At 56.8% G+C, this 57,671-nt stretch carries 53 protein-coding genes (2 of these 53 cut by a window edge); 14 read left to right on the top strand and 39 right to left on the bottom strand.

Going from position 1 to position 57,671, the window contains the following annotated elements; all coding sequences use genetic code 11:
- A protein-coding gene (gene phoQ, locus G7090_RS08955) for a two-component system sensor histidine kinase PhoQ (RefSeq protein ID WP_106992770.1) crosses the window boundary here: on the top strand, positions 1 to 1,107 show its 3' portion. The gene continues 369 nt to the left of window position 1, outside the view; the window shows 1,107 of its 1,476 coding nt (coding positions 370–1,476); its start codon lies off the left edge, out of view; it ends in the stop codon at positions 1,105 to 1,107.
- A 76-nt stretch (positions 1,108 to 1,183) separates the two neighbouring features.
- The gene (locus tag G7090_RS08950; RefSeq protein ID WP_166182168.1) at positions 1,184 to 2,305 is read left to right on the top strand and encodes a cupin domain-containing protein; all 1,122 of its coding nucleotides are present in this window, start codon (positions 1,184 to 1,186) and stop codon (positions 2,303 to 2,305) included.
- A 93-nt stretch (positions 2,306 to 2,398) separates the two neighbouring features.
- On the opposite strand, the gene pepT is transcribed toward G7090_RS08950, so the two are convergent.
- Positions 2,399 to 3,625 carry a peptidase T gene (gene pepT, locus G7090_RS08945; RefSeq protein WP_166182167.1) on the bottom strand — a complete coding sequence of 409 codons (1,227 nt, stop codon included), beginning with the start codon at positions 3,623 to 3,625 and terminating at the stop codon, positions 2,399 to 2,401.
- A 248-nt stretch (positions 3,626 to 3,873) separates the two neighbouring features.
- Here pepT and potA point away from each other — a divergent pair, with 248 nt between their 5' ends.
- Genes potA through potD form a run of 4 tightly spaced genes read left to right on the top strand, consistent with a single transcriptional unit; the run spans position 3,874 to position 7,682 of the window.
- Positions 3,874 to 5,010 carry a spermidine/putrescine ABC transporter ATP-binding protein PotA gene (gene potA / locus G7090_RS08940; RefSeq protein WP_166182166.1) on the top strand — a complete coding sequence of 379 codons (1,137 nt, stop codon included), beginning with the start codon at positions 3,874 to 3,876 and terminating at the stop codon, positions 5,008 to 5,010.
- Positions 4,994 to 5,851, top strand: coding sequence for a spermidine/putrescine ABC transporter permease PotB (potB, locus tag G7090_RS08935; protein WP_166182165.1), 858 nt, complete (start codon positions 4,994 to 4,996; stop codon positions 5,849 to 5,851). The genes potA and potB overlap by 17 nt, the downstream gene beginning before the upstream one ends.
- Entirely contained in the window at positions 5,848 to 6,636 is a 789-nt protein-coding gene (gene potC / locus G7090_RS08930; protein WP_106992765.1) for a spermidine/putrescine ABC transporter permease PotC, read from the top strand. Before potB ends, potC begins: the two co-directional genes overlap by 4 nt.
- A complete protein-coding gene (gene potD / locus G7090_RS08925; RefSeq protein WP_166182164.1) occupies positions 6,636 to 7,682 on the top strand; it encodes a spermidine/putrescine ABC transporter substrate-binding protein PotD in 1,047 nt (348 codons plus the stop codon). Before potC ends, potD begins: the two co-directional genes overlap by 1 nt.
- A 93-nt stretch (positions 7,683 to 7,775) precedes the next feature.
- Here the strand turns inward: potD and cobB are convergent, their stop codons facing one another.
- Genes cobB through lolC form a run of 5 tightly spaced genes read right to left on the bottom strand, consistent with a single transcriptional unit; the run spans position 7,776 to position 12,713 of the window.
- Positions 7,776 to 8,597, bottom strand: a complete 822-nt coding sequence (gene cobB / locus G7090_RS08920; RefSeq protein WP_106992763.1) for a Sir2 family NAD+-dependent deacetylase — start codon at positions 8,595 to 8,597, stop codon at positions 7,776 to 7,778.
- A 15-nt stretch (positions 8,598 to 8,612) separates the two neighbouring features.
- Positions 8,613 to 9,524 (bottom strand): N-acetylglucosamine kinase, encoded by a 912-nt coding sequence (nagK, locus tag G7090_RS08915; RefSeq protein ID WP_166182163.1) that lies wholly within the window; start codon positions 9,522 to 9,524, stop codon positions 8,613 to 8,615.
- Positions 9,525 to 9,575: 51 nt separating this feature from the next.
- Entirely contained in the window at positions 9,576 to 10,820 is a 1,245-nt protein-coding gene (gene lolE / locus G7090_RS08910; protein WP_166182162.1) for a lipoprotein-releasing ABC transporter permease subunit LolE, read from the bottom strand.
- Positions 10,820 to 11,521 (bottom strand): lipoprotein-releasing ABC transporter ATP-binding protein LolD, encoded by a 702-nt coding sequence (lolD, locus tag G7090_RS08905; protein ID WP_106992760.1) that lies wholly within the window; start codon positions 11,519 to 11,521, stop codon positions 10,820 to 10,822. The genes lolE and lolD overlap by 1 nt, the downstream gene beginning before the upstream one ends.
- The gene (gene lolC, locus G7090_RS08900) at positions 11,514 to 12,713 is read right to left on the bottom strand and encodes a lipoprotein-releasing ABC transporter permease subunit LolC (RefSeq protein WP_166182161.1); all 1,200 of its coding nucleotides are present in this window, start codon (positions 12,711 to 12,713) and stop codon (positions 11,514 to 11,516) included. The genes lolD and lolC overlap by 8 nt, the downstream gene beginning before the upstream one ends.
- Before the next feature lie 272 nt (positions 12,714 to 12,985).
- Here lolC and G7090_RS08895 point away from each other — a divergent pair, with 272 nt between their 5' ends.
- The 3 genes from G7090_RS08895 (at position 12,986) to G7090_RS08885 (ending at position 18,730) form a co-directional block, all read left to right on the top strand.
- Positions 12,986 to 14,059 (top strand): acyltransferase family protein, encoded by a 1,074-nt coding sequence (locus tag G7090_RS08895; RefSeq protein ID WP_106992758.1) that lies wholly within the window; start codon positions 12,986 to 12,988, stop codon positions 14,057 to 14,059.
- A gap of 118 nt (positions 14,060 to 14,177) precedes the next feature.
- On the top strand, positions 14,178 to 17,624 hold the full coding sequence (mfd, locus tag G7090_RS08890; RefSeq protein ID WP_166182160.1) for a transcription-repair coupling factor: 3,447 nt from the start codon (positions 14,178 to 14,180) through the stop codon (positions 17,622 to 17,624).
- Positions 17,625 to 17,776: 152 nt separating this feature from the next.
- Positions 17,777 to 18,730: a L,D-transpeptidase family protein gene (locus G7090_RS08885; RefSeq protein ID WP_166182159.1), complete on the top strand. Its 954-nt coding sequence runs from the start codon at positions 17,777 to 17,779 to the stop codon at positions 18,728 to 18,730.
- A 74-nt stretch (positions 18,731 to 18,804) separates the two neighbouring features.
- On the opposite strand, the gene bhsA is transcribed toward G7090_RS08885, so the two are convergent.
- On the bottom strand, positions 18,805 to 19,062 hold the full coding sequence (bhsA, locus tag G7090_RS08880; RefSeq protein ID WP_166182158.1) for a multiple stress resistance protein BhsA: 258 nt from the start codon (positions 19,060 to 19,062) through the stop codon (positions 18,805 to 18,807).
- A 240-nt stretch (positions 19,063 to 19,302) separates the two neighbouring features.
- On the opposite strand from bhsA, the gene G7090_RS08875 reads away from it, so the two are divergent.
- Complete coding sequence (locus G7090_RS08875) at positions 19,303 to 19,938, top strand: TetR/AcrR family transcriptional regulator (RefSeq protein ID WP_106992754.1); 636 nt, start codon at positions 19,303 to 19,305, stop codon at positions 19,936 to 19,938.
- 477 nt (positions 19,939 to 20,415) lie between these two features.
- Here the strand turns inward: G7090_RS08875 and G7090_RS08870 are convergent, their stop codons facing one another.
- The 8 genes from G7090_RS08870 to hinT all read right to left on the bottom strand — a co-directional run bounded on the left by G7090_RS08870 (position 20,416) and on the right by hinT (position 26,503).
- A complete protein-coding gene (locus G7090_RS08870) occupies positions 20,416 to 20,955 on the bottom strand; it encodes a glycine zipper 2TM domain-containing protein (protein ID WP_106992753.1) in 540 nt (179 codons plus the stop codon).
- A gap of 197 nt (positions 20,956 to 21,152) precedes the next feature.
- Positions 21,153 to 22,457, bottom strand: coding sequence for an NAD(P)/FAD-dependent oxidoreductase (locus G7090_RS08865; RefSeq protein ID WP_166182157.1), 1,305 nt, complete (start codon positions 22,455 to 22,457; stop codon positions 21,153 to 21,155).
- Positions 22,458 to 22,690: 233 nt separating this feature from the next.
- Complete coding sequence (ycfP, locus tag G7090_RS08860) at positions 22,691 to 23,233, bottom strand: alpha/beta hydrolase YcfP (RefSeq protein WP_106992751.1); 543 nt, start codon at positions 23,231 to 23,233, stop codon at positions 22,691 to 22,693.
- A 34-nt stretch (positions 23,234 to 23,267) separates the two neighbouring features.
- On the bottom strand, positions 23,268 to 24,293 hold the full coding sequence (gene nagZ, locus G7090_RS08855) for a beta-N-acetylhexosaminidase (protein WP_166182156.1): 1,026 nt from the start codon (positions 24,291 to 24,293) through the stop codon (positions 23,268 to 23,270).
- Between the two features lie 11 nt (positions 24,294 to 24,304).
- Positions 24,305 to 25,129, bottom strand: a complete 825-nt coding sequence (gene thiK / locus G7090_RS08850; RefSeq protein ID WP_166185164.1) for a thiamine kinase — start codon at positions 25,127 to 25,129, stop codon at positions 24,305 to 24,307.
- On the bottom strand, positions 25,110 to 25,757 hold the full coding sequence (lpoB, locus tag G7090_RS08845) for a penicillin-binding protein activator LpoB (RefSeq protein WP_106992748.1): 648 nt from the start codon (positions 25,755 to 25,757) through the stop codon (positions 25,110 to 25,112). The genes thiK and lpoB overlap by 20 nt, the downstream gene beginning before the upstream one ends.
- 10 nt (positions 25,758 to 25,767) lie before the next feature.
- Positions 25,768 to 26,142, bottom strand: coding sequence for a YcfL family protein (locus G7090_RS08840; protein ID WP_106992747.1), 375 nt, complete (start codon positions 26,140 to 26,142; stop codon positions 25,768 to 25,770).
- A gap of 1 nt (position 26,143) precedes the next feature.
- Complete coding sequence (gene hinT, locus G7090_RS08835; RefSeq protein ID WP_146145498.1) at positions 26,144 to 26,503, bottom strand: purine nucleoside phosphoramidase; 360 nt, start codon at positions 26,501 to 26,503, stop codon at positions 26,144 to 26,146.
- A gap of 355 nt (positions 26,504 to 26,858) precedes the next feature.
- Here hinT and fhuE point away from each other — a divergent pair, with 355 nt between their 5' ends.
- The gene (fhuE, locus tag G7090_RS08830) at positions 26,859 to 29,045 is read left to right on the top strand and encodes a ferric-rhodotorulic acid/ferric-coprogen receptor FhuE (RefSeq protein WP_166182155.1); all 2,187 of its coding nucleotides are present in this window, start codon (positions 26,859 to 26,861) and stop codon (positions 29,043 to 29,045) included.
- Positions 29,046 to 29,231: 186 nt separating this feature from the next.
- Here fhuE and ptsG read toward each other — a convergent pair whose 3' ends face one another.
- The 14 genes from ptsG to yceD form a co-directional block, all read right to left on the bottom strand.
- Positions 29,232 to 30,665: a PTS glucose transporter subunit IIBC gene (gene ptsG / locus G7090_RS08825; protein WP_166182154.1), complete on the bottom strand. Its 1,434-nt coding sequence runs from the start codon at positions 30,663 to 30,665 to the stop codon at positions 29,232 to 29,234.
- A 297-nt stretch (positions 30,666 to 30,962) separates the two neighbouring features.
- The gene (locus tag G7090_RS08820; RefSeq protein ID WP_106992743.1) at positions 30,963 to 31,757 is read right to left on the bottom strand and encodes a metal-dependent hydrolase; all 795 of its coding nucleotides are present in this window, start codon (positions 31,755 to 31,757) and stop codon (positions 30,963 to 30,965) included.
- A 10-nt stretch (positions 31,758 to 31,767) separates the two neighbouring features.
- A complete protein-coding gene (holB, locus tag G7090_RS08815) occupies positions 31,768 to 32,772 on the bottom strand; it encodes a DNA polymerase III subunit delta' (protein WP_166182153.1) in 1,005 nt (334 codons plus the stop codon).
- Positions 32,769 to 33,410 (bottom strand): dTMP kinase, encoded by a 642-nt coding sequence (gene tmk, locus G7090_RS08810; protein WP_166182152.1) that lies wholly within the window; start codon positions 33,408 to 33,410, stop codon positions 32,769 to 32,771. Before tmk ends, holB begins: the two co-directional genes overlap by 4 nt.
- Positions 33,400 to 34,422 carry a cell division protein YceG gene (gene yceG, locus G7090_RS08805; RefSeq protein WP_166182151.1) on the bottom strand — a complete coding sequence of 341 codons (1,023 nt, stop codon included), beginning with the start codon at positions 34,420 to 34,422 and terminating at the stop codon, positions 33,400 to 33,402. The genes tmk and yceG overlap by 11 nt, the downstream gene beginning before the upstream one ends.
- Positions 34,423 to 34,424: 2 nt before the next feature.
- Complete coding sequence (gene pabC, locus G7090_RS08800; RefSeq protein ID WP_166182150.1) at positions 34,425 to 35,234, bottom strand: aminodeoxychorismate lyase; 810 nt, start codon at positions 35,232 to 35,234, stop codon at positions 34,425 to 34,427.
- A gap of 142 nt (positions 35,235 to 35,376) precedes the next feature.
- Positions 35,377 to 36,618, bottom strand: coding sequence for a beta-ketoacyl-ACP synthase II (fabF, locus tag G7090_RS08795; RefSeq protein ID WP_166182149.1), 1,242 nt, complete (start codon positions 36,616 to 36,618; stop codon positions 35,377 to 35,379).
- A 91-nt stretch (positions 36,619 to 36,709) separates the two neighbouring features.
- Positions 36,710 to 36,946 (bottom strand): acyl carrier protein, encoded by a 237-nt coding sequence (gene acpP, locus G7090_RS08790; RefSeq protein WP_003857954.1) that lies wholly within the window; start codon positions 36,944 to 36,946, stop codon positions 36,710 to 36,712.
- Positions 36,947 to 37,100: 154 nt separating this feature from the next.
- On the bottom strand, positions 37,101 to 37,835 hold the full coding sequence (gene fabG, locus G7090_RS08785; RefSeq protein ID WP_032617552.1) for a 3-oxoacyl-ACP reductase FabG: 735 nt from the start codon (positions 37,833 to 37,835) through the stop codon (positions 37,101 to 37,103).
- A 14-nt stretch (positions 37,836 to 37,849) separates the two neighbouring features.
- Entirely contained in the window at positions 37,850 to 38,779 is a 930-nt protein-coding gene (gene fabD, locus G7090_RS08780; protein WP_106992737.1) for an ACP S-malonyltransferase, read from the bottom strand.
- Between the two features lie 15 nt (positions 38,780 to 38,794).
- The gene (locus G7090_RS08775; protein ID WP_106992736.1) at positions 38,795 to 39,748 is read right to left on the bottom strand and encodes a beta-ketoacyl-ACP synthase III; all 954 of its coding nucleotides are present in this window, start codon (positions 39,746 to 39,748) and stop codon (positions 38,795 to 38,797) included.
- A 6-nt stretch (positions 39,749 to 39,754) separates the two neighbouring features.
- Positions 39,755 to 40,789, bottom strand: coding sequence for a phosphate acyltransferase PlsX (plsX, locus tag G7090_RS08770; protein WP_207630105.1), 1,035 nt, complete (start codon positions 40,787 to 40,789; stop codon positions 39,755 to 39,757).
- Positions 40,790 to 40,868: 79 nt separating this feature from the next.
- Positions 40,869 to 41,042, bottom strand: a complete 174-nt coding sequence (gene rpmF / locus G7090_RS08765) for a 50S ribosomal protein L32 (protein ID WP_106992734.1) — start codon at positions 41,040 to 41,042, stop codon at positions 40,869 to 40,871.
- 16 nt (positions 41,043 to 41,058) lie between these two features.
- Positions 41,059 to 41,580, bottom strand: coding sequence for a 23S rRNA accumulation protein YceD (yceD, locus tag G7090_RS08760; RefSeq protein WP_166182147.1), 522 nt, complete (start codon positions 41,578 to 41,580; stop codon positions 41,059 to 41,061).
- Positions 41,581 to 41,721: 141 nt separating this feature from the next.
- Between yceD and G7090_RS08755 the strand changes: the two genes are divergently transcribed.
- On the top strand, positions 41,722 to 42,306 hold the full coding sequence (locus G7090_RS08755) for a nucleoside triphosphate pyrophosphatase (protein ID WP_166182146.1): 585 nt from the start codon (positions 41,722 to 41,724) through the stop codon (positions 42,304 to 42,306).
- Positions 42,307 to 42,384: 78 nt separating this feature from the next.
- On the opposite strand, the gene rluC is transcribed toward G7090_RS08755, so the two are convergent.
- A complete protein-coding gene (gene rluC, locus G7090_RS08750) occupies positions 42,385 to 43,335 on the bottom strand; it encodes a 23S rRNA pseudouridine(955/2504/2580) synthase RluC (RefSeq protein ID WP_106992731.1) in 951 nt (316 codons plus the stop codon).
- A gap of 571 nt (positions 43,336 to 43,906) precedes the next feature.
- Here rluC and rne point away from each other — a divergent pair.
- Entirely contained in the window at positions 43,907 to 47,125 is a 3,219-nt protein-coding gene (gene rne / locus G7090_RS08745) for a ribonuclease E (RefSeq protein WP_166182145.1), read from the top strand.
- 40 nt (positions 47,126 to 47,165) lie between these two features.
- Here the strand turns inward: rne and G7090_RS08740 are convergent, their stop codons facing one another.
- A complete protein-coding gene (locus G7090_RS08740; protein ID WP_166182144.1) occupies positions 47,166 to 48,104 on the bottom strand; it encodes a LysR family transcriptional regulator in 939 nt (312 codons plus the stop codon).
- Between the two features lie 109 nt (positions 48,105 to 48,213).
- Here G7090_RS08740 and G7090_RS08735 point away from each other — a divergent pair, with 109 nt between their 5' ends.
- Positions 48,214 to 49,428 (top strand): MFS transporter, encoded by a 1,215-nt coding sequence (locus G7090_RS08735; protein ID WP_166182143.1) that lies wholly within the window; start codon positions 48,214 to 48,216, stop codon positions 49,426 to 49,428.
- A gap of 81 nt (positions 49,429 to 49,509) precedes the next feature.
- Here G7090_RS08735 and flgL read toward each other — a convergent pair whose 3' ends face one another.
- The 8 genes from flgL to flgE all read right to left on the bottom strand — a co-directional run.
- The gene (gene flgL / locus G7090_RS08730; RefSeq protein ID WP_166182142.1) at positions 49,510 to 50,463 is read right to left on the bottom strand and encodes a flagellar hook-associated protein FlgL; all 954 of its coding nucleotides are present in this window, start codon (positions 50,461 to 50,463) and stop codon (positions 49,510 to 49,512) included.
- A gap of 14 nt (positions 50,464 to 50,477) precedes the next feature.
- Positions 50,478 to 52,124 (bottom strand): flagellar hook-associated protein FlgK, encoded by a 1,647-nt coding sequence (gene flgK / locus G7090_RS08725; RefSeq protein WP_166182141.1) that lies wholly within the window; start codon positions 52,122 to 52,124, stop codon positions 50,478 to 50,480.
- Between the two features lie 75 nt (positions 52,125 to 52,199).
- The gene (flgJ, locus tag G7090_RS08720) at positions 52,200 to 53,153 is read right to left on the bottom strand and encodes a flagellar assembly peptidoglycan hydrolase FlgJ (RefSeq protein WP_166182140.1); all 954 of its coding nucleotides are present in this window, start codon (positions 53,151 to 53,153) and stop codon (positions 52,200 to 52,202) included.
- Positions 53,153 to 54,250: a flagellar basal body P-ring protein FlgI gene (locus G7090_RS08715; protein ID WP_166182139.1), complete on the bottom strand. Its 1,098-nt coding sequence runs from the start codon at positions 54,248 to 54,250 to the stop codon at positions 53,153 to 53,155. The genes flgJ and G7090_RS08715 overlap by 1 nt, the downstream gene beginning before the upstream one ends.
- Before the next feature lie 12 nt (positions 54,251 to 54,262).
- The gene (flgH, locus tag G7090_RS08710; RefSeq protein WP_166182138.1) at positions 54,263 to 54,961 is read right to left on the bottom strand and encodes a flagellar basal body L-ring protein FlgH; all 699 of its coding nucleotides are present in this window, start codon (positions 54,959 to 54,961) and stop codon (positions 54,263 to 54,265) included.
- Between the two features lie 57 nt (positions 54,962 to 55,018).
- Positions 55,019 to 55,801, bottom strand: a complete 783-nt coding sequence (gene flgG / locus G7090_RS08705) for a flagellar basal-body rod protein FlgG (RefSeq protein WP_032617536.1) — start codon at positions 55,799 to 55,801, stop codon at positions 55,019 to 55,021.
- An 11-nt stretch (positions 55,802 to 55,812) separates the two neighbouring features.
- Positions 55,813 to 56,568, bottom strand: coding sequence for a flagellar basal body rod protein FlgF (locus G7090_RS08700; RefSeq protein ID WP_106992722.1), 756 nt, complete (start codon positions 56,566 to 56,568; stop codon positions 55,813 to 55,815).
- Positions 56,569 to 56,588: 20 nt separating this feature from the next.
- On the bottom strand, positions 56,589 to 57,671 hold the 3' portion of the coding sequence (gene flgE / locus G7090_RS08695; protein ID WP_166182137.1) for a flagellar hook protein FlgE. The gene runs 180 nt beyond the window's last position; 1,083 of the gene's 1,263 nt are visible here — the last part of the coding sequence; its start codon lies beyond the right edge, outside the window; it ends in the stop codon at positions 56,589 to 56,591.

Below are 57,671 nucleotides of genomic sequence, written 5' to 3'. Positions count from 1 at the left end.
GCGGATGTGGACGCCACCAGCCTGCTGGTGGGTAACGACCGGAACATGCAGAAAGAGCTGGCCGAGATCCGCGAGGACGACGACGACAGCGAGCTGACCCACTCGGTGGCGGTCAATATCTACCCCGCCACCATGCAGATGCCGCAGCTGACCATTGTGGTCATCGATACCATTCCGGTGGAGTTGAAACGCTCTTATACGGTGTGGAACTGGTTCGTGTATGTGCTGGCCGCCAACCTGCTGCTGGTGATCCCCCTCCTGTGGCTGGCCGCCTGGTGGAGCCTACGCCCCATCGAGTCGCTGGCGAAAGAGGTGCGCGAGCTGGAAGAGCATCATCGCGAGAAGCTCGACCCCAACACCACACGGGAGCTTACCAGTCTGGTGCGCAACCTGAACCGGCTGCTGAAAAGCGAGCGTGAACGTTACGACAAATACCGCACCACCCTGACGGATCTGACGCACAGCCTGAAAACGCCGCTGGCGGTGATGCAAAGCACGATGCGATCCCTGCGCAGCGCGAAACTGAGCGCCGATGAGGCGGAGCCGGTAATGCTGGAGCAGATCAGCCGTATCTCCCAGCAGATCGGTTACTACCTGCACCGCGCCAGCATGCGAACCGGCAGCACCCTGCTGAGCCGGGAGCTGCACCCCGTCGCCCCGCTGCTGGACAGCCTGACCTCGGCCCTGAATAAGGTTTATCAGCGCAAGGGAGTGAACATCACCCTCGATATCTCGCCAGAAATCAGCTTCGTCGGCGAAAAGAACGACTTTATGGAAGTGATGGGCAACCTGCTCGATAACGCCTGTAAATACTGCCTGGAGTTCGTCGAAGTCTCCGCCCGCCAGGGTGAAAATGAGCTGCATATTATCGTTGAGGACGACGGCCCGGGGATCCCGCAGGGCAAACGCGACCAGGTGTTCGATCGCGGTCAGCGTGCCGACACCTTACGCCCCGGACAGGGAGTTGGCCTGTCGGTTGCGCGCGATATTGTTGAGCAGTACGACGGCCGGATCGACACCGGCGACAGTCTGCTGGGTGGCGCGCGCATGGAGGCGATTTTTGCCCGCCAGCATCTGACAAGCGACGAGAGTAAAGCGTCCGGGTGAAAAAAGCGTGATTCTCACACGCAGGCGCTGAGCTTCCGTTATAATCCGAGTCAGTAAAAGCCTGCGGAATATAAATATGGATTATCAATTAGCCCTTAACTGGCCCGACTTTATCGAACGCTACTGGCAGAAACGCCCGGTAGTTCTGAAACGCGGCATCACCAATTTCGTCGATCCGATCTCTCCCGATGAGCTGGCCGGCCTGGCCATGGAGAGCGAAGTCGACAGCCGCCTCGTCAGCCATAACGAGGGAAAATGGCAGGTCAGCCACGGCCCGTTTGAAAGCTTCGATCACCTGGGCGAGAGCAACTGGTCCCTGCTGGTGCAGGCGGTCAATCACTGGCACCAGCCCGCCGCAGCCCTGATGCAACCGTTCCGCGCCCTGCCCGACTGGCGGATGGACGATCTGATGATCTCCTTCTCCGTGCCGGGCGGCGGCGTCGGCCCGCATCTGGATCAGTACGACGTGTTTATCATTCAGGGTACCGGTCGCCGCCGCTGGCGCGTAGGTGAGAAGGTGCCGATGAAGCAGCACTGCCCGCACCCTGACCTGCTGCAGGTAGATCCTTTTGTCGGCATCATCGACGAAGAGCTGGAGCCGGGGGATATTCTCTACATCCCGCCGGGCTTCCCGCATGAGGGTTATTCCCTTGAGAACTCGATGAACTATTCGGTGGGCTTCCGTGCGCCAAGCGGTCGCGAGATGATCAGCGGATTTGCCGATTACGTTCTGCAGCGCGAGCTGGGCAGCCATCGCTTCAGCGATCCGGACGTACCAGCCCGCGAGCACCCGGCCGATATCCTGCCCGAGGAGCTGGATAAGCTGCGCGGGATGATGCTGGAGATGATCAACCAGCCGCAGCATTTCAACCAGTGGTTCGGGGAGTTTATCAGCCAGTCCCGCCACGAGCTGGACGTCTCCCTGCCGGAGCCGCCGTATCAGCCGGATGAGATTTACGATGCGCTGCAGCAGGGTGACAAGCTGGCGCGTCTGGGTGGGTTACGCGTGTTGCGCATTGGCGAAGAGGTGTATGTCAACGGCGAGCAGCTGGATTCCCCGCACCGTCCGGCGCTGGAAGCGCTTGCCAGCCATACGGTGCTGACTGCCGCGCTGTTCGGTGATGCGCTGGAAGATCCCTCCTTCCTCGCCATGCTGGCGGCACTGGTCAACAGCGGATACTGGTTCTTCGAGGACTGAGTCGTTTTATTGCCGGGCGGCACTGCGTTTGCCCGGCCTACAACGCATGCGTGACAATGCCCGGTGGCGCTTCGCTTACCGGGCTTCAAACCACTACTGCTGCTTCGCGGTGAGCTCCGCAATCCGTACGATTACCTGCACCGCTTTCTCCATTCCCTCGAGCGTCACGAACTCGTGCTTGCCGTGGTAGTTGTAGCCACCGGTAAACAGATTCGGGCACGGCAATCCCATAAATGAGAGCTGGGCGCCGTCGGTGCCGCCGCGGATCGGTTTTAGCTGCGGTTCGATACCGCAGTCGCGCATCGCCTGCTGCGCTACCTCCAGAATGTACGGATGCTCGATCACCTTTTCATGCATATTGTAATAGCTGTCTTCAATGATCAGCTCAATGTAGCAATCCGGGTGCAGCCCTTTGCCCACCTTTTTGGCGATATCCATCATTTTGCGTTTACGCGCCTCAAACCCGTCGCGGTTAAAGTCGCGGATGATGTAGTGCATGTCCGCCCGATCAACCGTCCCTTTGATGCTGGTGAGGTGATAGAAGCCCTCATAGCCCTCGGTCTTTTCCGGGCTCTCGTCTGCCGGAACCTCGGCATGAATGCGCGCCGCCAGCGACAGTGCATTCACCATCACCCCTTTCGCCGTGCCCGGGTGGACGTTGTTGCCGACGATGCGGATATTCACCGACGCCGCATTAAAGTTTTCGAACTCCAGCTCACCCACGCCACCACCGTCAACGGTATAGGCCCAGCGGGCATCGAACGCCTCAACGTCGAAATGCTTCGCCCCTTTGCCCACCTCTTCATCCGGGGTAAAGGCGACGCGGATATCCCCGTGCGGCACCTTGTTCTGCTTCAGTACCGCCAGCGCGGTCATGATCTCTGCCACCCCGGCTTTATCATCGGCCCCGAGCAGCGTTTTGCCGTCGGTGGTGATCAGCGTCTGGCCGAGCAGCTGGTGTAACACCGGGAACATCACCGGGGACAATATTTCGTCGCCCACTCCCAGCGCAATGTCGCCGCCGCGATAGTTCTCAACAATCTGCGGATTCACGTTTTTACCGCTAAAATCCGGTGAGGTATCAACATGGGAAATAAAACCAATGGCCGGAATATCGCCGCTCACACTGGCGGGGAGCGTCCCCATCACCGTCCCTTTATCACTTAACGTGACGTTGACCAGCCCCAACTCTTCCAGTTGCGTCTTTAACAGCTGTAACAGTTTCCATTGTCCTTCGGTGCTCGGTACCTGACGGACACCCGGTTTAGATTGGGTATCCAGCGATACGTACTGTAAAAAACGCTCAAGTAATTTATCCATGCAGTCACCCTCACTTTTCGTGACAACATTATCAGTAAGCATCAAAACCCAAATATTGCGTCAGGTCACTTTTATCCCGTAAACGAGAATATTTCCGTTTTTCGCCGCTTTCGATAATAAATGTAGCTTATCAATGGGTAACAAGGATTGGCGATTACAGCGTATTCCCGTAGAATGTCCGCCCTCATTACGTATCACCAAGGTGGCTAACCACAAACCCCGCTGCGATAAGCATTTGCAGCGTCGATATGGGACTGAATCAAAAATTGAATACACAACCAGCTTCACTGTCACCGTTGGTGCAACTGGCCGGAATTGGTAAAAGCTTTGACGGAAAAACCGTCATTTCCGACCTCGATTTGACTATCAACAACGGCGAATTTCTTACGCTGCTTGGCCCATCGGGCTGCGGTAAAACGACAGTGCTTCGCCTTATCGCCGGGCTGGAAAACGTCGATCACGGCCATATTCATCTTGAAGATCAGGACATCACGCAGGTTCCTGCTGAACACCGACACGTCAATACCGTCTTTCAAAGCTACGCCCTTTTCCCGCACATGACGGTTTTCGAAAACGTCGCCTTTGGCCTGCGGATGCAAAAAACCCCGGCCAGTGAGATCACGCCCCGCGTCACCGATGCCCTGCGCATGGTGCAGCTGGAGACGTTCGCCCAGCGTAAGCCGCACCAGCTGTCAGGTGGACAGCAGCAGCGCGTCGCCATCGCCCGCGCGGTGGTCAATAAGCCGCGCCTGCTGCTGCTGGATGAGTCCCTGTCCGCGCTGGATTACAAGCTGCGCAAGCAGATGCAGAACGAGTTAAAGGCGCTGCAGCGTAAGCTCGGGATCACCTTTGTGTTTGTCACCCACGATCAGGAAGAGGCTCTGACCATGTCCGATCGCATCGTGGTGATGCGCGACGGCAAAATCGAGCAGGACGGCACCCCGCGTGAAATCTACGAAGAGCCAAAAAACCTGTTTGTCGCCAGCTTTATTGGCGAAATCAATATCTTCAGTGCTACGGTTATTGAACGCCTCGATGACCAGCGGGTGTTAGCTAACGTCGAAGGTCGCGCCTGCAATATCTTCGTTAACTTTGCCGTGGAACCCGGGCAACAGCTCAACGTCCTGCTGCGCCCGGAAGATCTGCGCGTCGATGAGATCCACGACGAGACCGAAGCAGAAGGGTTGATCGGCTATATCCGCGAGCGCAACTACAAAGGGATGACGCTCGAATCGGTGGTCGAACTGGAAAACGGCAAACTGGTGATCGTCAGTGAGTTCTTTAACGAGGACGATCCTGACTTCGACCACTCGCTCAATCAGAAAATGGTCATTAACTGGGTAGAGAGCTGGGAGGTTGTGCTGGCTGATGAAGAACACAAGTAAGTTCCAGAATGTGGTGATCGCCACTATCGTCGGTTGGCTTGTGTTATTTGTCTTTTTACCCAACCTGATGATCATTGCCACCAGCTTTTTGACCCGCGACGATGTGCATTTCGTCTCGCTGGTCTTTACGCTGGATAACTATGCGCGCCTGCTCGATCCGCTCTATTTCCAGGTGCTGCTCCATTCGCTCAATATGGCGCTGATCGCCACCGTCGCCTGTCTGGTGCTCGGCTACCCTTTCGCCTGGTTTCTGGCGAAGCTGCCGTCGAAGGTGCGTCCGCTGCTGCTGTTTCTGCTGATTGTGCCCTTCTGGACCAACTCCCTGATCCGCATCTACGGCCTGAAGATTTTCCTCAGCACCAAAGGCTACCTGAACGCGTTTCTGCTCTGGATCGGGGTGATAGACACCCCGATCCGCATTATGTTTACACCCGGGGCGGTGATCGTCGGGCTGGTCTATATCCTGCTGCCGTTTATGGTCATGCCGCTCTACTCCAGCATCGAAAAGCTGGATAAACCCCTGCTGGAAGCGGCGCGAGATTTGGGTGCCAGCAAGCTGCAGACCTTTATCCGCATCATCATCCCGCTGACCATGCCGGGGATCATTGCTGGCTGTCTGCTGGTGATGCTGCCGGCGATGGGGCTGTTCTACGTCTCCGACCTGATGGGCGGCGCAAAGAACCTGCTGATCGGTAACGTCATCAAGAGCCAGTTCCTGAACATTCGCGACTGGCCGTTCGGCTCGGCGACCAGCATCACCCTGACGGTGGTGATGGGCCTGATGCTGCTGGTCTACTGGCGTGCCTCGCGCTTGCTTAACAATAAGGGTGAACTCGGATGATTGGTCGACTGCTTCGCGGCGGTTTTATGACCGCCATCTATGCGTATCTCTACATTCCGATCATTATTCTGATCGTCAATTCATTCAACAGCTCGCGCTTTGGCATCAACTGGCAGGGGTTCACCACCCAGTGGTACAGCCTGCTGATGAATAACGACAGCCTGCTACAGGCGGCGCAACACTCGCTGACGATGGCTATCTTCTCGGCCACCTTCGCCACCCTGATTGGCTCCCTGACCGCGGTGGCGCTCTACCGCTACCGTTTTCGCGGCAAGCCCTTCGTCAGCGGGATGCTGTTTGTGGTGATGATGTCCCCGGACATCGTGATGGCCATTTCGCTGCTGGTGCTGTTTATGCTGCTGGGGGTACAACTGGGCTTCTGGTCGCTGCTGTTCTCGCACATCACCTTCTGCCTGCCGTTTGTAGTGGTGACGGTCTACTCCCGTCTGAAGGGCTTTGATGTGCGGATGCTGGAAGCGGCAAAAGATCTGGGTGCCAGCGAGATGATCATCCTGCGCAAAATTATCCTGCCGCTGGCGATGCCCGCCGTGGCCGCAGGATGGCTGCTCAGCTTTACCCTGTCGATGGATGACGTGGTGGTGTCGTCGTTTGTCACCGGCCCGAGCTATGAAATTCTGCCGTTGAAGATCTATTCAATGGTGAAAGTCGGCGTCTCACCGGAGGTGAACGCGCTGGCGACCATTCTGTTGATGTTATCGCTGGTTCTGGTGATCGCCAGCCAGCTTATTGCTCGTGATAAAACAAAATCTCAGGGGACGTATTAATGAAAAAATGGTCACGCCACCTGCTCGCGGCAGGCGCTCTCGCAATGGGTATGGGCGCTGCGCACGCGGACGACAGTAAAACGCTCTACTTCTACAACTGGACCGAGTATGTGCCGCCGGGCCTGCTGGAGCAGTTCACCAAAGAGACGGGCATCAAGGTTATCTATTCCACCTACGAGTCGAATGAAACCATGTACGCCAAGCTCAAAACCTATAAAGATGGCGCCTACGATCTGGTGGTCCCGTCGACCTATTTTGTCGACAAGATGCGCAAAGAGGGAATGATCCAGAAGATCGACAAATCGAAGCTAACCAATTTTTCAAACCTCGATCCGGAGATGCTCAACAAGCCGTTTGACCCCAATAACGATTACTCTATTCCTTATATCTGGGGCGCGACGGCGATCGGGATCAATACCGAGGCAATGGATCCTAAAGCAGTGACCCGCTGGGCGGATCTGTGGAAGCCGGAATACAAAGGCGGATTACTGCTGACCGACGACGCGCGCGAAGTGTTCCAGGTGGCGCTGCGTAAGCTGGGCTACTCCGGCAACACTACCGATCCGAAAGAGATTGAAGCGGCGTATCACGAGCTGCAAAAGCTGATGCCAAACGTTGCGGCGTTCAACTCCGATAACCCGGCTAACCCGTATATGGAAGGGGAAGTCAACGTGGGGATGGTGTGGAACGGTTCGGCGTACGTGGCGCGCCAGGCCGGCACGCCGCTGGAAGTGGTGTGGCCTGAAGAGGGCGGGATCTTCTGGATGGACAGCCTGTCGATTCCGGCCAATGCCAAAAATGTGGAGGGTGCAATGCAGCTGATTAACTTCCTGCTGCGCCCGGATGTGGCTAAACAGGTGGCGGAAACCATCGGCTATCCGACGCCAAATCTGGCCGCCCGCAAACTGCTGAGCCCGGAGGTAGCGAACGACAAGTCGCTCTACCCGGATGCGGCAACCGTCAGCAAAGGCGAGTGGCAGAACGACGTGGGCGACGCCAGCCGCCTGTATGAAGAGTATTACCAGAAGTTGAAGGCGGGTCGTTAAGTCCGGCAACAACGCCCGGTGGCGCTTCGCTTACCGGGCCTACAACGGCGTATACCGTAGGCCGGGCAAACGCAGTGCCGCCCGGCGTTTTTTCTACAAACCTTTCAAAAGTTTATCCACAAACTCCGGCACCACTTCGCTCGCCAGTCCGTAGGTTTTCTCTTCAAACTCGCTGCCTACCTGGCTCGGCTCAAGGTTCAGTTCCACCGTGTGCGCCCCGTGCAGCTTCGCCTCGTGGACGAATCCCGCCGCCGGATAGACATGCCCGGAGGTGCCAATGGCGATAAACACATCCGCCATCGCCAGGGCGCTGTAGATCTCATCCATTCCCAGCGGCATTTCGCCGAACCAGACCACGTGCGGACGCAGCGGAGACGGGAACTGGCAGCAGTGGCATTTATCATCGAGAGTGACATCGCCCGGCCAGTTGAATACCTGCCCGCTGCCGGAACAGCGCACCTTCAGCAGTTCGCCGTGCATATGGATCACGTTCTTGTTGCCTGCGCGCTCGTGCAGGTTGTCAATGTTCTGGGTCACCAGCAGAAAACGATCCCCCAGCGCCTCTTCCAGCCTGGCCAGCGCCAGATGCGCCGCGTTAGGGGCGATCTCCGGCGACTGCAGCTGACGGCGACGGGCGTTGTAGAACTCCTGCACCAGCTGCGGATTCCGGGCGAAGCCTTCCGGCGTCGCCACATCTTCTACGCGATGCTCTTCCCACAACCCGTCGGTAGCGCGAAAGGTTCGAATGCCCGACTCGGCGGAGATCCCCGCCCCGGTCAGGACTAACACTCTTGGCTTTTCCATCAATTCTGGCAGCGCCCCATCCTGAAAGAAAATTCGCTGGCGTAAGCGTTCACGCAAGCGGCGTTTGTTTTTACGAAAACGGCTGAGTCGATGTGACCGGCGCGACAGCATAGTAACCTCGTATGACTAGCGGGTGAGATGGAGGAATGCGGCACCGCGCATCCCCCCGGCGTCGCCATGGCGTGCGCGCTCAATGCGCGGCACGCGGGCGACCGGCAACAGATGACGCGGCAACCGACCGGATAACCGCTCGGCGATGGCCGTAAAGTTCGATAATCCCCCGCCGATCACCAGCAGGTCAGGATCGACAATGGTCAGGATGTTGCCCAGACACACGGCAAGCAGATCGAGATAGCGTTCCACGTGCTCAATGGCCTGTTCATCACCCTGCTCCCACAGCGTAATGATTTCTGGCGCCTGTCGTTTTTGATGATAGAAGTGTTCATAAAGCCACGCAAATCCGCCGCCCGAGAGGTAATTCTCAATGCAGCCGTGCTGGCCGCAGCCGCAGCGAAGGAGCGGGAAATCGCGTCCGACCACCTCCAGGGCATCCACCGGCAGACGAATATGGCCGAACTCACCGGTGATATAGCTGCGCCCGGTAACCGGTTTGCCGTCAACAACGATCCCGCCACCGACGCCGGTGCCGAGGATCAACCCCATCACCAGCGGATACTGCTGGAACTCGTCATCCCAGGCTTCGGAGAGGGCAAAACAGTTGGCGTCGTTGTCGAGGCGCACGTCGCGTTCGAGGAGTCTGGTCAGGTCGGCGCGCAGCGGCTTACCGCTGGCGGCAGGGACGTTGGCGGCATACAGCGTGCCGTCGCCGGTTTCCGGCATCCCCGGAATGCCAATGCCCACCGAGCCCTTCACGCCGAAGCGTTCATCGGCCTGGGCCACCAGCGCGGCAATGGCGGTTAAGAATTCATCGTAGCTTTCGCGCGGAGTGGGAACCCGGGTTTCCCACTGCAATTTCAGGTTGGTATCAAATACGCCCAGCGCAATTTTGGTGCCGCCAATATCAAATCCATAATACATAACGCATTCCTCTGTTGATTTGGCGGCAAACACCGCTAAATCATGACGTAATTACTGGCCACTTAATACCCTCGCCGGGTCGATTCGGCTTGCGCGACGCGCCGGATACCAGCTTGCCAGCAGACTCAGTAAAAGTGCTGTAACCAGCACATAAAAAACGTCCAGCCAGTGTAATTCCGATGGCAGGAAGTCAATAAAATAGATATCGCCCGACAGGAACTGATGGCCAATAAGGGATTCGATGCCGTTGATAATCGGCGTCAGCTGTAGCGACACCACCACGCCGATGACCACGCCGCACAGGCTGCCAAACAGCCCTGCCAGCAGACCATACCAGACGAAAATGGCACGAATAAGACCGTCTTTTGCCCCGAGGGTACGCAGCACCGCGATGTCGCCGCTCTTGTCTTTTACCGCCATCACCAGGGTGGAGACGATGTTGAAGCAGGCCACGCCGATCACCAGCACCATCGCCAGATACATGATGGCGCGGATCATCTGAATATCACGGTACATATAGCCGTAGGTGCCGATCCAGCTCTTGATGTAGACATAGCTGTCGGTCACTTCCCCGGCATCGCGCACCAGCTTGTTGGCGTTAAAGACGTCGTTAACCTTAAGGGCGATCCCGCTAACGCTGCTGCCCATATCAAGATACTGACGCGCATCTTCCAGCGGCACCATGGCAAAGCTGTGATCCAGCTGACCACTGAGCTGCAGAATACCGGTCACGTGCAGACGCACGCGCTTCGGCTGCTGCAGCTTATGATCGGCGCTGGCGTTGGGGATCATGATCGACACCCAGTCGCCCTGCTTCACTTTCAGCGCATCGGCCACGCCCTTGCCGATAATGATCTGCTGATCCCCGGCTTTAAAGTTGGCCCAGGCATCCTTCTGAATAAACTGCGGCAGCGCGCTGAGTTTCTCTTCCTGACGGGGATTAACGCCTTTCACCTGGATGGCGCGCAGATTCGCCCCGCTCTCCACCAGCCCGGTAAAGTTGATGTAGGGCGCAGCGGCGGCAATGCCCGGCACCTTTTCCACTTTATTCAGCGCGTCGGTCCAGTTATTCCACGGCTGGTTCACCGGCTCAATTTCACCGTGCGGCACCACCGCCAGAATGCGGTTATTCAGCTCACGCTCAAAGCCGTTCATGGCGCTGAGGCCGACGATCAGCACCGCCACCCCCAGTGCAATACCGATGGTGGAGATAACAGAGATCAGCGACACCATGCCGCCGCGACGACGACCTCGGCTAAAACGCAGGCCGATGAGTAACGATAACGGTGAAGCCATCAATCCGCTCCCATCAGCGTCAGCTCGGTATTCAGGTGACCGTCACGCATCTCCAGTTGGCGGGACATGCGTTTCGCCAGTTGCAGGTCGTGGGTCACCACCAGAAACGCCGTGCCCTGAGAGGCGTTCAGCTCCCCGAGGAGCTGGAAGATGCTGTCGGCATTGCGCGCGTCGAGGTTACCGGTCGGTTCATCCGCCAGCACCAGGCGCGGGTTGTTGACCAGCGCACGGGCAATCGCCACACGCTGACGCTCGCCGCCGGAGAGTTCGGATGGGCGATGATTACCGCGATGGCCGAGACCCACCGCTTTCAGCATATCGCTGGCACGGGCGTTAATTTCAGCCGGTTTCTTTTTGCCGATCAGCAGCGGCATCGCCACGTTTTCCAGCGCCGTAAAGTCCGGCAGCAGGTGGTGGAACTGGTAGATAAAGCCCAGGGAGCGGTTACGCAGATCGGCCTTGGCGCTTGAGGACATCGAACTCAGCGGCGTGCCGGAGAAGATCACATCCCCGGAGGTCGGCGTATCCAGCCCGCCGAGCAGGTGCAGTAAGGTACTTTTCCCGGAGCCGGAGGTGCCGACAATAGCCATCATCTCCCCTTCCCCGACGCTGAAGCTGACATTGTGCAGGACGTCCGTCTGCACCGTGCCTTCCTGATAGCGTTTGCACAGGTTGTCGCATTGCAACAGGATCTTATTCATAACGTAAAGCCTCAGCGGGTTGGGTGGCGGCAGCGCGCCATGAAGGATAAAGCGTAGAGAGTAAGGCAATGACCATCGCCACCAGGGCGATACCCACCACCTGCAGCGGCTCAATGGCCACCGGCAGCGCCGCACCGTCAAGCAATGCGCCAATGATCGGCATCAGGTTGTTCAGCTGGCTGGCGAGCAAGGTGCCGAGCACCGCCCCGAGCAGCGCGCCGACAATCCCGGCGCTGGCGCCCTGGACCATAAACACTGCCATGATCTGCCGCGGCGTCAGGCCCTGGGTTTGCAGGATCGCCACTTCTCCCTGCTTCTCCATCACCATCAGGCCAAGGGAGGTAATAATATTAAACGCGGCGACCGCCACGATCAGACTTAGCAGCAGGCCCATCATGTTCTTTTCCATGCGCACGGCCTGGAACAGCTCGCCCTTACGTTCGCGCCAGTCCTGCCACTTCGTGCCTTCCGGCAGGGTTTGCTGGCTCAGGACATCCACCTTCAGCGGCTCGTTGAGCCACAGACGCCAGCCGGTGATATTGCCGAGCGGGTAGCGCATCAGGCGCGACGCGTCCTGGATATTGACCAGCATCTGGTAGCCGTCCACTTCGCTGTTGGCGGCAAAGGTGCCGATAACGTTAAACAGGCGCTGGCTTGGCAGACGCCCCATCGGGGTGAACTGGCTGGCGGAAGGGACCATCACCCGCAGCTGATCGCCGCGGTTAACGCCGAGCTGGCCGGCAAGCTGTTCGCCGAGGATCACGTTGTACTGACCGGGAGCCAGATCGCTTTGCTTGACGTTAACCAGGAATGGCGTGAGGGGATCCTTTTGTGCCGGGTCGATGCCGAGCATCACCCCAACCGCCACGCTGCGCGCGCTCTGCAGCACCACGTCACCGGAGGTGATCGGTGCCACGCGGCTCACGCCCTGCAGCTTAACAGCGCTTTCTGGCAGTTGCTGCGGATTGACCGACCCGTTGCTGGAGGAAAGAATGGCCTGAGGCATCAGCCCCAGAATGTTATTTTGCAACTCGCGCTCGAAGCCGTTCATGACGGAGAGAACCGTCACCAGCGCCATCACGCCTAGCGTGATGCCAATGGTTGAAAGCCAGGAGACAAAGCGACCGAAACGGTCCGCGGCGCGCCCACGCATATAACGTAAGCCTATGAATAGTGCGACAGGTTGGTACATGAAATCCGTCTGTTTGCTGGTAGCAGACCCACGAGTATATAAGCGAATCCGCTAAGGGTAAATGACTGATACCCGAAGCTTTGCTAATCAATTATCCGAAAAAACAGGTTAAATCAAGGCAGTACCCGCTGACTGACCCCTCCCTTCAATACCGCGTCCTTTGCAGTTTTTCTGAAAATCATCCGCTTACAGACTCTTACCCGTTACATCCTGTCAGCCGCTCAACACACTTACCCGCTCGATGACGTTAAAAACAGAGGACCCGGTAAGCGATGAAACAAAAAGCACTATGGATTAACCAGATAAAAGGGCTGTGCATCTGCCTGGTGGTGATCTACCACTCGGTGATCACCTTTTATCCCCACCTTGAGGCGCTGCACGCTCCGCTTTCGGTGCTGCTCGCTAAATGCTGGGTGACGTTCAATCTTTATCTCGCCCCCTTCCGCATGCCGGTGTTCTTCTTTATCTCGGGGTATCTGGTCCGGCGCTATATTGATGAGGTGGACTGGAAAACCTGCCTCGACAAACGGCTCTGGAGCATCATCTGGGTGCTGGCGCTGTGGGGCGTATTGCAGTGGCAGGCGCTAACCCACCTTAATGCCTGGCTGGCACCGGAGCGGGATCTGAATACCGCCTCGAACGCCGCCTATGCCGACTCGCTGACCGGCTTTATCACCGGGATGCTCACCGCCAGCACCAGCCTGTGGTATCTCTACGCCCTGGTGGTCTATTTCACTCTCTGCAAGCTGCTGAGCCGCTGGAAGCTGCCGCTCATCGGGCTGCTGGCCCTGGTCAGCATTGCGATCAACTTCCTGCCGCTGCCGTGGTGGGGAATGAACAGCGTGGTGCGCAATATGATCTATTACAGCCTCGGAGCCTGGTACGGGGTGCAGCTGATGGCGTGGATGCAGACCCGGGTATGGCGCCGGGACGCGCTGGCGGTGGCAGCGTTCGGGGTGGTCTCCGTCGTACTGTGGTTCGTCGGCGTTCCCCTGCCGCTGTCGCTGCTGTCGATTCTGCTGATCATGGCGCTGTTCTACCGCCTTGAGCAGCGTTTCACCGTGGGGCCTGACAACCTGCTGAACGTGGTGGGCTCGAACACCATTGCCATCTACACCACCCACCGCATCCTGATCGAAGGGGTCAGCCTGGTTATGATCCACCAGCTAAACAGCGGAACCTGGCCGGTGTGGGCAGAGCTGACCCTGGTGCTGATCTACCCGTTTGCCAGCCTGCTGGTCTGCACCCTGGTAGGACTGGGGGCGCGTAAACTCTCCACTGCGCTGACCGGGGATTTCTTCTTTACGCCGCCTGCCCGTCTGACCCCGGCTCAGGCCACGCGCTAGCGCCCCTGAAGGGGCTTTTCACGCTGTGTGCGGTTACGATTTGCTAATGTAAAACGATCAAGGATAATAAAGACATTGTGTATCAGTGATATGCCCAATAAGAGATCCTGACAAAGCCATGCCTGAACAATATCGTTTTTCCCTGCCCGGCAAAGCGGGCGACCAACGCCAGTTGGGTGAACTGACCGGGGCAGCCTGCGCCACGCTGGTTGCAGAGATCGCAGAGCGCCATCAGGGACCGGTGGTGCTGGTCGCGCCGGACATGCAAAACGCCCTGCGCCTGCATGATGAGATCCGCCAGTTTACCGATCAGCTGGTCACCAGTCTTGCCGACTGGGAGACCCTGCCCTACGACAGCTTCTCACCGCACCAGGAGATCATCTCCTCGCGCCTCTCCACGCTCTATCAGCTGCCCACCATGCAGCGCGGCGTGCTGATTGTGCCGGTGAATACCCTGATGCAGCGCGTCTGCCCGCACAGCTATCTGCACGGGCATGCGCTGGTGATGAAAAAGGGCCAGCGCCTGTCGCGGGATGCCCTGCGCGTCCAGCTCGACAGCGCCGGCTATCGCCATGTGGATCAGGTTATGGAGCACGGGGAGTACGCCACCCGCGGCGCCCTGCTGGATCTCTTCCCGATGGGCAGTGCGCTGCCGTACCGTCTCGATTTCTTCGATGACGAAATCGACAGCCTGCGCCTGTTTGACGCCGACACCCAGCGCACGCTGGAGGAAGTGGAGGCCATCAACCTGCTGCCGGCGCACGAGTTCCCGACCGACAAAACCGCCATTGAGCTGTTCCGCAGCCAGTGGCGCGATAAGTTTGAGGTTAAACGCGACGCGGAGCATATCTACCAGCAGGTGAGTAAAGGCACCCTGCCAACGGGGATCGAATACTGGCAGCCGCTGTTCTTCAGCGAGCCATTGCCTCCTCTGTTCAGCTACTTCCCGGCCAATACCCTGGTGCTCAACACCGGCGATCTGGAAGCCAGCGCTAACCGTTTTGAGAGTGAAACCCGGGCGCGGTTTGAGAACCGTGGCGTGGATCCGATGCGTCCCCTGCTGGAGCCTGAGCTGCTGTGGCTGCGCACCGACGAGCTGTTCAGCGAGCTGAAACGCTGGCCGCGGGTGCAGCTGAAAACTGACAACCTGCCGGACAAAGCTGCCAACACCAATCTGGCGTATCAGACGCTGCCGGACCTCGCGGTGCAGGCGCAGAATAAATCCCCGCTGGATAACCTGCGTAAGTTCCTCGAGGCCTTTACCGGGCCGGTGATCTTCTCGGTGGAAAGCGAAGGCCGCCGTGAGGCGCTGGGCGAGCTGCTCAGCCGCATCAAAGTGGCACCGAAGCGCATCCTGCGTCTGGATGAAGCCAGCGGTACCGGGCGCTATCTGATGATCGGCGCCGCCGAGCATGGCTTTATTGATACGATCAATAACCTGGCACTGATCTGCGAAAGCGATCTGCTGGGGGAGCGCGTGGCGCGCCGTCGTCAGGACAGCCGCCGCACCATCAACCCGGATACGCTGATCCGCAACCTGGCGGAGCTGCACCCCGGCCAGCCGATTGTCCATCTCGAGCATGGCGTGGGCCGTTACGCAGGGATGACTACCCTGGAAGCGGGCGGCATCAAGGGCGAATACCTGATGCTGATGTACGCCAACGACGCCAAACTCTACGTGCCGGTGTCGTCTCTGCACCTGATCAGCCGCTACGCGGGCGGGGCGGAAGAGAATGCGCCTTTGCATAAACTGGGCGGCGACGCCTGGGCGCGGGCGCGGCAGAAAGCGGCGGAAAAAGTACGCGACGTGGCGGCAGAGCTGCTGGACATCTACGCCCAGCGCGCGGCGAAGACCGGCTACGCCTTTAAACACGATAAAGAGCAGTACCAGCTGTTCTGCGACAGCTTCCCGTTTGAAACCACGCCGGATCAGGCTCAGGCGATCAATGCCGTGCTCAGCGACATGTGCCAGCCCCTGGCGATGGACCGACTGGTGTGCGGCGACGTGGGCTTCGGCAAAACCGAAGTGGCGATGCGCGCCACCTTCCTCGCGGTAGAGAATCACAAACAGGTGGCCGTACTGGTGCCCACCACTCTGTTGGCGCAGCAGCACTACGATAACTTCCGCGACCGCTTTGCCAACTGGCCGGTGCGCATTGAGATGCTGTCGCGTTTCCGCAGCGCCAAAGAACAGGCGCAGATCCTCGAGGAGGCCAGCGAGGGTAAAATCGACATTCTGATCGGCACCCACAAGCTGCTGCAGAGCGACGTTAAGTGGAAAGATCTGGGCCTGTTGATTGTCGACGAAGAGCACCGCTTTGGCGTGCGTCATAAGGAGCGGATTAAAGCGATGCGCGCCGATGTCGATATCCTGACCCTCACCGCCACGCCGATCCCACGCACGCTAAACATGGCGATGAGCGGCATGCGCGATCTGTCGATTATCGCTACTCCACCGGCCCGTCGTCTGGCGGTGAAAACCTTCGTGCGCGAATACGATAACCTGGTGGTGCGCGAGGCGATCCTGCGTGAAGTCCTGCGCGGCGGCCAGGTCTATTATCTCTACAACGATGTGGAGAATATCCAGAAAGCGGCCGACCGACTGGCGGAGCTGGTGCCGGAAGCACGCATCGCCATCGGGCATGGGCAGATGCGCGAGCGCGAGCTGGAGCGGGTGATGAACGACTTCCACCACCAGCGGTTTAACGTGCTGGTCTGCACCACGATCATCGAAACCGGGATCGATATTCCTACCGCCAATACCATCATTATTGAGCGGGCGGATCACTTTGGCCTGGCCCAGCTCCACCAGCTGCGCGGTCGCGTCGGGCGTTCACACCATCAGGCCTATGCCTGGCTGATGACTCCACACCCGAAAGCGATGACCACCGATGCGCAAAAACGTCTTGAAGCGATTGCCTCGCTGGAAGATCTGGGTGCCGGCTTTGCGCTGGCGACCCACGACCTCGAGATCCGCGGCGCGGGCGAGTTGCTCGGGGAAGATCAGAGCGGCTCGATGGAGACCATCGGTTTCCAGCTGTATATGGAGCTGCTGGAAAACGCCGTTGATGCCCTGAAGGCAGGCCGCGAGCCGTCGCTGGAAGATCTCACCAACCAGCAAACGGAGGTGGAACTGCGAATGCCTGCCCTGCTGCCGGATGACTTTATCCCGGATGTGAATACGCGTCTGTCGTTCTATAAACGCATTGCCAGCGCCAAAGATGAAGCCAGCCTCAACGAGATCAAGGTGGAGCTGATTGACCGCTTTGGTTTACTGCCGGATCCGGCGCGCAACCTGCTGGATATCGCCCGTTTACGCCAACAGGCGCAGAAGCTGGGGATCCGCAAGCTGGAAGGGAATGACAAAGGCGGCATGATTGAGTTTGCTGAGAAGAACCATGTCGATCCGATGTGGCTGATCGGCCTGTTGCAGAAACAGCCTCAGCACTATCGCCTGGACGGCCCGACGCGTCTGAAATTCACCCAGGACCTGGCGGAACGGAAAATCCGTATGGAGTGGGTGCGTAACTTTATGCGACAGCTGGAAGAGAACGCCGTCGCCTGACCCCTCCCGGGCGATCCTGCGATCGCCCGGCCTTATTTCCCGCGCAATTTACAACTCTTTGCAATCCGCCTGGATTTCCCGACACGACTATTCGTCATAATTATCGATTAACTTTCAGATAACAATAATCTTTATTGCTATGGATTCTGGTGATGATGACGACTTCGCGTTTTACCCGTTGGATATCGATGGTTGCGCTGCTCTCGACCCTGGCGCTTGCTCTGCCTGCGCAGGCCAATACCTGGCCCCTACCCCCGGCGGGAAGCCGGTTGGTGGGCGAAAACCGCTTTCATGTGGTGGAAAATGACGGCGGCTCGCTGGAAGCGATTGCCAAAAAATATAACGTCGGCTTTCTGGCGCTGCTGCAGGCTAACCCCGGCGTGGATCCCTATGTACCCCGCGCGGGCAGCGTGCTGACCATTCCGCTGCAGACCCTGCTTCCCGATGCGCCGCGGGAAGGACTTGTGATTAACCTCGCCGAGCTGCGTCTCTACTACTACCCGCCGGGTAAAAATGAGGTCACGGTCTACCCCATCGGCATTGGCCAACTGGGGGGCGATACGCTGACGCCAACCATGGTGACCACGGTGTCGGACAAACGCGCTAACCCCACCTGGACCCCGACTGCCAATATCCGCGCCCGCTATAAAGCCCAGGGCATTGAACTGCCTGCGGTAGTGCCTGCAGGGCCGGAAAACCCGATGGGGCATCATGCGATCCGCCTTGCGGCCTATGGTGGCGTTTATCTCCTGCATGGCACCAACGCCGATTTTGGCATTGGCATGCGCGTCAGCTCCGGCTGTATTCGCCTGCGTGACAATGACATCGAGACGCTGTTCCGCGTTATTCAGCCCGGCACCAAAGTGAATATCATGAATACGCCGATCAAGGTGTCGGAAGAGCCCGGCGGCGTGCGGCTGGTGGAGGTACATCAACCTCTGTCAAAGCAGCTGAATGACGATCCGCAGACCTTACCGATTGTGTTGAATGGTGCCCAGCAGGGCTTTAAAGCCAGCGCAGACGAAACGGTGATGGAGCGTGCGATGGAAGCCCGCTCGGGAATGCCGGTGGATGTTACCCGCCATTCGGAGGTTCAGGCTCTGTAAGCCTTAGAGATAAAAAAAGCTCTGCAATCGCAGAGCTTTTTTTCGCAGTGGCATTAATGAGGGTTAAGCCATGCTTATTTGTAGATCACCGCAGTACCGTGCAGGGTGTTCGGGCCGGTAACAGAGGTGATACGGTAAGATTTAGCACCCATCTCTTCCGCTTTTTGCGCTAACTGGCTTTCCAGAGAGCTAAGGTTAGTCCCACCATTCGCGGAAATCGTACCCACTTTTTGTTGATCGGCAGGGGTAGACTGAACCTGTACAGCGGCGAAGCTGGCAAACGAGAGTGAGCTTAGTACGGCAGCGGCGATCAGTGTTTTTACGTTTTTCATGATAAGAACCTTATGCAAGTGATAGGATGTCGTAAGCATTAACTTAACGATCGATAACTAAATGATAAATGTGATCTGCATCACGGTCAAATTCTTTTTATAACGATCGTTAAAATAAATTTAAAATCGTTAAAATTCATATTGATATAATGAAATTAATTTTATGAATTCAGCGCTGGCTGCAAAGAGGGATTATTTTTATAATGGTCGTTCAACAAACCAACAGAGGTACAACGGCTCATGACAACCGATGACACGCGTTGCGCAAAGAAAAGCCGTGGCCGACCAAAAGTGTTCGACAGGGAAGCGGCGCTGGATAAGGCCATGACGCTGTTCTGGCAGCATGGGTATGAAGCCACATCGCTGGCCGACCTGGTCGCAGCGACCGGGGCTAAAGCGCCTACGCTGTATGCAGAATTTACCAATAAAGAGGGGCTGTTCCGCGCGGTGCTGGATCGTTATATCAGCCGTTTCGCCGCCCGCCATGAAGCGCAGCTGTTCTGCGAAGAGAAGCGTGTCGAAGATGCGCTGGAAGACTACTTCACCGCGGTGGCGACCTGCTTTACCAGCAAAGAGACGCCCGCAGGCTGCTTTATGATTAACACGTCAGCCACGCTGGCGGCGTCATCAGAAGAGATTGCCCACACGGTTAAATCGCGCCATGCGATGCAGGAGGAGACGCTGTGCCGGTTCCTCGAACAGCGCCAGCAGCGCGGTGAGATCCCCGTACACTGCGATCCGCAAAAACTGGCCCAGTACCTGAGCTGCATTTTGCAGGGAATGTCGATCAGCGCCCGGGAAGGTGCCAGCCTGGAAAAACTGCAGACCATCACGCAGATCACCCTTCGCCTGTGGCCTGAACTCCTGAAAGCTTGATCCGCAGGGCGGTTTTCCGCCCTGCCCCCCCACTTTCAGACAAATCTGCTTAAAGATAGGTAAAATCTATCACCGCATCTCTGCCGCTTGCTATCCTTAACGGGTGATTATTGATGTGCTAATGGTTAGGCGCATAGGTCATAACGGAGCTGTTCTGGCTATTCACATTCAGAAGGAGAATAAAAATGATTTTGCTATTACCATTTTTCAAGGTGTTAATGGTGATCACATTGTTATTCGGTCTCTGGGTCTTATGTGGTGGGTCAGTTTTATTTGCTTTCTTGTCTGTCCTGATAACAGGATTTTTATTACTGAGACAATATAACGAGTTTGACCTGTAACCCCTGTAGCCCAGTCACTACCCCGGAAAGACCTTATTCCTGCCGTGAGTCGCGCGGCTGCTAAGGTCTTTTTTATGCGCAAAAAAAGCTCCCCAGCCTGAGCGAATGGGGAGCTAAACGCAGAGAACAGATTTTTTTATGCTTTGTTATTCAGTACCAGCTGACCATCACTGTTAAGGGGGATTTGCGTGCCGGGATCTTTATCCATACGGATCTTGCCCTGCTGATCGCCAATTTTGTACGTCACATCGTAGCCGAGCATTTTTTCTGACTTGTCATACACCGTTTTACAACGCTGCTGCGTCGAGGTGTAGGTGTCGCGCTCCTGCAGTGCGCCCTGCGCCTGATTGCCGGCATAACCACCGCCCAGCGCGCCCACCACCGTGGCGACATCTTTGCCGCGTCCGCCACCAAACTGATGACCAATCACGCCGCCCGCTACCGCACCCAGTACGGAACCGGCGATGCGGTTTTCATCCTGCACCGGACGACGGTGCGTCACGGTCACGTTCCGGCACTCCTGACGGGGTGTTTTAACCGTCTCTTTAATCGGTGTTGCCGAAACGACCTGCGCATACTGTGGGCCACGTTCAAAGACATTGAGACTGGCAACTGCCGCCACGCCTAACGCGGCAGCCACGCCAATCCCTATACCTGCCACCATGGATTTATTCATGGGACAACCTCCTTTTTATTGCTATTGGTAACAATTCTGCAACCAAAGCAGGTCGTTAGCAAATCAGATAAGGGAGTAAAAATGTGGGAAGAAGCGGGAAAACGGCCTGATTAGGAGAACTCTTAGGCTTCTGAGGGGGAATTAGCAGTGTGATATGCTGAAAAAGCCCCTCCGGCGAGTGCGGAGGGGCTAGGGTCTTAGTGCAGCTTAAGGCGTGGTCGGATCACGCGGTTGATGCTGCCAACCAGCATCATCAGCCCGGTTTTGAAGTAACCGTGCAGCGCAACCTGGTGCATACGGTACAGCGAGATATAGACGAAGCGCGCGATACGCCCTTCTACCATCATCGAGCCGCGCATCAGGTTGCCCATCAGGCTACCGACGGTGGAGAAGTTAGAGAGCGACACCAGGGAACCGTGGTCTTTGTAGACGTAGTTCTTCAGGGTTTTGCCTTTCGCCTGCGCCAGAATATTATGCAGCGCCAGGCTGGCCATCTGGTGAGCGGCCTGGGCGCGCGGTGGTACAAACCCGCCTTCCGGACGCGCGCAGGAGGCGCAGTCACCGATAGCGTAAATGTCCGGATCGCGGGTGGTTTGCAGCGTCGGCTCAACCACCAGCTGGTTAATGCGGTTGGTTTCCAGACCGCCAATCTCTTTCATGAAATCAGGTGCCTTGATGCCCGCGGCCCAGACCATCAGATCGGCTTTGATGTGTTCGCCATCTTTGGTATGCAGGCCCTGCTCATCGGCGCTGGTGACCATGGTCTGGGTCAGAACGCGTACGCCCATCTTGGTCAGCTCGCTGTGAGCAGCGCCGGAGATGCGCGGCGGCAATGCAGGCAGAATACGTTCACCCGCTTCCACCAGCGTCACGTTCAGCGCGTCGTTGGTCAACCCTTTGTAGCCGTAGCTGTGCAGCTGTTTGACCGCGTTATGCAGCTCCGCAGAGAGCTCCACCCCGGTAGCCCCGCCGCCAACGATGGCGATGTTCACCTTGCCGTTTGCGCCAAGGTTATTGGAGTATTTCAGGAACAGGTTGAGCATCTCCTGATGGAAACGACGCGCCTGGTGTGGGTTATCGAGGAAGATGCAGTGCTCTTTCACGCCCGGGGTGTTGAAGTCGTTAGAGGTACTGCCCAGCGCCATCACCAGCGTGTCATACGCCAGCTTGCGCTCCGGCACCAGCAGCTCGCCCTTCTCATCGCGCAGCTCAGCCAGGGTAATGGTTTTGCTTTCACGGTTGATATCCATCACCGAGCCCAGCTGGAACTGGAAGCCGTGGTTGCGTGCATGCGCCAGATAGCTCAGCGCGTCAACGCCCTCATCCAGTGAACCGGTAGCCACTTCGTGCAGCAGCGGTTTCCACAGGTGGCTGTGGTTGCGATCGACCAGCGTAACCTTGGCTTTTTTACCGCGTCCAAGCTTCTTACCTAACTGCGTAGCCAGTTCCAGACCGCCAGCACCACCACCCACAATCACTATCTTTTTCAATGGCGTAGTCAACGTGACCCCCTAAATTATTAACCAATTGTTAACTAAAAGTTATGAAAATAACCTTTAGTTAACAACAAGTTACATCAATGAAACCATTCAACTGTCATGAGAATAACATGTTCGGTGCATTGGTCATACCAAAATTGATGTGCATCAAGTTTTGCCGCTTAAAATTCACTCAAGCTTAGCAAAAAGAGAGCCCGGCTCACGTTACGTGGCCGGGCTTGAGGTGAAATCAGGAATTAACCTAAGGTCTTGAACGCTTTGATGCGCTGCAGATGGGGGGCTATATTCTTGAACTTATGCGTCTGCTCTTCATCCCAGACAATTTCGTAGTAAGGGTGCAGCAGTTCCGCGGCACGTGGGCTATTCAGCGCCTCATCGTTGCGGGAGAGGATCACCAGACAGCGATCGCGGTTCTTCTCGCGAAAGTTGCTGACACACTTGGTGGCGATATCGACATACTCTTCCGGCCTGTCGATCTTGCCTTCCATGTTCTCGTTCGGGAACAGGTTTGGATTGAACACCACCTGGCGAATATCACACAAGAACCCAATCCGCTCCGCCCAGTATCCTCCCAGGCCGACGCCGCAGATCAACGGACGCTCGTCGATATTCAGCTGCAACATTTTGTCCACTTCCTTCAGCAGATGTTGCATATCATGCTTCGGATGACGCGTGCTGTAGCTAATCAGCCGCACATCCGGGTCGATAAACTGCAACTGCAGGACCTTCTCGTGATTACCGGGACTGTTCGAATCAAAACCGTGCAAATAGATGATCATCGTATCCTCGCCACACTACGCTTGCCAGGAGGGGTTATTGCCCCGCTTTATGCGCTTGCCAGCGCTCATGAAGCGCCTCAAGCTGCGCATTCACCGATTTCCAGCGTGCTGTATCCCGCAACTCCTGACGGCTAAAAGAACCTTTATGATACAATTGTGTAACACGTTCAGCCTTGATCGGCGACAGGTTATCTAACACGCTCACGGCGCCTTTACGATTATTGCAGACCAGGATCATATCGCAACCCGCATCCAGCGACGCCTGACCGCGTTCCGCATAGCTGCCCATGATCGCCGCCCCTTCCATGGACAAATCGTCAGAAAAAATCACGCCGTTGAAGCCCAGCTCCTGACGCAGGACGGTTTTCAGCCAGTGCGGTGAACCGCTGGCCGGACGCGGATCAACATCGGTGTAGATCACATGCGCAGGCATGATGGCATCGAGCTTGTTGTCGGTAATGAGCGATTTGAAAATCGACATATCCCGGGCGCGGATCTCCGCCTCTGGGCGCGGGTCGCGCGGGGTCTCTTTATGAGAATCCGCCGTAACGGCACCATGACCCGGGAAGTGTTTGCCGGTGGTTTTCATACCAGCCTCGTGCATCCCGTCGATAAAGCGGGTGGCGACCTGCAACGCTTTCTGCGGCTCCTCGTGGTAAGCACGCTCCCCGATGGCGGCGCTGATATGGCCCACATCCAGTACCGGGGCAAAGCTGATATCAATATCCATGGCGATCATCTCGCTGGCCATCAGCCAGCCGGCCTCCTGCGCCAGTTTGCCGCCCTCTTCCAGGCCTAGCAACGCTGCAAAGGACTGGGCTGCGGGCAGACGGGTAAACCCGTCGCGAAAACGCTGTACGCGGCCTCCTTCCTGATCCACCGCCACCACCAGACGGTGATGAGAAGCCTCGCGGATCTGGCGTACCAGCTCCCGCAGCTGCGCCGGATCGTGATAATTGCGCGTAAACAGGATCAGGCCACCCACCAGCGGATGCGCCAGAATCTCGCGCTCCTCCGCATCCAGCTCATAACCTTCCACATCCAACATGACCGGACCCACACGAACCTCTCTTATTCTGTCGTTTCAAGCTGGCGCCAGATCTCATCGGCCAGCGTAATAAATTGTTTATCTTGTGATTGTTGCCAGCGCAGCTCAAACCAGCCTGCCATCAGCATCAGCACCCAGGGGCGCCAGCGATTCACCTGGCGTTGCAGCCGGGAGAGATCAAGCCGCGCGATCTCGCTGTAGGCGGCGAGCAGCTGCTGACGCTGGGCGTCACTCTCTGTCCAGACGCTGGCCAGCTCCAGGGCAACGTCGCCGTCTCCGGCATATTCCCAGTCCAGCAGCCGACAGCCGGTGGCCGTATGCACGATATTACCTGCATGAACGTCCATATGCAGCGGTGCCAGTCGCAGCGGTCGCGGCTCACCCCGTTTACGCAGCCGCTTATGCCATCGTAGCCATAACGGCGTACGTCGAGACGGCGAGGCCTGCAGCCAGTACTGCTCCATTAGCGGGGCCAGAGTGATTCGCCATCCGAATCGGCGCTGTTGATGCAGATGATACAGCATCGCAGCCAACGGGGATGCGGCGGGCAACCTGGTTTTGATCTCACCGGTCAGATAATCGACCGCAATCCAGCCAGGGCTGTAAAAGCGCGGCTGGGGGGCAATGTCGGCGGGAAGATAGCGGAGCGCATGGTACTGGCGGCGGAAATGGGCTGGCGTGGCCAGCGCGGCATGATACTGACGCAGCACCAGGCGTTGTCCGGCGTGCTCAATAATGCAACTCGCGCCGCTCAACCCGGCGTGGGTCTGCGGCGCGAAAAGGCGATACTGCGGGAAAAAGCGCGACAGCAGTGTGTCGCGCGTCAGATTACTGTTGCTGAACTGCACCTTTACCCGACCAGATAATTTCACCTGTCTGAACCAGCATCAGCTGCATCTGCAGCGCTGGCGAGTTGACGTTGCCGGTCGCGCTTGAGTAGAGGACATATTGCGCCCCTACGTTGCGGGCAATGCCGATGGCTTTACTGCGCGAGCCCAGGCTGTCCTGCGGAGAAAGGCCTAACTGCTGCTTGGCCACCGCCAGCTGCTGCGCGGACACCAGGGTAAACTTGCCGTTGTTCGCCAGCGCATTGCGCAGCGTTTCGGTGGCTTCCCCGGCATTCAGGCTGCCGTTGGTACGGTTGTTGACGCTGTCCACCAGCAGCACGCTGCCAGCGTTGACGCCCTGGGCCTGCAACATCTTACCGACCATCGGCTGCATCGCCCCGTTCCAGTCGTAATGACGCTCACGCGGTGCAGGCTGAGCGGGTTCCTGATGCTCGATCGGGCCTGGTTGCTCAGGGACGGACGGCACGGTAGGTACGGTTGGCACAGGCTGGGTCGGTTGAACCGGCTGCTCAACGCCCGGTTTCACCTCTTCTACCGGTGCAGGTGGTTGCTCAGTGCGGCTAATACAGCCCGACAGGAACAGTGCAAAAGCCGTGACAAGCGTGTAACGACTGATGTTTTTAATCAAAATTCACCCCTTAGAGATATAGATAAAGTCTGACCTTATGCGCGCCAAGATAGTTTGCGCTGCCGTAAAGTTTGACCGACGAATTCGCCGGGATTGTCACGCTGCGCGGTGCCTCAAGTGGATGCATTTCCAGGCCACGGGCGTCATACCAGAAAAAACGGTAATGGACGGTAATCGCCTCATCTCTTTCATTGAACAGCACAGAGGAAGCGGATGGTTGAATTTCACTGATCGTTAGCGAAGGCTTGTCGGCAGTAATTCCTGCCGCCAGCACTGATGATTCCATTACCAGCGTTTGCTCATCATTGACGGGGATCGCTGGCTGAGATTTACATCCCACAAGAGCCATCACCATGAACAGCATCGCAATCCGTCCTGCAGGCATGTTAAAGACCTTTATGCGCCAGCATCGGTCCCAGCGGGCGACCGCCGAGCAGATGCATATGAATATGATAAACTTCCTGACCACCGTGGCGGTTGCAGTTCATGATCAAACGATAACCGTCTTCTGCCACGCCTTCCTGCTCAGCAATTTTCGCGGCTACTGTCAGCATACGGCCTAAAGCCAGTTCATGCTCAGTTTTCACGTCATTTACCGTCGGAATCAGAATATTAGGAATAATGAGGATGTGGGTGGGTGCCTGGGGAGAAATATCGCGAAAAGCGGTAACCAGTTCATCCTGATAGACGATATCCGCCGGGATCTCGCGACGGATAATTTTACTGAAAATGGTTTCTTCAGCCATGAGATTTTCCTTGTTCATTTAATCTGGCGACGTGCCCGGAGACAACACCCTCGGCGCAGGCGCAATATTATGTGACACGACTCAAGAGTATGAGCGACTTTCTCTAATCCTTTCAACCTTATCCCTCGAATTCTTTCCTTATAGCGCAATTTATACGCTGCTGCTCGTCGCGCCCTCCCCTTAAATCTTAAAACATAATTTCAGATACGCCTGAAACGTCTGTTTACAGGTTTAATCACAATGCGTATATTTCGCATTTGCATTTACATGCGCATTTTATACATAGAAAACGACCTCAGACTGTGCTTACGGATCTGGGGCATCACATTCACACTTCACTCAGAAAGGTTTGTTGATGTCTTTCATGAATTATACCAGGGACGGGCAACGCCAGCCTGTCGCTAAACCCTCGCTGCTGGCAGCCTGTATTGCTTTCGCGTTGACTCCTGTCGCCAGTTTTGCCGCGCCGGCTGAAGAGACCGTTATTGTTGACGGTTCCACGCCGTCGGGTACCGCTGACGAAAGCCAGGACTACAGCGTAAAAACCACCACCGTGGGCACCAAAATGCAGATGGTGCAGCGTGATATTCCGCAGTCGGTCACGATCGTCAGCGAACAACGCATGGAAGACCAACAGCTGCAGACCCTGGGCGACGTGATGGATAACACGATGGGGATCAGCAAAAGCACCACGGACTCCGATCGCAGCAACTTTTACTCCCGTGGGTTCGAAATCGACAACTACATGGTTGACGGCATCCCGACCTATTTCGAATCACGCTGGAATCTGGGTGATTCTCAGTCTGACACCGCACTGTTTGAGCGGGTGGAAGTGGTACGCGGCGCCAACGGTCTGATGACCGGCACAGGCAACCCATCCGCAGCCATCAATATGGTGCGTAAGCATGCCACCAGCCGCGAATTCAAAGCCAATCTGTCGGCAGAATATGGCAGATGGAACAAACAACGTTACGTCATGGATATGCAAAGCCCGCTGACGGAAGATGGCAATCTGCGCAGCCGCATCGTGGCGGGTTATCAGGATAGCGACTCCTGGCTCGATAACTACAATCAGAAGCGCACCTTCTTCTCCGGTATTCTGGACGCCGACCTGGGCACCAGCACCTCGCTGTCCGCTGGTTACGAATATCAGCGTATCGACATCAATAACCAGACCTGGGGTGGTTTGCCGCGCTGGAACACCGATGGCAGCACCAAACATTACGATCGTGCGCACAGCACGTCTCCAGACTGGGCTTACAACGACAAAGAGTTCAATAAGGTCTTCTTCACCCTGAAGCAGCGCTTTGCCGACGACTGGCAGGCCACTCTGAATGCGACCCATACTGAAGCGAAATTCGACAGCAAAGCGATGTATATCGATGCCTTTGTGAATAAGAGCACCGGCATGCTGGAAGGCCCTTATTCGAACTATGGTGCAGGCTTTGATTACATTGGCGGCACCGGCTGGAACAGCGGCAAACGTAAAGTCGATGCGGTAGACCTGTTTGCTGATGGGGGTTACGAGCTGCTGGGCCGCCAGCACACCATGATGATTGGCGGCAGCTTCAGTCGTCAGACCAACCGTTACACCAACTCATGGGCTAACGTCTACCCGGATGAGTTCGGTAGCTTCTACGACTATAACGGTTACTTCCCGGAAACCAACTGGGGATCGCAGTCGCTGGCTCAGGATGACACCACCAATATGAAATCGCTGTACGCCGCGACGCGCATTTCACTGGCCGATCCTTTGCATTTGATCCTTGGCGCCCGTTATACCAACTGGAGCGTTGACACCCTGACCAATGACATGGAGAAAAACCACACCACGCCTTATGCGGGTCTGGTTTACGACATCAATGACAACTGGTCTGCCTACGCCAGCTATACCTCAATCTTCCAGCCGCAGAACTACCGCGACAGCTCGGGAAAATATCTTGATCCGATCACCGGGAATAACTACGAAGCGGGTCTGAAATCCGACTGGATGAACAGCCGTCTGACCACCACGCTGTCCGTGTTCCGCATTGAGCAGGATAATCTGGGACAAAGCACCGGCCGGACCATTCAGGGCTCCACGGATGTGGCTTACGAGAGCGTAGACGGTACCGTGAGTAAAGGCGTTGAGTTTGAAATCAACGGCGCGCTGACGGATAACTGGCAGATGACCTTTGGTGCAACGCGTTATGTTGCGGAAGATAACAACGGCAAGGCGGTAAACCCGCAGCTGCCGCGCACTACCGTAAAACTGTTTACCAGCTACCGTCTGCCGGCAATGCCTGAGCTGACCGTTGGCGGTGGGGTTAACTGGCAGAACAGCGTCTACACCTACCAGGACACGCCTTACGGTACCTGGCGTGCATCGCAGGGCAGCTACGCGCTGGTGGATCTCTTCACTCGTTACCAGGTCACGAAGAACTTCTCCCTGCAGGGTAATCTGAATAACCTCTTCGATAAGACCTACGACACCAACGTTGAAGGCGAAATTGTGTATGGCGAACCGCGTAACGTGAGCCTGACCGCAAGCTATCAGTTCTGATAAATCATCAGACGTCTAAGGGAGCCAAATGGCTCCCTTTTTTGTGCCGGGTGGCGCTACGCTTACCCGGCCTACGGTCGGAGCTTTTGTAGGCCGGGTAAGGCGCAGCCGCCACCCGGCATTTCCCCAACCACAGGCAATAAAAAAGGCAGCCATTCGGCTGCCTTAGTCTCCCCAGGTCACAACTTAGTTGCTGCGGATGTACTCATCCATTTCGGTTTTCAGGTTATCGGATTTAGTACCGAAGATAGCCTGTACACCGGAACCTGCAACAACTACGCCCGCTGCGCCCAGTTTTTTCAGACCCGGCTGGTCAACTTTCGCGATATCAGCAACGCTCACACGCAGACGAGTGATACACGCGTCCAGGTTAGTGATGTTCTCTTTACCGCCGAACGCTGCAACCAGTGCCGGAGCCATTTCGCTGGTGCCGGTCGCTTTAACGTCGTCAGATGCATCTTCACGACCTGGTGTTTTCAGGTCCAGTGCTTTGATCAGCACGCGGAAGATGGTGTAGTACGCCACCGCGTAGCACGCACCCACGATTGGGAACAGCCACAGTTTGCTGCTGTTACCGGACAGAACGATAAAGTCGATCAGACCGTGCGAGAAGGAGGTACCGTCACGCATACCCAGCAGGATACAGATTGGGAACGCCAGGCCAGCCAGCACCGCGTGGATGATGTACAGGATCGGCGCAACGAACATGAAGGAGAACTCGATCGGCTCGGTGATACCGGTCAGGAACGAGGTCAGCGCGGCGGAGATCATGATACCGCCCACTTTTGCACGGTTCTCTGGTTTAGCAGAGTGCCAGATTGCAATCGCAGCAGCCGGCAGGCCGTACATTTTGAACAGGAAGCCGCCAGACAGTTTGCCTGCAGTTGGGTCGCCTGCCATGTAGCGAGGGATGTCGCCGTGGAAGACCTGACCTGCTGCGTTGGTGTATTCGCCGATCTGCATCTGGAAAGGAACGTTCCAGATGTGGTGCAGACCAAATGGCACCAGGCAACGCTCAATGAAGCCGTAGATACCGAACGCCACAACCGGGTTCTGGTACGCAGCCCACTGGGAGAAGGTCTGGATTGCGGAACCAATCGGTGGCCAAATGAAGGAGAGGATCACACCAGTGAAGATCGCCGCCAGACCAGAGATGATTGGAACGAAACGCTTGCCTGCAAAGAAGCCCAGGTACTCAGGCAGCTTGATGCGATAGAAGCGGTTAAACATATATGCCGCAATAGCACCCGAGATAATACCGCCCAGAACACCGGTGTCAGCCAGGTGTTTTGACGCGATCTCTTCAGGTGGCAAGTGCAGAACCAGAGGTGCAACCACAGCCATGGTCTTAACCATGATGCCGTATGCAACTACAGCGGCCAGCGCAGATACGCCGTCGTTATTGGTGAAGCCAAGCGCAACGCCGATGGCGAAGATCAGTGGCATATTAGCAAAAACAGAACCGCCTGCTTCGGCCATCACATGAGAAACTACGGCTGGCAGCCAGCTGAAGTTTGCAGAACCGACGCCCAGCAGGATACCTGCGATAGGCAGTACGGATACCGGCAGCATCAGCGATTTACCGACCTTCTGCAGGTTAGCAAATGCATTCTTAAACATAATTGAGAGTGCTCCTGAGTATTTGTGCTTTTTTTACGTTTTCACGCATTGGCCCGGGGGGAGAACCGTGCCGTGGACAGGACATCTAAGCGCCCTTTATTTATTACACAGAGTAAAATAAATCCGCGTATCTTTGTTTGACGGCTATCACGTTTCAGCGCAGGGTAGCTGAAAAACTTTCAGATTTTTACAAAATTAATTGCCAAATGTTTCCAGAAAGCTCTTCACCGCCCCCACATGGGCGGTGAACTTTACTCGTTTTGGCTATTAATTACGAGCCATAAAAAAATAGATTAATCAGGCAGATTGCAGGCGGGAGGGATCGATATGAAACAGGCTGGCAAAGTTATCAGTGGTAATGCGTGCCAGTTCTTCAACCTCGACGCCTTTCAAAACGGCCATATACTCGGCCACGTCCCGTGTCATCGCGGGTTGGTTCTCTTTGCCGCGATGCGGTACCGGAGCCAGATAAGGGGAATCTGTTTCCACCAGCATGCGATCGAGCGGCACGTAGCGCGCAGCATCACGAAGCTGCTCGGCGTTACGGAACGTCACGATCCCGGAAAACGAGATATAAAAACCCAAATCCAGCAGCTTACCCGCTGTTTCTCTGTCTTCAGTGAAACAGTGTAGTACGCCGCCGCAATCCGTCACCTTTTCTTCGTACAGGATCGCCAGCGTATCGGCGCGCGCGTCGCGGGTGTGGACAATGACCGGTTTGTTCAGCTCCCGGCCAATGCGGATATGGTCGCGGAACGATTCCTGCTGGCGGGCTTTGGTTTCCGGGGTGTAGAAATAATCCAGCCCGGTTTCACCCATCGCCACCACGCCCTCTTCCGCCGCCAGACGGCGCAGATCTTCAACATCGTACGCCTCATCCTGATTCAGAGGATGCACGCCGCAGGAGAAGACCACGTTGTCGCGCACGCCCACCAGCTCGCGCATGGATTTGTAACCAGGTAACGTCGTGGCGACCGCCAGACAAAATTTCACATCGCGGGCGGCGGCTTTCGCCAGCACGTCATCAACGTTTTTATGCAGGGATTGATAATCCAGGCCATCAAGATGGCAGTGTGAGTCGACTAAAAACATAATGTGTCTCTCAGAGAGGGGATACAGGCAGCGTCGTGCCCGGTTGCAGGTAATGCTCGATAGTGAGTAACAGGTCGGTCAGGACAAGCTCCCGATTCAGCCCCGTCACGCTGAGTAGTTGTTCACGGCACTGGCAGACATCATGAAGAATAGCCCGCAATGCAACACCCGGCAGGCGCTGCGCCAGGCTACTGACGAGCGGCCAGGCATCGGCATTAGTAAGCAGAGTTGCTCCCTGCTGAATTTTAAGGGCATCCAGCAGCAGAGCCGCCAGCCAGTGCAGGCGATCCGGAGCCTGCTCATGGTTCAGGATCGGCAGTAGGCTCAGCCAGTCCCCGCTGTCCGGTACCGCGCCGAGGGCCTGACAGAGTTGTTGCCGTTGCGTCTGGACGTTGGGCTGCAACAGGGCCAGCGCCGCAGCAGGTGCCCCGCCGCACAGCCGCAGCGCGGTTAGCGCCGCCTCTTGTGACGTTGTCACTTCCCGCGCAAGCCAGCTGATAGCCCAGGCTTCCTGCGGCACGCTGAGAAGATGCAGGCGACAGCGGCTACGCAGGGTCGCCAGCAGTCGTCCAGGTTCACGGCAGGCCATCAGGAACCAGGTATTTTCCGGCGGCTCTTCGAGGGTCTTTAACAGCGCGTTGGCCGCCGCCTCGGTAAGCTGGGCGGCATCCTTCAGCCAGACGACTTTCGCCCCGCCAAGTCGGGCGCGTTCGTAGAGCTTTTCACTGACCGCGCGCACCGCATCGATGCCCAGCGTGGTCTTGCCCTTCTCCGGCTCCAGCGCGTAATAATCCGGGTGCGTTTCCGCCTGCATCAGCTGACAGCTGCGGCACTGGCCGCAGCTCTTATGCCCCTGGGGCTGCTGGCACATCAGAAAACGGGTGATGGCATAGATCAGCGCCTCGTCGCCCATGCCCGGCAGCGACTGGATCAGTAACGCATGATGCCCCCGACCGGACTGATAGCTGTTCACCAGCTGTTCAAAGTGCGGGCGCAACCATGGGTACCATTTCATGCCTGTTGTTCCTTCAGCCAGTCAGTGACCGTTGTGCGAATGTCGTTCATCACCTCTTCCAGCGACTGGGTCGCATCGATGGTGCGGATTGAACTGTCCTGGGCGGCCAGCTCGAGGTAACGAGCGCGGGTGCGATTAAAGAAGTCCAGCGACTCCTGCTCGATACGATCCAGTTCGCCGCGGGCGCGGGCGCGTTTCAAACCCACTTCAGGTGTCACGTCGAGATAGAGCGTCAGGTTCGGACGGAAATTACCCAGTACCGCGTCGCGCAGCGTGCCGAGCATCTGCTGGTCAATACCGCGTCCACCGCCCTGATAGGCCTGGGTGGAGAGATCGTGACGATCGCCAATCACCCAGCATCCCCGTGCCAGCGCAGGCTTGATTACGGTTTCCACCAGCTGAACGCGCGCGGCGTAGAACATCATCACTTCGGCTTTATCGGTAATAACTTCATCCCCGACCGATTTGATGTCCAGAACCAGGCTGCGCAGTTTTTCAGCCAGCTGGGTGCCACCCGGTTCACGGGTGAAGATCATCTCTTCGATGCCACACTGTTTGAGCGTCTCGACCACTACGTCACGTGCGGTCGTTTTCCCGGCGCCTTCCAGCCCCTCAATGACGATGTAATTACTGCGCATTTTTTTCCTTAAGTGCCTTCAGATAGTCCTGGACCGAACGATTATGACTGGCAAGATTGGTGTTAAAAGTATGTCCCCCCTTTCCGTCGGCGACGAAATAGAGATACGGCGTTTTTGCCGGATGCGCGGCGGCATTCAGCGATGCCTGACCCGGCGTGGCAATTGGCCCCGGGGGTAAGCCGCTAATGACATAGGTATTATAATCGGTTGGGGTTTCCAGGTCTTTACGTGAAATCTTGCCCTTGTAATTCTCACCCATACCGTAAATCACCGTCGGGTCGGTCTGCAGACGCATACCGATGCGCAGGCGATTGATAAATACCGAGGCAACCTGATCCCGCTCACTCGCCACCGCCGTCTCTTTCTCAACGATCGAGGCCATGGTGAGGAACTGGTTTTGATCTTTATACGGCAGGTTTTCCATCCGCCCTTCCCAGGCTTTATCCACTGCTTCGACCATTTTTTTATGCGCGCGCTGGAGCAGTGCCACATCGGTGGTGCCTGCGGTGTACATCCAGGTATCCGGCCAGAACCAGCCCTCTACCCACTCGGGATGCTCAAACTTCAGCACCTGAGCGACGGTGGCATAGCTGTCGTCTTTCAGGGTGTGCTTGATGTAAGGGGCATCGCGCAGCTGTTTCAGGTAGTCGCTCAGGCGCATCCCTTCCACGAAACGCAGCGGGAATTGCGCCTCTTTGCCGCTCTCAAGCAGCTCCAGCATCTCTTTGACGGTCATCCCCGGCGTAAAGCGGTATGTCCCGGCTTTGAAATGGGACAGCTCCGGCTGCACGCGTAATAACCACTGGAACACGCGCGGACGGTTAATCACCTTCTCGCTATACAGCTGCTCGCCCAGCGCCAGTCGTCCGGTGCCCGGTTTCAGAGTAAAGATCGTCTCTTCAGCGATCAGAATTTGACTGCTCGCCAGCTGGCGAACCTTCCACATCCCCACACCAGCGGCAATGCCCAGCACGACAAGGATGAGGAGAATAAAGCGCAACATTTTCTTCATGACTATCTGGTTTGCTCACACAGAGGGGCTAAAAATGCGTACAACTCACGCGATGAAAAACGTTGAGAACCATACTGACGAACCGGCACGACGGGCATCAGCGCATTGCAGACCACCATCTCGTCGGCCTCAGCCAGCGCGGCCTCGCGGGCATGCACGTCGACAATGCGATACCCGGAGTGTGCCAGTTGCTGGAGGCAAAACTGGCGCATCAGGCCGTTGACGCCAGCCTGATCCAGCCGGGGGGTAAAAACGTCCTTCCCCTGACGCCAGAATAAATTCGCCGCACAGCATTCCGTAATGAACCCTTCGCTGTCAAGAACCAGCGCCTCGTCGGCATCGGTCTGTTCAAGATGGGTACGGATCAGCACCTGTTCAAGCCGGTTAAGATGCTTGATCCCGGCCAGCTGCGGGTTACGCCCCAGCCGCACCGGGCTTAATGCAAGGGTGATGCCCTCACGACGCCAGCCATCATAATGGACGGGCCAGGCCGATACTGAGAGAAGTCGTGTCGGATGCAGGCAGTTCGCCGCGCTGTATCCTCTGCCGCCGCTTCCCCGGCTGATAATGACCTTCAGCACGCCACGCTCGTTCCCGCGGGCGAGCTCAACCATTTCACGCTGTAACGCTGCCCACTCAACAAAGGGGATGAGCAGTTTTTCACAGGCTTGCTGCAAGCGTTGCAGGTGAGCATCCAGCAGACAGACCTGGCCCGCCACAATGCGTGCCGTTGTGAAGCAGCCGTCACCAAACTGAATAGCCCTGTCGCTCGCCGGGAGCGTTTCCTGCGGTATGCCATTGATCAAGAACATGATGGCTCCTTATGAATGGTCGAATAGTCTGGCAGGAAGGTGGGCCGCGGACAAGGGAATAAAACCGAATAAAAAAGGCCCGACAAGCGGACCTTTTTTATTGATGTGCCGGGAAGGTAATTATCCGCCCCGGCAATCAGCCTCAGACCTTTTTGAAGATCAGAGAGCCGTTAGTGCCGCCAAAGCCGAAGGAGTTACACAGGGTGTACTCCAGACCGCTGACCTGGCGCGCTTCGTGTGGAACGAAGTCCAGATCGCAACCGTCATCCGGGTTATCCAGGTTGATGGTCGGCGGAACAGCCTGATCGCGCAGCGCAAGGATGGAGTAGATGGATTCTACTGCACCCGCCGCACCTAACAGGTGTCCGGTCATGGATTTGGTCGAGCTCACCATCACGCGACGGGCTGCATCACCAAAGACAGACTTAACGGCCTGCGCTTCAGCTTTGTCGCCTGCTGGCGTGGAAGTACCGTGCGCATTCACATAGCCAATCTGGCCTGGTTCGATACCCGCATCGCGGATCGCGTTAACCATTGCCAGCGCAGCACCTGCCCCATCTTCCGGCGGAGAGGTCATGTGGTAAGCGTCGCTGCTCATGCCGAAACCAATAATTTCTGCATAGATTTTCGCGCCGCGTTTCTTCGCATGCTCGTACTCTTCCAGCACGACCATACCGGCACCGTCACCCAGCACAAAACCATCACGGTCTTTATCCCACGGACGGCTTGCCGCCTGCGGGTTATCGTTGCGGGTAGACAGGGCTCGCGCTGCGCCGAAACCGCCCACACCCAGCGGGGTACTGGCTTTTTCTGCACCGCCTGCAACCATTGCATCGGCATCGCCATAAGCGATGATACGCGCCGCCTGGCCGATGTTGTGCACACCAGAGGTACAGGCAGTAGCAATCGAGATGCTTGGGCCACGCAGGCCAAACATGATGGTCAGGTGACCCGCCACCATGTTAACAATCGTTGACGGAACAAAGAACGGGCTAATCTTACGTGGACCACCATTTACCAGAGAGGTATGGTTTTCCTCGATCAGGCCAAGACCACCAATCCCGGAGCCGATAGCGGCGCCGATACGGGTTGCGTTCTCTTCCGTAATTTCAAGGCCAGAATCCTGCATGGCCTGAACGCCAGCGACAATTCCATATTGAATGAAGGCATCCATCTTGCGCTGTTCTTTGCGCGAGATGATCTCTTCACAGTTAAAATCCTTTACTAAGCCAGCAAATTTCGTTGCATAGGCGCTAGTATCGAAATGGTCGATTAGGCTGATGCCACTCTGACCGGCAAGGAGAGCGTTCCAGGTAGACTCTACGGTATTGCCGACAGGAGATAACATGCCAAGTCCGGTCACAACTACACGACGCTTAGACACGCTTGTCCTCCAGGGAGGGATAAAAAAAGAAAATCGAGGGACTACAAAAGAAAAAACACAGGCGGTCGAATGACCGCCTGGAGATGCTCACTTACGCCTGGTGACCGTTGATGTAATCAATGGCAGCCTGAACGGTGGTGATTTTCTCAGCTTCTTCGTCCGGAATCTCAGTATCAAACTCTTCTTCCAGAGCCATTACCAGCTCAACGGTGTCAAGAGAATCTGCGCCCAGGTCTTCAACGAAGGAAGCGGAGTTCACAACTTCTTCCTGCTTAACGCCCAGCTGCTCGCCGATAATTTTCTTAACGCGTTCTTCGATAGTGCTCATACTCTTAAATTTCCTATCAAAACTCGCTTTCGCGATGGTTTTCGTAGTGTATAAAATGTTGAAAAATTTGCAACTAAATCCCGGCAGGTCTTACCACGATTTTACGTTATTTTGAGGCCATTGGCCCTAATAACGCAAATATTTTCTAACGTGATTAAACCATATACATCCCGCCATTGACGTGGAGAGTTTCACCAGTGATGTAACTCGCTTCGTCAGAGGCTAAAAATGCAACCGCGCTGGCGATTTCTTTAGGGTCGCCTAAACGACCCGCTGGAACTGCCGCCAGCGTACCCGCACGCTGCTCATCGGTCAGCGCACGCGTCATGTCCGTTTCAATAAAGCCCGGAGCAACAACGTTTACAGTAATCCCGCGGGACGCAACTTCGCGTGCCAGCGACTTACTGAAACCGATCAGACCTGCTTTCGCCGCAGCGTAGTTAGCCTGACCAGCATTTCCCATGGTACCAACCACAGAACCGATAGTGATAATACGCCCATGACGCTTCTTCATCATAGCTCGCATTACCGCTTTTGACAGACGGAACACAGATGACAGGTTGGTTTCGAGAATATCGCTCCACTCGTCATCTTTCATTCGCATCAGTAAGTTGTCGCGAGTGATTCCGGCATTATTGACCAGAATATCCACTTCGCCAAATTCTGCGCGAATATTTCCCAGAACAGATTCGATAGATGCAGGATCGGTCACATTCAACATCAGACCTTTACCGTTCGCACCCAGGTACTCGCTGATCGCCTGCGCGCCGCTTTCGCTGGTCGCGGTGCCGATCACTTTCGCGCCACGCGCGACGAGGGTTTCAGCGATAGCACGGCCAATACCGCGGCTTGCACCGGTGACCAGTGCGATTTTTCCTTCAAAACTCATGGTATTCCTCTTTCTTACTGCGCGAGTGCCGCTGACAGTGCTTCCGGCTCATTAATGGCCGACGCGGTCAGGGTATCAACAATACGTTTAGTCAGACCGGTGAGGACTTTGCCCGGGCCCACTTCATACAGGTGCTCAACGCCCTGTGACGCCATAAACTCAACGGTTTTGGTCCACTGAACCGGGCTGTACAGCTGACGAACCAGCGCATGGCGGATCGCCTCTGGCGCGGTTTCACACTGCACATCAACGTTATTCACAACCGGAATGGCTGGAGCATTGAAAGTGATTTTTTCCAGCTCAACCGCCAGCTTGTCCGCAGCAGGCTTCATCAGTGCGCAATGCGACGGTACGCTCACCGGCAGCGGCAGCGCACGTTTGGCGCCTGCGGCTTTACAGGCAGCGCCTGCACGCTCAACAGCTTCTTTATGACCGGCGATAACCACCTGGCCCGGCGAGTTGAAGTTTACCGGAGAAACCACCTGACCTTCTGCAGATTCTTCGCAGGCCTTTGCAATGGACGCATCATCCAGACCAATAATGGCCGACATGCCGCCCGTGCCTTCCGGCACCGCTTCCTGCATAAATTTGCCGCGCAGTTCAACCAGACGCACAGCATCCGCAAACGCAATCACCCCGGCGCAAACCAGCGCAGAGTATTCACCCAGGCTGTGACCGGCCAGCAGTGCTGGCGTTTTACCGCCCTGCTGCTGCCAGACGCGCCACAGTGCGACCGATGCGGTCAGCAGTGCAGGCTGGGTCTGCCAGGTTTTATTCAGCTCTTCGGCTGGCCCTTGCTGGGTCAGCGCCCAAAGATCGTAGCCCAGGGCATCCGACGCTTCACGGAAGGTCTCTTCGATGACCGGATACTGCTCCGCTAAGCCGGACAACATTCCAACGGCCTGAGAACCCTGACCGGGGAACACAAAAGCAAATTGCGTCATTTTTTTATCCTTATACTAGAAACGAACCAGCGCAGAACCCCAGGTGAAACCGCCGCCGAAGGCTTCGAGCAAGACCAGTTGGCCTCGCTGAATTCGTCCATCGCGCACCGCTTCGTCAAACGCGCAGGGCACTGATGCTGCAGACGTATTGCCATGACGATCCAGCGTCACCACAACGTTATCCATAGACATGCCGAGTTTCTTAGCCGTGGCGCTGATAATGCGCAGGTTCGCCTGATGCGGCACCAGCCAGTCGAGAGCAGAACGCTCCAGATTGTTCGCTGCCAGCGTCTCGTCAACGATGTGTGCCAGCTCGGTCACCGCCACTTTAAAGACTTCGTTACCGGCCATGGTCAGATAGATAGCATTGTCCGGATTAACCCGATCGGCGTTTGGCAGCGTCAACAGCTCACCGTAGCTACCGTCCGCATGCAAATGCGTCGAGATGATGCCCGGCTCTTCAGATTGTCCTAACAGGACAGCTCCTGCACCATCACCAAAAATAATGATCGTCCCGCGATCGGCAGGATCGCAGGTACGCGCCAGCACGTCAGCACCGATCACCAGCGCGTGCTTAACGGCGCCAGATTTCACGTATTGATCGGCAATGCTCAGCGCATAGGTGAAACCTGCGCAGGCAGCAGCAACGTCAAATGCCGGGCAGCCTTTAATGCCCAGCATGTTCTGAACCTGGCACGCTGCGCTCGGGAAGGCATGCGTCGCAGAGGTGGTGGCAACGATAATCAGGCCGATGTCGTCTTTATCAACACCCGCCATCTCCAGCGCGCGTTGTGCGGCTTCGTAGCCCATGGTGGAAACTGTTTCATCTGGCGCGGCAATACGACGTTCACGGATACCTGTACGCGTGACGATCCACTCGTCAGAGGTATCGACCATTTTTTCCAGATCGGCGTTGGTTCGCACTTGCTTTGGCAGATAGCTGCCGGTACCTAAAATCTTCGTATACATGTACGCTCAGTCACTTTTTGCTAATACAGATCCCAGGCGAGCGGCAATCCGCTGTGGGACTTGTCGCTGCACCGCCTGCACTGCCTGTTCAATCGCGACGGTAAAGGCTCGCTGATTGGCCGCACCGTGACTCTTAATCACAATGCCGCGCAATCCTAACAGACAGGCGCCATTATACTGGTCGGGGTTGAGGTGACTGAATCGCCGCGCCAGGCTCTTTTGTAACCAACGCTTCAATATAATCAGCCACCAGGACCGTTTTTTCCCCTCTCCCTGCGATTTAAGCAGAGAAAGAAACATTCTCACCACCCCTTCCATGGTTTTTAATGTAACGTTTCCTGTAAACCCGTCACACACCAGTACATCCGTTTTTCCGGTCAATAATTCGTTGGCTTCGAGATATCCAATATAGTTGATGGACGGCTCATTTTTTAGCCGCTCAGCCGCCTCACGGATGCTGTCGAGACCTTTAGTCTCTTCCTCACCAATATTCAGCAAGGCCACGCGGGGATGAGAGATCCCCACCACTTCCTCTGCCAGCACCGAGCCCATTACGGCAAACTGCGCCAGCATAACACTGTCGCAGTCGACGTTGGCGCCTAAATCCAGCACCACCGTTTTGCCCTTTTGCTGGTGCGGCAGTACCGTCACCAGCGCCGGGCGCTCAATCCCTTCAAGGGGTTTGAGCAGTAATTTTGCCAGCCCCATCAGCGCACCGGTATTGCCGGCGCTGACGCAGGCCTGGGCGCGTCCTTCTTTTACCAGCTCCAGCGCAATGCGCATTGAGCTTCCGCGACTGCTGCGGATCGCCTGCGAGGCGCGGACATCACTGGCAATAACTGACTGGGCAGGAATAATCTGCAGACGTGAACGTTGTTCGAAGTCAGCTTTTGCAAGTAATGGCGTGATAGTGTCGGGGTTGCCGACTAAAAGGAGAGTGAGTTGCGAATTAGAGTTCAGTGCCTGCAATGCTGCAGGCACTGTCACGGAAGGGCCAAAATCTCCCCCCATGACATCTAACGCCAGGGTTAGACGTGTCAAGGTATCGTCGCAGCCTGGTTCGGTATATCCCCGTTTGCACGGGGAAACCCTCACTAAGCCTAATCACGCTGACGCGTGATTACTTAGTGATAACCTTGCGGCCGCGGTAGAAACCGTCAGCGGTGATGTGGTGACGCAGGTGTTGTTCACCAGAAGTCTTGTCTACAGACAGGCTGGTAACTGCAGTCAGCGCGTCATGGGAACGACGCATGCCACGTTTGGAACGGGTTGGTTTATTCTGTTGTACGGCCATGGACCTTACTCCTTAATTACTTACGCTTTAAACTGGCTAATACGGCAAATGGGTTTGGTTTTTGCGCTTCATCAGGCAGTTCCCCAAAGACCATGTCCGCCTCGGACACTTCACAGTGTTCAGAATCATGCACCGGAACCACAGGCAAGGTGAGGATGATTTCATCTTCAACCAGCGCCAGCAGATCGATTTCACCGAATTCGTTAACCTCAATCGGCTCATACGCTTCCGGGAGTGCTTCAGCCTGCTCGTCTGAACGAACCGGACTAAAACAATATGTTGTGTGAACATGAAGTGGGAACGGTTTCCCGCAACGCTGACACTCGAGCGTGACCGACACCTTTGCATCACCGGTAATCACGGCAAGGCGCTGGGGATCGATCTCAAACGACATGGTGCATTCCACATCACTGTCCACACTGACTACGGATTCGGCGATACGCTCAGCCTGATCACGAGTATAGATACCTTCGTAATCAAGGCGTTTTTGAGCCGTACGAACCGGATCAAGAGTCAGGGGTAATTTTACCTTTTGCATAGGGCGCGCATATTAACTTTGTAACGTCATAGAGTCAAAGAAAAAGGCAACCTCAGGCTGCCTTTTGCCAATTATTCGCACACATTGCGGCCTGTAGTTTAAAATGGCTGGCATCGATACGCTATATCTGGTGAAAAAAATATGCCAAATCTCATTCTCGCCTCTACGTCACCCTACCGCCGCGTGTTGCTGGAAAAGCTGGGCCTACCTTTCGAATGCGCCGCGCCGAACGTGGATGAAAGCCCACAGCCCGGTGAATCGCCACGCCATCTGGTGGTCCGTCTGGCTCAGGAGAAAGCGAAAAGTCTGGCAGCGCGATTCCCCGATCATTTGATTATAGGTTCCGATCAGGTTTGCGTCCTGGATGGGATGATCACCGGTAAACCGCACACCGAAGAGAATGCCCGCCAGCAGCTGCTAAAAGCACGCGGCAGTATCGTCACCTTCTACACCGGCCTGGCCCTCTATAATTCATCTACGGGCCATTTACAGACCGAATGCGAGCCCTTTGACGTTCACTTCCGCCATCTCAGCGAACAGGAAATTGACGACTACGTGCGAAAGGAGCGGCCGTTAAACTGCGCGGGCAGTTTTAAGAGCGAGGGGCTGGGGATTGCATTGTTTGACAAGCTGGATGGGCGTGACCCGAACACGCTGGTGGGATTACCGCTGATTGCGCTGTGCCAGATGCTGCGCCGGGAGCATTATAACCCGCTGATGGCGTAGCCATTTGCTTCGCCCGGCGGCGCTACGCTTGCACGGGCCTACGGTTTTGTAGGCCGGGTAAGCGCAGCGCACCCGGCATTAATTTCCGCGCAGAACTTTAAGACAGCGCTTCAGCTGTTCGTCCAGCGGGGCCTCAATGCGCATCACCTCGCCGGTACCCGGATGGGTAAACTTCAGCGCGGCGGCATGCAGGAACAGGCGAGACAAGCCCGTTCCTGCCAGCTGTTTATCAAACTCACGGTCACCATAGCGATCGTCGAAGGCAATAGGATGGCCCGCATGCAGCGTGTGAACGCGGATCTGGTGGGTACGTCCGGTCACCGGGCTGCAGCGCACCAGGGTGGCAAATTCATAACGCTCTTCCACCTTGAATCGGGTTTCTGAGGGTTTGCCTTCCTGACTGACGCGAACGATACGCTCACCGCTTTGCAGAATGTTTTTCAGCAGCGGCGCCTGCACCACTTTGACATGGGACTGCCACTGCCCGCGCACCAGCGCGAGGTAATCTTTCTGCATACCTTTCTCACGCAGCTGCTCGTGCAGCGAACGTAGCGCCGAACGCTTTTTAGCGACCAGCAGCACGCCGGAGGTATCGCGGTCGAGACGATGAACCAGCTCAAGGAAGCGGGCTTCCGGGCGCAGCGCGCGCAGACCTTCAATCACCCCGAAGCTTAACCCGCTGCCGCCGTGTACCGCCGTACCCGAGGGTTTGTTCAGCACCAGAATATGATCGTCTTCATATAAAATCACATTCGTCAGCGCGGCAACTTTATTCAGATGCGGCGACACCGCCTCTTCTTCGCGCTCGGCTACGCGCACGGGCGGGATGCGCACTTCATCACCCGCTTCAAGTTTGTATTCAGGTTTGATGCGCTTCTTATTTACCCGCACCTCACCCTTACGCAGGATGCGATAAATCATACTCTTTGGCACGCCCTTCAGTTGGGTGCGCAAAAAGTTGTCAATACGTTGCCCCGCTTCATCTTCGGTAATGGCAACCATTTTTACGGCTGGAGTCTCTGTTTTCATGGTGGGCGATTCTAATTATCGTCAGCCATTAGCGCCACTCATTTTTCTATGCTTATATTTACCTCTACCCGGTCAGGGTTTCGTGCACGCAATCGATTTGGTGGTTATTAAACCAATCATTCGAAAGAAGTGAAGAAACTGTGAGTAACCGGGTGATAATTGGTAAAAGTCATCTTGCTATAACCCGGCTAGCAATGGAATAATGCTGTTGTTTTCCGCGTTAAATCCGGGTTTTGTAAGGATGTCGACGGAATGACCAATTTTGTCTGACCGATCATCCACGCAGCAATGGCGTAAGACGTATTGATCTTTCAGACAGTTAGCGGGCTGCGGGTTGCAGTACTTACCGGTAAATGGAATCTTCTCTGGAGAGTTTTACCCAGGCTATTCCCCTGATAATCGCGCTGTATTTCCGTATGAAATACAGGCAACCGACACTTTGCGCCTCTTAAGCGAGCGACAACCGTGAGGTTGGCGACGTGAATAGACACGAGGCCATCGGTTCATACCCCGGAAAGCGTCACCTTGCCCGCAGCTTAGTCGTCAATGTAAGAATAATGAGTAAGTTACGATGAAAAGAATGTTAATCAACGCAACTCAGCAAGAAGAGTTGCGTGTCGCCCTTGTGGATGGGCAGCGTCTGTACGATCTGGATATCGAAAGTCCTGGACACGAACAGAAAAAAGCGAACATTTACAAAGGCAAAATCACCCGCATTGAACCGAGCCTTGAAGCCGCATTTGTAGATTACGGTGCTGAGCGTCATGGTTTCCTCCCCCTGAAAGAGATCGCTCGCGAATACTTCCCTTCCAACTATAACGCCCATGGCCGTCCGAACATCAAAGATGTGCTGCGTGAAGGTCAGGAAGTTATCGTTCAGATCGATAAAGAAGAGCGTGGCAACAAAGGTGCCGCACTGACCACCTTTATCAGTCTGGCGGGTAGCTATCTGGTGCTGATGCCAAACAACCCGCGTGCGGGTGGTATCTCTCGCCGGATTGAAGGCGATGACCGTACCGAGCTGAAAGAAGCGCTGGCCAGTCTTGAACTGCCAGACGGCATGGGCCTGATTGTCCGTACCGCAGGCGTAGGCAAATCTGCCGAAGCGCTGCAGTGGGACCTCGGCTTCCGCCTGAAGCACTGGGAAGCGATTAAGAAAGCCGCTGAAAGCCGCCCTGCTCCATTCCTGATCCACCAGGAAAGCAACGTCATCGTGCGTGCCTTCCGTGACTACCTGCGTCAGGACATCGGTGAAATTCTGATTGATAACCCGAAAGTGCTTGAGCTGGCTCGCCAGCACATTGCCGCGCTGGGTCGTCCTGATTTCACCAGCAAAATCAAACTGTACACCGGTGAGATTCCGCTGTTCAGCCACTACCAGATCGAATCGCAGATTGAATCCGCCTTCCAGCGTGAAGTCCGTCTGCCGTCCGGTGGCTCTATTGTTATCGACAGCACCGAGGCGCTGACCGCTATCGACATCAACTCCGCACGTGCAACCCGCGGCGGCGATATCGAAGAGACGGCGTTCAACACCAACCTCGAAGCGGCCGATGAGATTGCGCGTCAGCTGCGTCTGCGTGACCTGGGCGGCCTGATCGTTATCGACTTCATCGACATGACGCCAGTACGTCACCAGCGCGCGGTGGAAAACCGCCTGCGTGAAGCCGTGCGTCAGGATCGTGCGCGTATCCAGATCAGCCATATCTCCCGTTTTGGTCTGCTGGAGATGTCCCGTCAGCGTCTGAGCCCGTCCCTCGGTGAATCCAGCCACCACGTCTGCCCACGCTGTAGCGGCACCGGCACCGTGCGTGACAACGAATCTCTGGCACTCTCTATCCTGCGTCTCATCGAAGAAGAAGCGCTGAAAGAGAACACCAAAGAAGTACACGCCATTGTGCCTGTACCGGTCGCCTCCTACCTGCTGAACGAAAAACGTGCGGCGGTAACGGCTATCGAATCCCGTCTGAGCGGCGTACGCTGCGTGATCGTGCCTAACGACCAGATGCAAACCCCACACTACTCCGTACTGCGCGTGCGCAAAGGCGAAGAGACCTCTACCCTCAGCTACATGCTGCCTAAGCTGCATGAAGAGGTGATGGCTCTGCCGTCCGAAGAAGAGTACGCCGAGCGTAAACTTCCGGAGCAACCAGCCCTGGCAGCCTTTGTGATGCCAGAAGCGCCACCTGCGCCAGCGCAGGAGAGCGTGGTAGCTCAACCCGCAGCGGCTAAACCGGCGGCAGAAGTCAGCCAACCTGCTGAACAGCCTGGTCTGCTGAGCCGCTTCTTCAGCGCGCTGAAGAAAATGTTTGCCGGCGAAGAGCCACAGCCAGCTCCGGCACCGGTTGAGAAGAAAGAAGAGAAGCAGGAACGTTCACCGGATCGTCGTAAGCGTCAGAACAACCGTCGCGATCGTAACGAGCGCCGCGACAACCGTTCCGAGAATAACGAAGGTCGTGAAGGCAGCGAAGGCCGTGACAATCGCGATAACCGTGAGAGTCGCGACAACCGCGAAGGCCGTGGTGAACGCCGTGAAGGACGTGACGATAACCGTCGCAACCGCCGCGAGAAGCCGCAGCAGAACACGGAAGATCGTGAAATTCGTCAGCCGGTCAGCGAAGACGCCGACAAAGGCAGACAGCGTGATGAACAGCAGCCACGCCGCGAGCGCAACCGTCGTCGTAATGATGACAAGCGTCAGGCGCAGCAGGAAGTTAAAGTTCTGAATCGCGAAGAAGAGACCGTGCAGGATGCGGATCAAGAAGAACGTGTTCAGGTCATGCCGCGTCGTAAGCAGCGTCAGCTCAACCAGAAAGTGCGTTTCGAGTCTCAGACCGAAGAAGCGGCTGTTGAAGCGGTAGCGCCTCAGGCTGAACCCGTCCAGAGCACCGAACTGGCGAAAGTCGACCTGCCTGCGGTAATCGAAAATGCCCCTGAGCAGGAAGAGACCGGCGAAGGCCGTGACAACGCAGGCATGCCGCGTCGTTCACGTCGCTCTCCGCGCCACCTGCGCGTGAGCGGTCAGCGTCGTCGCCGTTATCGTGACGAGCGTTATCCGCTGCAGTCACCAATGCCGCTGGCTATCGCCTGTGCGTCACCAGAGATGGCTTCCGGCAAAGCCTGGATTCGTTATCCGGTTGCCCGTCCTCAGGAGCAGCAGTTTGACGAGCAGAACGTTGCTGTTGACGCGGTTGCCCCTGTCGCACCAGTCGTTGATGAGGTTATCACCGAGGCGGCGGCAGTGGTTATCCCTGAGCCACAGGTTGCTGAAGTCGAAACTTCACATCCGGAAGTGATTGCCGCGCCTGTGACAGAACAGCCGCAGATTATCGCGTCTGAAGATGTGGTTGTCGCAGAGCAGGTAGTTGAAGAAGCGAAGGCTGCCGAGCCGGTTGAAATCACCGAGGAAGTCGCTGAGCCACAGCCGGTCGTGGAAGTTGAAGTGGAAACTGACGTTCAACCTGAGGTTGAAATTGAGGTTGAACCTGTTGCTGACGTGAAACCTGAAGTCGCTGAAGTGAAACCTGCCGTGGCTGAAGTTAAATCTGACGACGCGGAAGTCAATGCGCCGGAAGTGAAGCCAGCGCCAGCCGCTCAGGTTAATGCTGACCTTCACCACGCCACTGCGCCTATGACCCGCGCCCCGGCACCGGAATACGTTCCGGAAGCACCGCGTCACAGCGACTGGGTACGTCCGGCGTTTGATTTTGATGGCAAAGGTTCTGCTGGTGGTCACAGCGCAACGCACCAGGCCACAGCGCCTGCCACGCGTCCACAGTCGGCTGAATAAGCCTGCTTAAGCGCAAAAGCCGACCTTCGGGTCGGCTTTTTTATTGCCTCTGTTCAGGCCTGCGCATGCCGGCGATTTCAGGCATCACCTCTCGCATCATTTCCAGAAAGCGGCGCAGACGTGCCGGGTAATACCGTGACCACGGATAGACCAGATGCACCGGCAACGCGGCCGGCTGCCAGTCAGGCAACAGGTGTACCAGCCTGCCCTCACGAATGTCGGCTTCCACTGTCCAGCTTGATACCACCGCTACCCCCAGCCCGGTTAAAGCGCTTTTACGCGCCACGTACAGGCTGTCGGTACTCAGCCGCGGTGAAATAGCCACCCGCAGCGGTTGTGGCGCTCCCGCGTGGAACAGCTCTACGTGCTGACGATAAAAGGTATTGAGTGCCACCCAGGGCAGCGCAGAGAGATCTTCTGGCTTATCAACCGGAGCATGACGTGCAAGCAGTTCCGGCGAGGCCACAATACTGCGCGGAACCTCGGCCAGTAATACCGACACCGTACCCGGGTCGATCTCCGCCCCTACCCGGATGGCACAGTCGATATTGTCACTCAGGAAATCGGCCGAGCGGTCATTGAGCATCCACTCCACGTTCAACCGCGGATAGCGCAGCAGAAACGCCGTTAACGGCTCCAGCAGCTGCTCCTGCCCGAAGGCATGCGGGGCGCGAACGCGAAGCACTCCCACCGGTTCATCTTCTGTCTGCCCGACTTCATCCTCCAGCGCATGCCAGCTGTCAATCACCCGTCGGGCATGCTGATAGCAGCGTTCGCCATCATCGGTCAGCTTCATGGCATGGGTGGTGCGCAGGATCAGACGTACGCCGAGCAGCGTCTCCAGCGATTGCAGGCGACGGCTCACGGTGGCCTGGGTCGTTGCCATCTGCACGGCGGCGGCAGAAAGGGAGCCTGTCTCAATGATGCGCACGAAGGTTCGCATCAGTTCGACCCTGTCTATACGCTCTGAACGTTTCATGATTTATCCGGTTATACGTTACACGTATAAGTGTTTTAGCACTGCGCCGGCTACCACCGCAAGTCGGGCTGGTAAAGAATAGCGACACACCCGAAATGAGGAACTGCATATGAACACCAGCACCTTAACCCCAGCCGTCAGCCGTTGGGTCATTTTTATCCTCGCCATCGGCGCAGGCTTCAGCGTCGCTTCCATCTACTATGCTCAGCCGCTGCTGCCGCTGATGGGGGCCGATCTGCATCTCAGCATTGAAGGGATGGGGATGGTGCCAACGCTTACCCAGGCAGGCTACGCGCTGGGGATCCTTTTCCTGCTGCCGCTGGGCGATCGCTATGACCGTCGCACCCTGATAGTGATAAAAAGCATCGCCCTGGCGGGGCTGCTGCTGGCCTGTAGCCTGACGGGGCAGATCCACTCCCTGCTGCTGGTCAGCCTGCTGATTGGTATGGCGGCCACCATGGCGCAGGATATCGTTCCGGCGGCGGCTATTCTTGCTCCGGCAGGTAAACAGGGGAAAACTGTCGGGACGGTGATGACCGGTCTGTTGCTGGGGATCCTGCTCTCCCGGACGGTGAGTGGCGTGGTGGGTGAAGCCTTTGGCTGGCGCGTCATGTATCAACTGGCCGCGGGCAGCATTGCGATCCTTGCCGCCGTGATGTGGTTGATTTTGCCTCGCTTCGCGGTGCCGTCGAATCTGCGTTATCCGGAACTGATGCGCTCCATGGCGCACCTGTGGCGTCGCTACCCGGCGCTGCGTCGTGCCGCGCTGGCCCAGGGCTTCCTCTCTATTGCCTTCAGCGCCTTCTGGTCTACGCTGGCGGTGATGCTGATGGAACACTATCAGCTGGGCAGCGCGGTCGCCGGTGGATATGGTATTGCCGGTGCCGCAGGCGCGCTTGCAGCGCCGCTTGCAGGTGGTCTGGCCGATAAACTCGGTGCCGGTAAAGTCACCCAGCTTGGTGCCGCGCTGGTGACCGTCTCCTTCGCCCTGATGTTCCTGATGCCCGCCCTCGGTGTACACGGCCAGTTGATCCTGATTGCTGTCTCTGCCATAGGCTTTGATCTCGGTTTGCAGTCAAGTCTGGTCGCCCATCAGAACCTGGTTTATGGCCTTGAGCCGCAGGCACGTGGTCGCCTGAACGCCCTGCTCTTCACCGGCGTGTTTATCGGGATGGCGCTGGGTTCGGCGCTGGGTAGTCAGCTGTATACGATGGCAGGCTGGCCGGGCGTGGTTGCCCTGGCGACGGTGACCGCAGGCATAGCGCTGGCTATCCGTCTGGCAGAAAACGCCCGCACCAGCACCTCGGTAATGCAGAATTCCTGAAAAAAAAAAGCCCAATCCGCGAGAACGGATTGGGCACACAGAACATAACCAGTTTCAAGTCATGTCCAAAGGTCAAAACTGTTATCTGTTGAGCTGGAACAGAGACATACCCTGCATATCGCTGAACGCTTTATAGGATGCCTGAAGGGCCGCCTGCTGCATGGTGTATGAGGAGATCGCCGCGTTCCAGTCAACGTCAATGAGATCGCTCATCTGCTGGGTCTGGCCTAACGCACGATCACTGCCCAGCGTATCGAGGGCATCGAGTTCAGTCAGTTTGGTCCCCAGATCAGCGCGCACGGTCAGGACGTTATCCAGCGAGTTACGCAAGCCGCGGTTCGCCTTATCGATATCCAGACTCAACAGATCAGCCTTCGTTTGATCACCGTCAACCGGCTTATTCAGCGCTGCAATCGCATTATCGATAATTTTGAACAGATTCTTTTCCGGAGTACTACCATCCGGCTCTGGCGCAGCATTGCTGGTAAAAGATTCAAAGACTTCACTGCCAGTATGGCTGATCTGCATGTTACGCGCGGAATCAACTTGCTGTCTGATCGGCGTGTCACCGCCGTCATATTTTCCGGACGCCTGATCGAACGCCGGGGCATCGGTTTTATAGCCGGCAAAAATATAGCGTCCGTTGCCGTCGGTACTGTTTGCCAAATTCACCAACTGATCGCGGATACCCTGTAAATCGGTGGCAATCGAGTTGCGGTCGTTGTCACTCAGGGATCCGTTGCCCGCATAGACAATTTTATCCTGCGCCGATTGCAGTGCGGTGGTCACCTGAGCCAGGACGCTTTCCTCGAGCCCCACGCGCTGGGAGGCAAAAGAGCGGGCCAGCTTGAACTGGCTGTTCTCCGACTGCGCCTGGGACAACACTACGGCCTGAGACGCAGCGATTGGATCGTCAGAGGGACGGTTTACACGTTTACCGGTGGACATCTGCTCACCGTAACTCAGCCACTTGCTCTGGGAATCGGTGATCCCACGCATGTTCTGCTGATACATCATCTGGGTGCTAATACGCATCGTTGACCTCGGCCTTAGCGAATATTAATTAACGCGTCGAAGAGCGTGCTGGCGGTTTGCAGCACCTGGGCATTGGCCAGATAGTACTGCTGGAAACGCTGCAGGTTGCCGTACTCTTCATCGAGGTTAACCCCGGAGATCGACTGCTGCTGGTTGCTCAGCTGCGTCGTCACGTTTGCCTGAGTGGTACTGCTGGTTTTCAGCGTCGCGGTTTTGCTGCCGACGGTACTCACCAGAGAGGCGTAGGCATCGTTAAAGGTTTTGTTGCCGCCAACCTCTTTGCTCTTCTGCAGATCCAGCAGCGCCTGACCGTTACGGTTATCACTTTCACCACCGGTTGGGTCAGAGGCCAGCGCCAGTTTTGACTCATCGCTGATCGCCAGATCCATATTGACGATGGCATTGGCGACAGGCTTCACGATAAAGCTGTCTTTATTGTTTGCCGCGCCCGATACGTTAACCGTCAGGCCATCGAAGGATAGGTTGCCGTTACCGTCATTGGTGGCATTGACCGTGGTTTTATCAGACAGACGGGTGATTTTCCAGCTGGAGCCATCAAACTCCATCTTGTAGTCGGTGGCCTGCACCTTAGCGCTTTCTGCAGGGTTTACCGTCGCGGTGACGGCGGCCGAACCGCTATTTTTGCTGTTGCCCAGCACCGCTGGCGCACCGATATCAAATAATTTACCGCCAGCATCACCTTCTGTGTCAAAGCCCTTTGCGTGCTGGGTGTTCATCGCGTTAGCGAAGGAGAGCGCCAGCTGGTTAAGGGTGTTGCGCGCAGTGTCGAGCTCTTCGGTACGGAAGGTTAACATCCCGCCCAGTGAGCCATTGGTCAGCAGTTTTTCCGGGATCTCCACCGGGCCCGAGGTGCCGTCGACAAACGCCACCGTGGTACGGGACGGATCGGCGCTGGACTTCACGGCCGCCAGCTGGTTGGAGGTGCTGCCCTGGACCAGGTTATAGCCATTGCCAAAGGAGACGTTATAGGTGCCGCCATCCTGGACCGCGACTTCAACGCCCACAATCTGGTTCAGCTCGCTCACCAGCTGGTCACGCTGATCGAGCAGGTTGTTCGGGGAAGCCCCGGCACCTACGCCGGTCAGACGGGAGATCTGATCGTTCAGGTTAGCAATCTGTTTGGCGTAGTTGTTGATCTGCTCAACGCTGGTGCCGATCGCGATATTGATCTGCTTATCCTGATCGCGCAGGTACTGATCGTTGACCTTGAACTGGTTCACCAGGCCAGCGGCCTTGCCCAGCACCGTCTGGCGCGCCGCCGGATCTTCGGCGTTGCTGACCAGGGTCTGCAGGCTGCCGAAGAAGTCCTGCAGGGTGGTCGCCAGGCTGTTGGTGCTACCGGACAGTACATCGTCAATTTTAGACATCTGCTGGTAGCGGGTGGTCAGGGCACTGCTCTGGTTCTGCGCGGCGCGCAGCTGGTTGGTAATGAATGAGTCATATTCGCGCTGTACCCCGGAGACATACACGCCGTTGCCAACCCAACCGCCGCCTGTCAGGGTGCTGTTTGAGGCGCTCAGCACCGTGGTCTGACGGGTATAACCCGCCACGTTGTAGCTTGAAATGTTATTACTGGCGGTATTCAGCGCAGCCTGTGCCGCGCTGAGGCCACTCATGGCGCTGTTGATCAAACTGGACATGGGGGTTCCTTTTATACTTTCAGACACGAGTCCTGCTGGAGATTATCGGCAGCCCCCAGCCGGACTTGAGAACTTTCAGAACAGATTTTCGATATCGTTGCTGTAGGCTTTGCTGACTTTCTCACCCATCGCTTTTAACTGCTGGATCATGCTGGTCAGCTTGCGGGCGTACTGCGGATCGGTGGCGTAGCCCGCGTTCTGCAACGCCTGCGCGCCCTGCTCTGCCGTTGCGGCCTGGGTCACTGCCGCATAGCGTGGGTTACGGCTCAGCACCCCGACATAGTCTGAAAGCGCCTCCAGATACGAGCTGTAGACGCGGAACTTCGCTTTAATTTTCTTCGCTTCACCGTTTTCATATTCGGTGGTGGTGATCTCGGTGGTTGGCCCTTTCCAGCTTCCCGTGGCCTTCACGCCAAAGATGTTGAAGCTTGGCTCGCCGTTCTCACGCCTGATCTGCCGTTGCCCCCAGCCGGATTCCAGCGCCGCCTGGGCCAGAATCAGGTGATGCGGCACCCCGCTCTGCTGGCTGGCGAGACGCGCCGGCAGCGAGAGCTGGGCCAGGAAGTCTTTGCTGTCCCCGGTGAGCGGTTCGTCGTTACTTTCTGGCGCTTTCGGCACGGCTTTGCGCACCATCTGCGTCAGGGCCTGGTTTTGATAGCTGGTCACCTTTTCCAGATCGAACTTCATCGGCACCTGCTGCGGGGCCTCTTCCGGCGGCACGCCCTGGGCGGCCGCCATCTGCTTGACGATCACATCCGCCAGCCCGAGTCCTTTACCGGAGGTCATCTGCTGCGCAATCTGCTGGTCATACATGCTGGTGTACAGACGGGTTGAATCGCTGCTGAAGATGCCGTCTTTCGGCAGCGCCTCACGCATGCTTTTCAGCATCATCTGGACAAACATCCCTTCCACCTGGCGGGCCACCGGGCGGATATTACCCGCCGGATCTTTGCCCGCTTTGGCTTTCAGGTCGTTGAGCGACTGGGTATCCCAGGCCGCGCTGCTCAGCAGTTTGCTATCGGTCAGCATCAGATAATTTCCACTTTGGCGCGCAGGCAGCCTGCACTCTGCATGGATTGCAGAATCGACATCAGATCGATTGGGGTTGCGCCCAGCACATTCAGCGCACGCACCACGTTGTTCAGGTTAGCGCTGGAGCGCACGCTCTGCAGTGAGCCACCACTCTGACGCATATCAATCTGGGTCTGCGGCGTGACTACGGTTTCACCGCCGCCAAACGGCGTATCCGGCTGGCTGACGTTAGCCGAGCGGTTAACGGTGACCGAAAGGTTGCCCTGCGCCACGGCACAGTTGTCCAGGGTCACTTCACGGTTCATCACCACCGAGCCGGTACGGGAGTTGATGATCACTTTGGCATCCTGCGGCGTAACGTTGACTTCCATGTTCTGGATGTCCGCCAGCAGGCGCACCTGGTTGCTGCCGCCGCTGGAGACGCGGATCTGCACGGTGCGGGCATCCAGCGCCGTGGCGCTGCCATAGCCGCGACCGCGGTTAATGGTGTCCGCGATCTGCTGCGCCATGGTGAAATCGTCGTCGTTCAGCTGCAGGTTGATGGTGTTCCCGGCCCCGAACTGGGTCGGCAGTTCACGCTCAATGATCGCCCCGTTGGTAATACGGCCACCGTTAAGCTGGTTAACCTGCACGCTGCTGCCGCCTGCGGACGCACCTGCCCCGCCGACCAGAATATTACCCTGGGCGAGAGCATACACCTGGCTGTCCACCCCTTTCAGCGGGGTCATCAGCAGCGTACCGCCACGCAGGCTTTTCGCGTTACCCATGGAGGAAACCACCACGTCGATGGTCTGCCCCTGGCGGGAAAAGGCCGGGTAGGAGGCGGTGACCATAACGGCCGCCACGTTTTTCAGCTGCATGTTGGTCCCGGCCGGCACCGTGATGCCGAGCTGGGAAAGCATGTTGTTCAGACTCTGGGTGGTGAACGGGGTCTGGGTCGTCTGGTCACCCGTACCGTCCAGCCCGACCACCAGGCCGTAACCGATCAGTGAGTTTTCCCGCACGCCCTGGACGCTTGTGAGATCGCGGATACGGTCGGCGTGGACAACGGTTGCCACCAGCACCAACAGGATCCCGAAGAGGGATTTAAACATAGGTCACCTCGCTTACATCGGCGATAAATTAAGGAAGAAACGCTGCAACCAGCCCATATTCTGCGCTTCATTGATGTAGCCGTTGCCGACGTACTCAATGCGCGCATCGGCCACCTGAGTGGACGGTACGGTGTTGGAGCCGCTGATGGTGCGAGGGTTAACCACACCGGAGAAGCGAATGAACTCAGTGCCCTGATTGATGGCGATCTGTTTTTCACCCACGACATGTAAATTGCCGTTCGCCAGCACCTGGTCCACGGTCACCGTCAGAGTGCCGCTAAAGGTGTTGCTGGCATTGGCGCCGCCTTTACCGTTAAAGGAGTTGCCGCCAGAGGTCTCGACATCGGCACGGGCATTACCGAAGAGCCCTTCGAGGTAACGCGGCACGGTGTCAAAGCCAAAATTGGTTTTCCCGTCGCGGCTGGCATTCGCTGAAGAGCTCTTGCTGGCGCTGACGTTTTCCTGCAGCTGAATGGTCAGCGTATCGCCGATATTACGTGGGCGACGGTCTTCAAACATCGGCTGATAACCGTAGTTAATCGGCTGCGCTGTCTGGAAAATAGAGCCATTCGCGACCGGCGTCGGGCCAGGAATGGGTTGGGCGGAAGTCGCACCCTGCACCAGAGGTTGAGACGGAACCCAGGCGCAACCGGTCAGGGTAACGGCCAGGAGGGTCACTATCGGATAACGAATCGCCGCGTGTTTTTGCATTGCCTTCATCTTCGAAAACAGGGAGCCGGTGCAGCGCAAACCGCACCGGACTACACCTTAGAGTTGCGTCAGTTTCTGCAGCATCTGGTCGGTCGTCGACACTGCTTTACTGTTAATTTCGTACGCGCGCTGAACCTGGATCATATTCACCAGCTCTTCCGCGACGTTGACGTTTGAGGTTTCCACATACCCCTGATACAGCAGACCTGAACCGTTCAGCCCTGGCGTGCTCTCATTCGGCGCACCGGAGGACTGGGTTTCGATGTACAGGTTCTCACCGATGCTTTCCAGACCGGTGTCGTTCATGAAGGTGGTCAGGTTAAGCTGGCCGACCTGCACCGGAGCGGCCTGACCCTGCTGGGTCACGCTCACGATCCCGTCACGCCCGATGGTGATGCTTAGGGCATTCGCCGGAATGGTGATCGCTGGCTGCACCTGGAAACCGCCCGCCGTAACCAGCTGGCCGTTCTGATCCACCTGGAACGAACCGTCACGGGTGTAAGCCGAAGTTCCGTCCGGCAGCTGCACCTGGAAGAAGCCCTGGCCTTTGATCGCCACGTCTTTGCTGTTGTTGGTCTGGGACAGGTTGCCCTGACTGTGCAGACGTTCGGTCGCGACAGGACGAACACCGGTACCGATCTGCAGACCGGATGGCAGCGTGGTCTGTTCAGACGACTGGGCACCTGGCTGGCGGATGGTCTGGTAAAGCAAATCTTCGAAAACCGCACGCTGACGTTTAAACCCATTGGTGCTCACGTTCGCCAGGTTGTTGGCGATGACATCCATATTGGTTTGCTGTGCGTCGAGGCCGGTTTTCGCGATCCATAAAGAACTGATCATAAGGTGTCCTGTTAACTCATTGACAGCAGCTGGTTGGCGCGACCGGCGTTTTCATCAACGCTGGAGATCACCTTCATCTGCATTTCAAAACGGCGCGCGCTGGCGATCATGTCGGTCATCGCCGCGACCGGCTTAACGTTGCTGCCTTCCAGCACGCCAGACATGACGCGAATGGTCGGGTCAGCCTGTAAGGTGGCGCCACGGGTGGCCTGCGCCGCCTGGGTCAGACGGAACATACCGTCGTCGCCACGCTGCACTTCAAAACCTTCGGCTTTGACCAGCTTCAGGCGGCCAACCGGTGCCACGGTGTTTGGCGGATCGCCAGGGTTCAGGGCCGAGATGGTCCCGTCTGCCGCGATGGTGATCTCCGAGCCTTCCGGCACGGCGATCGGGCCGCCTTCACCGATAACCGGATGTCCCTGGATGGTCAGTTGCCCGACCGCATCCACCTGGATATTCCCGTTACGGGTGTAGCCTTCGCTGCCGTCGGCGGTTTGAACTGCCAGCCAGCCGTCCTGCTGCAGCGCCACGTCGAGCGGGCGAGAGGTATAGTCCATCTGCCCTGGCGTCATGTCGGCGCCCGGCGTCGATGCCGTTACCAGCGTACGCGTCGGCAGGGTAAGGCCTTCCACCGGGACGGCGCGCATGGCATTAAGCTGTGCACGGAAACCCGGCGTCGAGGCGTTCGCCAGGTTACTGGCGGTGACTGCCTGCTGATTGAGCGTCTGACTGGCAGCGCCCATCGCGGTATATATTGCGTGATCCATTAAGCTATCCCGTCAGCCACTTAGCGGAGGTTAACCAGCGTGTTGAGGATCTGATCCTGGGTTTTGATGGTCTGCGCGTTCGACTGATAGTTACGCTGCGCGACGATCATATTGACCAGCTCTTTACTCAGGTCGACGTTGGAGGCTTCCAGCGCGCCGTTGGTCAGGGTACCGAAGTTACCGGAACCGGCGGTGCCCAGCAGCGCCACGCCCGAAGACTGGGTAGCAGACCAGACGTTGTTCCCTTCAGACTGCAGGCCTTCGTTGTTGGCGAAGTTCGCCATCACGATCTGACCCAGCACCTGGCTTTGTTCGTTGGAGTAGTTGCCGACCACGGTACCGTCATCGTTGATCTGATAGCTCACCAGGTCGCCCGGCTTGTAGCCGTTCTGGTTGGTTGCCACGATGTTGTTCGCCCCGGTGTTCTGCTGCATGGAGTTCAGGAAGCTCAGGGAGAAGGTCACCGGCAGCGCGCCGCTCAGTGGCTCGGAGGTCACGTTGATAGAGGCGTTAGCATTTGGGGTAGCGCTCAGGACACCGGCAGCATTGTAGTTATAGACACCTTGCAGATTACCGCTAGGGTCGAAGCTCATCTGCGCAGACTTGGTGATCTTACCGTTGGTGACGCTGCCGTCCTGGGTATAGAGATCCCACTTGTTGTCTGCCGTTTTCACGTAGTAGACATACATGTTGTGGGCATTACCCTGGTCGTCGTAAACGGTGATGGTGCCTTTCTTGTTGAAGCTGTCTGAATCCGGGTTGGCGTTGGTCGCGTCAAACGCGATGCTCGGCACGCTGTCAGTGGAGTTCAGGTTGATCTGCTGCGCCGCGGTGCTGGTGGCTTTGGCGGACATCAGGTCATTAGGAATGGTGATTGGCTGCGGGTTAGCACCGGTCTGCACCGTCGGCGGGCTACCTGCTGCCGGGAAGCCGGTCAGCTGCAGGCCCTGCATGTTCACCAGGTTGCGGTTTTCGTCCAGGCTGAACTGGCCGTTACGGCTGTAATAGACCGAACCGTTGCTGTCGAGCATACGGAAGAAACCGTTCTGGCTGATGGCCACATCCAGGCCGCGGCCGGTGTTGGTGGTGGTACCGTCTGAAAA

Source organism: Leclercia sp. 29361, from assembly GCF_011290365.1.
Taxonomy (GTDB): Bacteria; Pseudomonadota; Gammaproteobacteria; order Enterobacterales; family Enterobacteriaceae; genus Enterobacter; species Enterobacter tamurae.
Note: the sequence above shows the minus strand (reverse complement) of the source record. Positions and strands in the feature narration are given on the sequence as shown.

Coding starts and splice junctions, on each gene's coding strand:
- G7090_RS08950 (WP_166182168.1), top strand. CDS start 1,184: ATGGATTATCAATTAGCCCTTAACTGGCCCGACTTTATCGAACGCTAC.
- pepT (WP_166182167.1), bottom strand. CDS start 3,625: ATGGATAAATTACTTGAGCGTTTTTTACAGTACGTATCGCTGGATACC.
- potA (WP_166182166.1), top strand. CDS start 3,874: ATGGGACTGAATCAAAAATTGAATACACAACCAGCTTCACTGTCACCG.
- potB (WP_166182165.1), top strand. CDS start 4,994: ATGAAGAACACAAGTAAGTTCCAGAATGTGGTGATCGCCACTATCGTC.
- potC (WP_106992765.1), top strand. CDS start 5,848: ATGATTGGTCGACTGCTTCGCGGCGGTTTTATGACCGCCATCTATGCG.
- potD (WP_166182164.1), top strand. CDS start 6,636: ATGAAAAAATGGTCACGCCACCTGCTCGCGGCAGGCGCTCTCGCAATG.
- cobB (WP_106992763.1), bottom strand. CDS start 8,597: ATGCTGTCGCGCCGGTCACATCGACTCAGCCGTTTTCGTAAAAACAAA.
- nagK (WP_166182163.1), bottom strand. CDS start 9,524: ATGTATTATGGATTTGATATTGGCGGCACCAAAATTGCGCTGGGCGTA.
- lolE (WP_166182162.1), bottom strand. CDS start 10,820: ATGGCTTCACCGTTATCGTTACTCATCGGCCTGCGTTTTAGCCGAGGT.
- lolD (WP_106992760.1), bottom strand. CDS start 11,521: ATGAATAAGATCCTGTTGCAATGCGACAACCTGTGCAAACGCTATCAG.
- lolC (WP_166182161.1), bottom strand. CDS start 12,713: ATGTACCAACCTGTCGCACTATTCATAGGCTTACGTTATATGCGTGGG.
- G7090_RS08895 (WP_106992758.1), top strand. CDS start 12,986: ATGAAACAAAAAGCACTATGGATTAACCAGATAAAAGGGCTGTGCATC.
- mfd (WP_166182160.1), top strand. CDS start 14,178: ATGCCTGAACAATATCGTTTTTCCCTGCCCGGCAAAGCGGGCGACCAA.
- G7090_RS08885 (WP_166182159.1), top strand. CDS start 17,777: ATGATGACGACTTCGCGTTTTACCCGTTGGATATCGATGGTTGCGCTG.
- bhsA (WP_166182158.1), bottom strand. CDS start 19,062: ATGAAAAACGTAAAAACACTGATCGCCGCTGCCGTACTAAGCTCACTC.
- G7090_RS08875 (WP_106992754.1), top strand. CDS start 19,303: ATGACAACCGATGACACGCGTTGCGCAAAGAAAAGCCGTGGCCGACCA.
- G7090_RS08870 (WP_106992753.1), bottom strand. CDS start 20,955: ATGAATAAATCCATGGTGGCAGGTATAGGGATTGGCGTGGCTGCCGCG.
- ycfP (WP_106992751.1), bottom strand. CDS start 23,233: ATGATCATCTATTTGCACGGTTTTGATTCGAACAGTCCCGGTAATCAC.
- G7090_RS08840 (WP_106992747.1), bottom strand. CDS start 26,142: ATGCCTGCAGGACGGATTGCGATGCTGTTCATGGTGATGGCTCTTGTG.
- hinT (WP_146145498.1), bottom strand. CDS start 26,503: ATGGCTGAAGAAACCATTTTCAGTAAAATTATCCGTCGCGAGATCCCG.
- fhuE (WP_166182155.1), top strand. CDS start 26,859: ATGTCTTTCATGAATTATACCAGGGACGGGCAACGCCAGCCTGTCGCT.
- ptsG (WP_166182154.1), bottom strand. CDS start 30,665: ATGTTTAAGAATGCATTTGCTAACCTGCAGAAGGTCGGTAAATCGCTG.
- G7090_RS08820 (WP_106992743.1), bottom strand. CDS start 31,757: ATGTTTTTAGTCGACTCACACTGCCATCTTGATGGCCTGGATTATCAA.
- holB (WP_166182153.1), bottom strand. CDS start 32,772: ATGAAATGGTACCCATGGTTGCGCCCGCACTTTGAACAGCTGGTGAAC.
- tmk (WP_166182152.1), bottom strand. CDS start 33,410: ATGCGCAGTAATTACATCGTCATTGAGGGGCTGGAAGGCGCCGGGAAA.
- yceG (WP_166182151.1), bottom strand. CDS start 34,422: ATGAAGAAAATGTTGCGCTTTATTCTCCTCATCCTTGTCGTGCTGGGC.
- pabC (WP_166182150.1), bottom strand. CDS start 35,234: ATGTTCTTGATCAATGGCATACCGCAGGAAACGCTCCCGGCGAGCGAC.
- acpP (WP_003857954.1), bottom strand. CDS start 36,946: ATGAGCACTATCGAAGAACGCGTTAAGAAAATTATCGGCGAGCAGCTG.
- fabG (WP_032617552.1), bottom strand. CDS start 37,835: ATGAGTTTTGAAGGAAAAATCGCACTGGTCACCGGTGCAAGCCGCGGT.
- fabD (WP_106992737.1), bottom strand. CDS start 38,779: ATGACGCAATTTGCTTTTGTGTTCCCCGGTCAGGGTTCTCAGGCCGTT.
- G7090_RS08775 (WP_106992736.1), bottom strand. CDS start 39,748: ATGTATACGAAGATTTTAGGTACCGGCAGCTATCTGCCAAAGCAAGTG.
- rpmF (WP_106992734.1), bottom strand. CDS start 41,042: ATGGCCGTACAACAGAATAAACCAACCCGTTCCAAACGTGGCATGCGT.
- yceD (WP_166182147.1), bottom strand. CDS start 41,580: ATGCAAAAGGTAAAATTACCCCTGACTCTTGATCCGGTTCGTACGGCT.
- G7090_RS08755 (WP_166182146.1), top strand. CDS start 41,722: ATGCCAAATCTCATTCTCGCCTCTACGTCACCCTACCGCCGCGTGTTG.
- rluC (WP_106992731.1), bottom strand. CDS start 43,335: ATGAAAACAGAGACTCCAGCCGTAAAAATGGTTGCCATTACCGAAGAT.
- rne (WP_166182145.1), top strand. CDS start 43,907: ATGAAAAGAATGTTAATCAACGCAACTCAGCAAGAAGAGTTGCGTGTC.
- G7090_RS08740 (WP_166182144.1), bottom strand. CDS start 48,104: ATGAAACGTTCAGAGCGTATAGACAGGGTCGAACTGATGCGAACCTTC.
- G7090_RS08735 (WP_166182143.1), top strand. CDS start 48,214: ATGAACACCAGCACCTTAACCCCAGCCGTCAGCCGTTGGGTCATTTTT.
- flgL (WP_166182142.1), bottom strand. CDS start 50,463: ATGCGTATTAGCACCCAGATGATGTATCAGCAGAACATGCGTGGGATC.
- flgK (WP_166182141.1), bottom strand. CDS start 52,124: ATGTCCAGTTTGATCAACAGCGCCATGAGTGGCCTCAGCGCGGCACAG.
- flgJ (WP_166182140.1), bottom strand. CDS start 53,153: ATGCTGACCGATAGCAAACTGCTGAGCAGCGCGGCCTGGGATACCCAG.
- G7090_RS08715 (WP_166182139.1), bottom strand. CDS start 54,250: ATGTTTAAATCCCTCTTCGGGATCCTGTTGGTGCTGGTGGCAACCGTT.
- flgH (WP_166182138.1), bottom strand. CDS start 54,961: ATGCAAAAACACGCGGCGATTCGTTATCCGATAGTGACCCTCCTGGCC.
- flgG (WP_032617536.1), bottom strand. CDS start 55,801: ATGATCAGTTCTTTATGGATCGCGAAAACCGGCCTCGACGCACAGCAA.
- G7090_RS08700 (WP_106992722.1), bottom strand. CDS start 56,568: ATGGATCACGCAATATATACCGCGATGGGCGCTGCCAGTCAGACGCTC.